Source organism: Paenibacillus enshidis (genome assembly GCF_042136365.1).
GTDB classification, from domain to species: domain Bacteria; phylum Bacillota; class Bacilli; order Paenibacillales; family Paenibacillaceae; genus Paenibacillus; species Paenibacillus enshidis.
In genome coordinates this window covers 1-57,671 of the sequence record NZ_JBHHMI010000005.1, presented here as the reverse complement: position 1 = coordinate 57,671, position 57,671 = coordinate 1, and the positions used below count along the sequence as shown (strand labels likewise).

Genomic DNA, 57,671 nt, shown 5'->3' with positions numbered 1-57,671 from the left:
TAACCCCTTCCGGCACGATTTTCCGGTCTGCGTATAAATGAAGCCCCCTATAAACCAGGGAACCTGCCAGTATAACAGACAGAACAACAATCACAAAGTAATGTGTTTTTTTCATGCATCGGTCTCCCATCATGCACATCTCCGGGCCTGGCCGGAAGGTTTTTTAGTTCTATGTATATGTGAGAGTTCTGTAAAAATCACATGTCACGAAATATGCAATATATGCAAAATCCCGTCTACTCAACAGGTAACAAATTTGTTACAATAAAACTTAGTTTGATGAATTTCAGCTTTTCGCGAAGGTTTTATAGGAATGCTGTCGAAATAATAAGGGTTAGGTGCTTATATAGCGGTTAATGTCTCTTCAGAGTGAAGCCAACAGTGCGTAAATATACAGCGGGAAAGCGGGAAGTGATGAAGTGATTGAAATGCAGGACGTGTGGAAGACCTACCCCAATGGAACCCACGCGCTTCAGGGAGTATCGGTCAAAATTGACCGCAATGAATTTGTATATCTCGTCGGTCCGTCCGGTGCGGGCAAGTCGACGTTTATGAAGCTTGTCTATAGAGAAGAAGTGCCTACCAAGGGCCAGATTTCTGTTAACGGGTTTAACATCGGCAAGCTGAAACCGCGCAAGATTCCTTACGTGCGCCGGAACATCGGCGTTATATTCCAGGATTTCCGGCTGCTGCCGAAGCTGACGGCATATGAGAATGTTGCCTTTGCGATGGAGGTTATCGAAGCGCCGAAGCGTCTGATCCGCAAGCGGGTTCCGGAAGTGCTGGAGCTTGTTGGCTTGAAAAACAAGATCAACCGTGATCCGTCCCAGCTCTCCGGCGGTGAGCAGCAACGGGTTGCCATCGCGCGCGCCATCGTGAACAATCCTTCCGTCATCATTGCGGACGAGCCTACTGGCAACCTGGACCCGGAGACTTCATGGGAGATCATGCAACTGCTGGATGAAATCAATTTTCGCGGTACGACCATCATTATGGCGACCCACAACAAAGATATCGTGAACTCCATGCGCAGGCGTGTTATCGCGATTGAACACGGCCATATCGTGCGAGACCAGATGAGAGGGGAATACGGATATGACTTATAACACCTTCTTGCGGCATATGCGGGAAGGGTTCAAGAACGTATTCCGCAACGGCTGGATGTCCGTGGCATCCGTTACGTCCATTATTGTGTCACTTCTCATTTTGGGCGTGTTCATTCTGCTAGTGCTGAACGTCAATTCACTCGTGGATGAGGCGGACAATAAGGTCCGTGTTAACGTGTTTCTGGAGCTGAATGTAGAGGATGCCCTGAGAGAAACGCTGATGACGGAGATCGGCTCCATGTCCGAGGTGAGCAAAACCGAGTTCGTTCCAAAAGAGCAGGGGCTGGCAGAACTCAAAGCCGACATGGGCGAAGGCGGCGAAGAATTGCTGCAGGGCTTTGACAAAGACAATAACCCGCTGCCGGACAAGATCGTCATCGAGGTGTTTGAGCCTACGACGGTTCCTTATGTTGCCCAGAAGATCGAAGCGCTTAATGAGAAGCATCCGGAGAAGCCGATCCTCAAGGTCAGATACGGTGAAGGTACGGTGGAAACGCTGTTCAAGATCACCCGGTTGATCCGCAATGCCGGATTTGTGTTTGTAGCCGGACTCGGCCTCATGTCCGTGTTCCTGATTTCCAATACCATCCGTGTAACGATTTTGGCGCGGCGCCGCGAGATCAGCATTATGAAGCTTGTTGGGGCGACCAATTTCTTTATCCGCTGGCCGTTTTTTATAGAAGGGGCTCTTCTTGGAGCCATCGGGTCGCTGGTTACGATAGCCATCCTCTTTATAGGCTACAGCCGTCTGGAAGCCAGCATGGGCCAGGACCTGTCACTGGCTATGTTCCGTTTGCTGCCTCTGAGCGGGCTGTGGTTTCAGCTTGGCGGTTTGCTGCTGATTCTTGGTGTTCTGGTGGGCATTTTGGGCAGTACGCTGTCCATTCGCAAATTTTTGAAGGTATAAATTCCGCCACTGGCGGACTATAGATGCTGACGCAGTACTCATTATCAATTTTTTTAGCGGGCTCGTCCCGGCATCACTATGTACAAAGGATGGGGAGTACAAGTTGAAGAAAACAGTCTCTGTTATGGCCGCAGTCCTTACGGCTGCACTGGTCTTCCAGTCTGGCAACGTGCAAGCCGGCAGTATTTCGGATATTAATAAGCAGTTGAACCAACTGAACAACCAGTCCCAATCGGCCAAACAGGAGAAGGAAGATGCTGCTGCCCAGAAACAGCAAGCTCAGCACTACAAAAATAAGACAATGCAGCATTTGAAGCTTGTGCTGGAGCAGCTTAACGATGTGAGCGAGCAACTGACCCGTGTGGCTGTGGATATAGAAAATACGGAAGATAATCTGCGGAAGACGAAGCGGGAAATCCAGGAGGCGACCGACCGGATTGCGGCACGTGAGAAGACGCTGGAAAGCCGTGTGCGTCTGATGTATACGGATGGCACGGTATCTTATCTGGATGTGCTTCTGTCATCCACGAGCTTTAACGATTTTATTACCCGGATCGATTCGATTAAAATGATCGTGGATCAGGACCAGTTCCTGCTGGATGAGCATAAGAAGGACAAAGCTCTTGTCGTCAGCAAGAAAAAGGAGCTGGACGCCCAATATGCGTATGCCAAGAGCTTGTATACGATCAAGCAGGATGTGAAGAAGCAGCTTGACGCCAAGGAAGAGGAAAAGCAGCGTCTGATCGCAAGCTATAATGAGCGGATCATTGAAGCTGATGAAATTTCGGAGGAATCCGATCAAATGCTCGTTCAGATTGCGGGCAAACGCTCTGCGCTGCTTCAGCAAAAGAATAAGCTGCAGGCTGAACAAGCCGCGCGTGCTGCCAGAGCCAGGGCTGCAGCCGCAGCTGCGGCCGCCAAGCGTTCGTCTGGCAGCACAGCAGCTGCCAGCTCCTATATGGGGGGAAGCGGAGTTTTGGCGATGCCGGTCAGCGGCTACCGCCTGTCATCCGGCTACGGCCCCCGCACCCATCCGATCAGCGGACAGGTCGGCAAAATGCATACCGGGATAGACCTGGCTGCTCCTCAGGGGACGGACATTCACGCAGCTGAGGGCGGAGTCGTCATCGTGGCAGAATGGTGGAGCGGCTACGGCAACACTGTTGTCATTGACCACGGCAATGGTTTATGGACGCTTTACGGCCATATACGCAATGGCGGTATTAAGGTTAGGACAGGCCAGACGGTGAAGCGTGGAGAGAAAATAGCGGAAGTCGGCTCTACAGGCAACTCCACCGGACCGCACTGTCATTTCGAGGTTCGCGAGAACAACAGTCCTGTGAACCCATGGAATTATTTATAATGTGATTCGAACCCTATTTATACCGTGATGCACCACATCGGTTATAAATAGGGTTTATTTTTAAAGTACCATCCGTGCCGGGACAGAAATTTTTTCAGATTTGAAATCTCCGTCCGATCAGGGGATAATGGGGGAGCGGCCTGCTTGTTTTGCTGTCGCATGATCAGCAGAGTTTTATTTTACAGGGGATAAGACATAATATAAGAATGGTTTTCATGGAAAAACATACAAAGGCGGGTGAACGGTTCGTGTTGAAAAAAAGCACGGCGGTAATGCTAATGGTGATCGGACTGCTAGGAGGCAGCCTGTTGACCTTTGCTTATACAGGATATTCAGGTGGAACGGGCAGCGAGGCGGGAGAAGGTCTGCTGGCCAGTCTTGCAGGCAATGTGTCCCAACGGGATGACATGAAAAAAATTCAAACCGCGATGGAATTGATCGAGGGGCAGTATTATAAGGATGTTGATCGTACCAAGCTGGTGGACGGCGCCATTAACGGTATGATGGGAGCGCTCGATGATCCGTATTCCTCCTATATGGGCAAGGAAACGGCTGCACAATTCGAAGAATCCATTGAAGGCTCTTTTAGTGGGATCGGGGCCGAGGTTGCTTCCGAGAATGGAAAGGTTGTCATCGTCACTCCGATCAAAGGATCACCGGCGGAAAAAGCGGGCCTGCGGGCACAGGACATTATTTTATCCGTGAATGGCGCATCACTGGAAGGGCTTGACCTGAATGATGCTGTCTCCAAAATCCGCGGACCGAAAGGCAGCGAGGCGAAAATCAAGATCCAGCGGGCCAGCTCGACTGATTCACTCGAATACACGATTGTCCGTGACGATATTGATCTGGAAACCGTGACCGCCCATATGGAGAAGGATGGAGTAGGCGTAATCACGATTACCCAGTTCTCCCTGAATACGGCCGACCGGTTCAAGGAAGAACTGGCGAAGCTGGAGAAGCAGAACATGAAGGGCCTCGTCATTGACGTGCGCAACAACCCGGGCGGCGTGCTTTCCGTGGTGATCGATATTGCACAGCAGTTTGTGCCTAAGGGTAAAACGATAGTGCAGGTGGAGGATAAGAATCAGAAGCGGGAGAAGGAAGTTTCCAAGGGTTCCAACAAACCTTACCCTGTAACTGTGCTGATGAATAAAGGCAGCGCCAGCGCCTCCGAAATTCTGGCAGGTGCGCTGCAGCAGTCGGCGGGCGCTACGCTGATCGGTGAAAATTCGTTCGGCAAGGGCACTGTCCAGACGAGCTATGATAAACAAATGGGCGACGGAAGCTTGCTCAAAATTACGATAGCCAAGTGGCTGACGCCTAACGGCACCTGGATTCACAAGAAGGGCATCGCACCGGATGTTGTGGTATCCCAGCCTGAATACTTTAGCGTAGCACCGCTCAGCAAAGAAAAGCCCCTTAAATACAACATGAACAATACGGATGTGAAGAATGCGCAGATTATGCTGAAGGGTCTCGGTTATAATCCGGGCCGCGAAGACGGTTATTTCGATAAAACGACGGAAGAAGCCGTCAAAGGATTCCAGAAAAAGGCGGGAATGACCGCTAACGGAGTCATTAATACGGAAACGGCCGGCAAGCTTGAGGCCAATCTTGTTGAAAGTATCCGTAATCCGAAAAACGATACACAGTTGAAGCGTGGAATTGAACAGATCCGGAAGGAAATGGCCGCAAGCGCGTCGAATTCAAAGTAAGGCAGCAGGGGAGGCTGGAAACAGCCTCCTTTCTTTTAGATATCATAATGAATAATATGTCCCGTACATACATCAGGACAGACAACAATTCCCTGTCTGTGAACAGGGCACCAGCGGGAGGGAGTGAATGGCTTTTGGATTGGGCTGTACAATGGGGCTGGAACGTACTGAATGCATTTTTGCAGCTGCTGACGCAGCCGTTTTATTATATTTCGATTATTATAGTTGCTCTGGGATACCGGCGGCAGATGCTGCTGGAACGAAAGCTGTTTCATACGAGGCTGCATGACTGGTTGCCCCAGACCTGGCGCGCGATCTGGACCGGATTGGCCGCGGGCTTACTGATTTCGCTTATTGGATTGTTCATAGGCGCTCACCTCACAACAGGGGCTGTCATCAGCTTATGGGTATGCACAGGCCTGCTCATGCTGCTGCGGGTTCGTTACCTGTGCTTCGCTTATGCGGCAGGTCTGCTCGGTGTCGTCCAGTTTGTTCTTGGCCTGGCAGAGAGCTGGCGGCCTGAAGGATGGCTGGGGGCTGCAGTGGCTGATATCCACGGCTTGGACATGCCTGCACTGCTGGTGCTGGTCGCTGTTTTGCATATGGCAGAAGCATTGCTGCTGCTGTGGAAGCGTGGAACGGCGGCAACGCCGATGTATTTTGAAGGCAAGCGCGGCAGATTGGTCGGGGGCTACCGGATGGAGGACTATTGGCCGATACCGCTGCTTCTGCTCGTTCCGGTGCAGGAAGGGGGGCTTACGCTCCCGTGGCCCGCGCTGTTCGGCGGTCAGACGGGCTATATGCTTGCCGCATTGCCGGTAATCATCGGCTTCAGCGGGTTGACGACCGGACGTCTGCCCGCCCATGCTGCAGCCAGCTCAGCCAGACGGCTGCTTCTGTACAGCCTGGTGCTGCTGGCGCTCAGCCTGGTGGCGGCGTGGTGGAGCCCGATCATGCTTGTTGCAGCGCTTTTCTCCTTTCTGGCACATGAGGCGCTGGTCTGGTTTGACAGCTACGAGGAGAGCCAGCTCAGCCCGTTATATGTTCATCCGGAAGAAGGGCTGCGTGTCCTGGCAGTGCTTCCGGGCAGTCCGGCGCACGAGCTGGGCATTACCGCAGGAGAAGCGGTCTACCGGGTCAACGGCGTGCTGATCCGGTCCAGGGAGGACCTGCATCAGGCTCTCCGCATGAATGCGGCGTTCTGCAAGCTGGAAATCCGCAATCTGCAGGGTGAGAGCAAGTTCCTGCAGCGGGGTCTGTATGAGGGAGACCATCATCAATTGGGCTTGGTGCTTGCTCCAGATGCGGATGCCGGCTGGTCGGTGCCAGCACGGCAGGCTTCGATCTATCAGGTGATTGCCATGCGCACTGGCGCCCGCCGCAGAAAGGCACGGGAATCGGGGCAAGGGCTGCCGGGAAAAGCGCAGAATCCCCTGGATTTGTAAGTTGAAGGAGTGTCCCAAAGGTCCATGACCCGTTTGGGCGCTCCTTTTTGGTTGTTGTGAGGCGCTCCGAGAACGAAGCATTCCTTCAATCGCTGTTGACCCCAAATTTCAGATGATAATTTCGAGGAAGAAATTCGGGGCCAAAGGCGAACGCTGTCGCTTTTCCGGAATCGCTTCGTCCTCTCCGCTGCTGCGTGCGTATCCCTATCATTAAGCCTCCGCTAGTTTGCGCGAAGTCTTCACCAAGCTTTAGGACTGAGTAGACCTTATTCCCACCAATTAGTCCCTATTTCGATCGAAAGTGGACTCAATGGACCTTATTGGAGTAAATTCTTGCAGTAATGGGTGGTTTTTCGACAAATAAAGGCTATACGGTCCACTCGTGTGCTGCGGAGTCATTTTTTGGACTAAATAGGGGTGCTGTGGTCCGCTGCTCTGGCACTTCCCATGCCTTTCCGAGTCAGCTTGCTTCAATCACGATCTCACAACCCGCGGGCTCACGTTTGAAGGGATCACTGAACTTTTTAAAAACAAAGCTGATATCGGAAAGATCGTCCGGCAGGGGAGGAGATACGACATAACTATAGGAAGCGTGTCCTTCGTTGCTTACACCGCTATGAAAACGGCAGCTATAAGGCTCCGGCAGATGAAGCTCAATGTTGCTGAACTCCTTGCTGTGTCTAAGAGGTTCGTTAGTTTCGTCCCAATCAATATCCAGGTTTATAACACTGGCGTTGCTGTACTGTCGTACGGAGCTGATCGTATAGAAGAATTCCTCATGCTCCTTGTATTTTAATACAGGGAGCAGCCTTCTGAATCCGGCCGGCTCGACAATCGGCTTATAATGTTCCTCACTTAGCAACACGCTGAATAGCATTTTTAGAAAGTCTTCATAGAGTCCGTAGGAATCCGCCCATTTGGCAATTATCTCGAATGGCGGGTAACCCGGAAGATTGTTTGCGACTTCTTTGCGCTGCATTAACAGCGAGCAAATTTGCTCATCAATATGGGATACTCTTTCATCATAATGCTCCGTTGGACGCTCAAATGCACGATGTCTCAATCAGAACCCTCCTCACATATGACTTGTACACTTATTACTTTATCAAATAGTAGTAAAAAAGGAGAGCCGAAATCAAAAACCTCTGCATCCATCGGACAACCGGCAGGATACAGAGGTTATATTTGTCTTACTGCTGCAGCTGCCGCAACACGGTAATTTCCACACGGCGGTTCTTCTGGCGTCCAGCGGCGGTGGAGTTATCCCCTGCGGGGCGTGTATCGGCATACCCGGCATATTGGAAATGTGTGGGGTTCAGCTGTTCACGTTCGATGAAAAAGCGCAGCACCGACAGCGCGCGTGCGCCGGACAGATCCCAGTTGTCACGGTAGACAGAACCGCTTCCGACAGGAACATTATCCGTATGGCCTTCAATGCTTACAGGTGTGTCCAGATTGCGGAACAGGCTGGCGAGCTTGGACAGGGTCGGAGCGGAGCCGGATTTAAGGGCCGCCCGTCCCGGATCAAACAGGAAACGGTCACTCAGCGTAATGGAAATTCCACGCGGCTCATCTGCAACGAAGATCTGGTTCTGAAGATTGTTGTCCTCCACATACTTTTGAATAACCCCCATCAGGTTCTGCAGCTCCTGTTCCTGCTTCCTGAAAGCCAGCTCGCGCGGGCTGAGTGTATCCGTGTCCTCGCTTCCTGTAATCGCACCTTCATTTTCCGTATCTGGGGGAGGATTGCGCGTTGTGTTCACATCCGCTGTCCCGGTCAGGCCGGAGCCCATCTCAACAATGGAACCCCCTGTACGAAACGTATTCTGCAGCGCCTGTGTGACATCATCGTATTTTGTCGTATCCAGTCGGCTAATGGCAAACATCATGACGAAAAATATAAGCAGCAGGGTAATCAAATCGGCATAGGTGATCAGCCAGCGGTCTCTGTTTCCGTGTTCCTGGCCGCGGCGGCGCCTGCGGCTAGCGCGTGCTCTCATTCAGGGCCTCCCTGGTTTCAGCGGATGGACTCACCCTGTGGTCAGGACGATGGTAGAACTCCAGCTTTTTGCGCACAAGCTGCGGGTTCTCGCCGTTCTGCACCGCGATAATTCCCTGCATCAGCATCTCAAGCGCGTTCAGTTCATCCTCGCCGCGTACCCGAATCTTGGATGCGATAGGCAGAAAGATCAGATTGGCGCTGGTTACGCCGTACAGCGTAGCTGTAAAAGCCAACGCGATGGAAGGGCCCAGCTCCGCAGGCGCGGTCAGGCTGCCCAGCACATGGATCAGTCCCATAACCGTACCGATAATTCCCATCGTTGGAGCATATCCTCCGGCGGACTCAAATATTTTGGCGTAGCCTTCATATCTCTGCTCCACGGCGTCAAGCTCAACTTCCAGAATCTCTTTTAACTGCTCCTGATCCGTACCGTCAACGACCAGCTGAATGCCTTCGCGGAGGAATTCATTGGGATGATCCATCGACGAACGCTCAAGCGCAAGCACACCCGAGCGGCGTGCGATCGCCGACATCGCAACAATATCTTCCAGCAGCTGACCCTTATCGAGGGGCTCCTTTCCAAAAGCAATGCGCAGCGCCTCCGGTATGGTACGCAGCTTGGAGGCGGGATAACTTATCACGACAGCCGCGGCTGTTCCGCCAAAAACGATCAGGGCGGCCGTCCACTGCAGCAGCCCGGAGAACTGACCTCCCTCCAGCATGAAACCTCCGATCAGAGCGGCCAGACCCGCAGCGATCCCAAGAAGTATGGTGATATCCAACTATGCTTCACTCCTATCCAGACTTTACGTTTGCATCCCATATACGAAAGATGTATAATAGTACGGGAACAAACATTCTTATTCAACATATATTTTCCGTATCATTTCTCGGGAAATATCGACATAGAAGAACGTTACCTCGAATATGATTGCATTCACACGATATTAACAACAATCTATAGTTTTTAAACGGCAAATACCGTCTGTTTTTGAATACTATAGATGTTTTGAATCGAAATTTGCGGTTTCCAGTGCTTCCATTTTAGACGATAAGGGTGATGCAGGGCAATGAGCGATATTGTTGTCAGCAACAAGACTTTTGAAATCCAGTCCGATTTTTCTCCCCAGGGCGACCAGCCCAAAGCGATATTTGAATTGGTCGAAGGCGTTCGACGGGGGCAGAGGCATCAGACGCTTCTCGGCGCTACAGGGACAGGGAAAACATTTACGATTGCGCAGACCATTGCCAAGCTGCAAAGGCCAACGCTGGTGATTGCGCATAACAAGACACTCGCTGCCCAGCTGGCAAGCGAGTTTAAGGAGTTTTTCCCGAACAACTCTGTTGATTATTTTGTGAGCTACTATGACTATTACCAGCCTGAAGCGTATATTCCTTCTTCAGACACTTATATAGAAAAGGATTCAAGCATTAATGAAGAAATCGACAAGCTCCGGCACTCTGCGACCAGCTCGCTGTTTGAGCGTCGTGACGTCATCATTGTGGCAAGCGTATCCTGTATTTACGGCCTCGGTTCGCCAGAGGAATACGGCAGCTTGCTGTTGTCCCTGCGCGTAGGAATGGAGAAGCCGCGCAATGAAATTTTGTCCAGGTTGGTAGATATCCAGTATCAGCGGAATGACATTAATTTTGTGCGGGGCACGTTCCGTGTGCGCGGGGACGTTATTGAAATTTTCCCGGCATCCCAGGGGGAGCACGCAATCCGGGTCGAGCTGTTCGGAGATGAAATAGAACGCATCACGGAGATTGACGTGCTTACAGGGGAACTGCTGGGCGAACGCGAGCATACGGCCATCTTCCCGGCATCTCACTTCGTTACCCGTGAAGAGAAAATGCGGGTGGCGCTGGTGAATATTGAACGGGAGTTGGAGGAACGTCTCGCCCAATTGCGGGCGGATGGCAAGCTGCTTGAGGCGCAGCGGCTGGAGCAGCGCACCCGCTATGATATTGAAATGATGAAGGAGGTCGGCTTCTGCTCCGGCATCGAGAACTACTCGGGTCCGCTGACGTTCCGTGAGCAGGGGGCGACCCCTTACACGCTGATGGATTATTTTCCGGATGATATGCTGATCGTCATCGATGAATCCCATGTGACGCTGCCTCAGATCCGCGCCATGTACAACGGGGACCGGGCCCGGAAAACGGTGCTGGTGGAGCATGGCTTCCGGCTGCCGTCCGCACTGGATAACCGGCCGCTGAGATTTGAGGAATTTGAAGATAAGGTGAAGCAGATCATCTATGTATCCGCAACGCCAGGACCGTATGAGCTGGAGAAATGCAATACGATGGTTGAGCAGATTATCCGGCCTACCGGTCTTCTGGATCCGGTAATTGAAGTCCGTCCGACTAAAGGGCAGATTGATGATCTGATCGGGGAAATCCGGACACGGGTCGAGAAGGATGAAAGAGTGCTCGTCACGACCCTGACGAAGAAGATGTCGGAGGACTTGACCGATTATCTGAAGGAGGTCGGAATCAAGGTCCGCTACATGCATTCTGAGATCAAAACGCTGGAACGGATGGCCATTCTGCGCGATCTGCGGCTTGGCACCTTCGACGTGCTGGTCGGAATCAACCTGCTGCGGGAAGGGCTGGACTTGCCTGAGGTTTCGCTGGTCACTATCCTGGATGCGGACAAGGAAGGCTTCCTGCGATCCGAGCGTTCCCTGATCCAGACGATCGGCCGTGCGGCCCGCAACAGCGAGGGGCTTGTCATCATGTATGGGGACAAGGTGACGGAATCCATGGACAGGGCCATCACGGAAACGGCCAGACGGCGGGAAATCCAGATTAAATACAATGAGGAACACGGCATTACACCGCAGACGATCCGCAAGAAGGTAAGGGATGTCATCGAAGCGACGAAGGTTGCCGAAACCCGCAATGATTATCTCACTGGCACCTCGGGCAAGATGTCGAAGAAGGAACGGCAGTCGCTTATCCAGCGCCTGGAGACGGAAATGAAGGAAGCCGCGAAGAACCTGCAGTTCGAACGGGCGGCGGAGCTGCGCGACGCTCTGCTGGAGCTGCAAGCGGAATAGGGATTACTGCGCTAGAATGTCAAATTTTGATGGGGACGGCAACTATTCCTGACCGTTCCCTTTACATAAAGCAGCGGCTGTTCCGGACTGCCAGTCCGGCTTAATGGCCGGAATGTGCTGTATAAAAGGGAGATGAAACTTTTGGCGAATGAAAGCATCATCATCAAAGGTGCAAGGGCACATAATCTGAAGAACATCGATGTCACCATTCCGCGCGACAAGTTTGTCGTGCTGACCGGGCTGAGCGGTTCGGGCAAATCATCGCTCGCCTTCGATACCATCTACGCAGAGGGGCAGCGGCGTTACGTCGAGTCCTTGTCGGCGTATGCCCGCCAGTTTCTGGGGCAGATGGAGAAGCCGGACGTGGATTCCATCGACGGACTGTCTCCTGCCATCTCCATTGACCAGAAGACGACAAGCCGCAATCCGCGTTCGACGGTGGGCACCGTAACGGAAATTTATGATTATTTGCGCCTGTTGTTTGCACGGATCGGACGGCCGCATTGTCCGGAGCACGGCATTGAAATCACCTCCCAGACGGTTGAGCAGATGGTAGACCGGATTATGCAGTATCCTGAGAAGACACGTCTGCAAATTCTTGGACCGGTCATATCCGGCCGTAAAGGGGAGCACAAAAGTCTGTTCTCCGATATTGCCAAGCAGGGCTTTGTCCGCGTTCGGGTAGACGGGGAGCTAAGGGATCTTTCGGAGCCAATCGAGCTGGAAAAAAACAAGAAACATACGATCGAAGTGGTAGTCGACCGGATCGTGGTTAAAGAGGATGTGCAGGCTCGGCTTGCAGATTCCATCGAAACAGCGCTGAAGCTGTCGGGCGGCCAATTGCTGGTTGACATTATCGGGCAGGAGGAGCTGCGCTTCAGCTCCAATTTTGCCTGCCCGATCTGCGGCTTCAGTATTGAAGAGCTTGCCCCCCGCATGTTTTCGTTCAACAGCCCGTTCGGGGCATGTCCTGATTGCGACGGTCTCGGCGTCAAGATGATCGTTGATCCCGAGCTGCTCATTCCCGATCCGCGCAAGACGATCGAGGCAGGGGCGTTTGAAGCCTGGAGCGGGGGAACCTCAACGTATTACCCACAGTTTCTGAAATCCGTATGCGAGCATTTCGACATTCCGCAGGATGTGCCGGTCAGTGAGCTGACCCAAGGGCAGATGAGTATTATTCTGTATGGCTCCGGCCAAGAGAAAGTCCGCTTTATTTACGAAAATGATTTTGGGCAGCGCAAGGAAGCATACGTTGCCTTCGAGGGCATTATCCCCAATCTGGAGCGTCGCTATCGTGAAACGGCTTCCGAAGGGATACGCGAATTCATCGAAGGGTTCATGGGATCAAAGCCCTGCGGCACCTGCAAAGGGCACCGGCTTAAGAAGGAGAGCCTTGCGGTAACCATTAATGATCAGAACATGGCTTATGCCACCAACCTTTCCATCGGGGAAGCCCGCATGTTCTTTGAAAATCTGGATCTCAGCGAAAAGGAACGGTCCATCGCCAACCTGATCCTGAAGGAAATCAACAGCCGCCTGGGCTTCCTGGTTAATGTAGGGCTGGATTATCTCACGATGAGCCGCGCGGCCGGTACGCTGTCCGGGGGAGAGGCGCAGCGCATCCGGCTGGCTACCCAGATCGGTTCAAGCCTGATGGGCGTGCTGTACATTTTGGACGAGCCCAGCATCGGACTTCATCAGCGTGACAATGACCGGCTGATCCAGACACTTGAGCATATGCGCAACCTTGGCAATACACTGATCGTCGTCGAGCATGACGAGGATACGATGTTTGCCGCTGATTTCATTATTGATATCGGTCCGGGAGCGGGTATCCACGGTGGACAGGTGATTGCACAGGGCACGCCGCAAGAAATCATGAACGATCCGAATTCGTTGACAGGCCAGTATCTTAGCGGCCGTAAATTCATTCCCGTGAGCCCGGAACGGCGCAAGCCGTCGGACAAGTGGTTGGAAATACGGGGAGCCAAGCAGAACAACTTGAAGAATGTCAACGTCAAAATTCCGCTCGGGGTATTCTCTGCGGTAACGGGTGTATCCGGCTCCGGCAAATCTACGCTTGTTAACGAGATTTTATACAAAACGCTGGCCCGTGACCTGAACAGAGCGCGGGTACGTCCCGGACAGTACAAGGAAATCCGTGGACTGGAGCATCTCGACAAGGTGATTGACATCGACCAGTCTCCGATCGGGCGCACGCCGCGCTCCAATCCGGCGACTTACACCGGAGTATTTGACGATATCCGCGATCTGTTTTCACAGACCAATGAAGCGAAGGTGCGCGGATACAAAAAAGGCCGCTTCAGCTTCAACACCAAAGGCGGCCGCTGTGAAGCATGCAGAGGGGACGGCATTATCAAAATTGAAATGCACTTCCTGCCTGATGTGTATGTGCCATGCGAGGTCTGCAAGGGCAAACGGTACAACCGCGAGACGCTTGAAGTGAAATACAAAAACAAAAGCATTTCGGATATTTTGGAGATGACCGTCGAGGATGCGACCAAATTTTTTGAAAATATTCCTAAAATACACCGTAAAATTCAGACCCTGCTGGATGTCGGTCTCGGTTATGTTACGTTGGGTCAACCGGCGACAACCCTGTCCGGCGGCGAGGCGCAGCGGGTAAAGCTGGCTTCCGAGCTTTATAGACGAAGCACCGGCAGAACGATTTATATTCTGGACGAGCCGACTACGGGGCTGCATGTTGACGATATAGACCGTCTGCTTAAGGTGCTGCACCGCCTGGTGGATTCGGGAGAAACCGTTTTGGTCATCGAGCATAATCTCGATGTCATCAAGACAGCGGACTATCTGATCGACCTGGGGCCGGAAGGTGGCAGCGGAGGCGGCACCATTTTGGCTACAGGTACACCTGAGGAGCTGGTGCAGGTAGAAGCCTCCTATACCGGCAAATACCTGAAGCCTGTGCTGGAGCGGGATACGGAAAGAAGCAAAACGCTGCAGGCGGCCGAGCTTGGCTGAATAAACCTATAATATTGACAGTCACCCTGTTATACTCGAACGGACATCGTCCGGGTTGTACAGGGTTTTTCTTTTTTGCAAAAAATACGTTTTGGCAAATATGGAGACGGGTAAATCATTTCATGCTTGCGCTCATGCAGGGAGAAGCAGAGGCGCATTACAGAAAGGATGATAGCAAGTTGAACTTTTTTGGAACAGCTATCCAAGGGAAGGAATGGATGAAGCTTTTGTCCGGAGTTGCGTTGTCGGTGCTGGTGATTGGGGCTTCGGCCGGGCTGTCAGGCGTGGCAGAAGCGAAGGCAGGAACACCGCAGGAAGCTGAAATTGCAACAAGCGCTGCAATCGGCCCGTTCGACGATGAGGGTTATGAACAAAATTACATTCAGCCTGTCTCGGGCGGAGGCTTTGCCGTTCTCCAGATGGAGAATGATGAAGCATCCAGCGTTCTAAAAGTGACATACAGCAAGCTGGACAGCGTGCTTGAGCCCTTATGGAAGCATTCTATAATATTGAACAAGCAATCCGGCTCCAGATCCGGCAGAGGCAACCAGCGCGAAACCGCTGACGGAGGACAACTGTGGCTGGCAGATTATATCAGTGAGCAATCGGACAGGGAACTGTTCGTTATTTGCACGGATTCCCAAGGGGATACTCTCTGGTCGAGTCCCTTGCAAACGGAAGAACTCTTCGGCAGCCGCACGGATACCCGGATCGGACTGGAGCCTCTGCAGGATGGCGGATTTCTTGTCTCGTCGCTGGATGAGTCAGCAGATGAGTTCACGGTCAGCAAATACGATCAGGCTGGAAAATTTCTTTGGCATAAAGTAACACGCCATACGGAAGCAGGCTGGCTTATTGGCAGCGGGAACGGTTATACCATGGTATTGAACCAGACTGGCGGGAGCAACGGACGTGGGCCTGTGGTCGTTCTGGCGGATGTATACGGCAGGGAGCAGGACAGGATAAATCTGAAGCTTGGCAACGCTATGAAAATATCCGGAATACAAGAGCTGGAGGATGACCGGATTGCTGTAACCGGGGAGTTGGAACGGGGAAAGAAACTAGTTAAGCGCACCCTCGTGTTGAATCGGCGGTTTCAGCCGGTGAGTTTGTCTCAGGAATATGGCCCAGGCAGTACCTATGTCCCTGCTGACCAGACAATTGTTCGCGTGGAGGACCAATATGACAGTATCGACAGCGGTAGCGGACTAACCATGCATGGTATTGTAATTACGGGGCTGGATGCCAAAGGAAGAGCCCAATGGCAGGCTTCTACGCATTATCGGGAAGATCCGTACTTCCAGGTTGTGTATGATGAAGATATAGTTTACAAAATTCCTGAAGGCTATGCCCTGATTAGCAAAACCTCCGGAAGCGGCTCCCTTGTGCTGGATTTCATCAAGATTCTGCTTCCAGGTATAGAGCAGGGCTCGTAGAATAGAAAAGTTTGAAATCATAGATTTCAAGCGATCATCGCGCTGAATAACCGCAACATTTTGCTCCGTCCGCAGTCCCTGACAGGAAAAGAATTATGCAAAAAACAGGACTATTGTAATTGTTATTTATGTCAATTTCATGGTAATTTCATACTATCTATACAAATCTATTCTTGGCCTCTCGCAGATGTGTGTCCGTAAAGAAATTGAGGAGAACATTGAGGTAAAATAGATTAGTATAAACTTGGATACATAGTCGGACGCTTTAGAGAAAACATAGTGGTAAGAGAGGAAACAGGTGAAGATGAGAATAAAGGGGAATGCTTGGCTTGCTGCAGGTCTGGGAGCGGTTGTATTTCTGGGCAGCAGCGGTACGGAGGCCGCAGCAGCGGGCGAAAAGGCGTTAAAGGCGCAAAAAATCAACGGTTCTATTTATGTCAATGTGAATGAACTCAATAAAGCGTTGGGGACAAGCGGCACTTACAACGGAGCCAGCGGGACTTATACATTGTCTACCGGTACGATTCCACAGGTTGTAGAAAAGGTATCGCCCTCAGTGGTTGGCATTATTGGCCGACCGGCTTCTTCGGATACTTCTTCCGGCGGCGACCGCTACAATCTGGCTCACGGCACCGGCGTCATTATCAAGAATAACGGGTGGATTGTTACGAACGCGCACGTTATTGACGGGCTGGACGAGGTGCTGGTCGTCACATCTGACGGCAAAACCTATGGCATTACGGAACAATTCAGCGATCCGGTCAGCGATTTGGCTGTAATCAAGATTAGCGCAAACAATTTGCAGCCTGCGGTGTTTACGGATTCAACCGCTCAGCTGCAGGTAGGGGAGCAGGTTATTGCGATCGGCACACCGATCTCTTTCTCGCTGCGCAACTCTGCGACAACAGGCGTCGTTAGTGGGCTGAATCGCGGGGTTAACGCCTCTTACAAGCTGATTCAGACGGATACGGCCATCAACCCGGGCAACAGCGGCGGACCGCTGGTCAACCTGAAAGGACAGGTGGTCGGGATTAATACGATGAAATTTTCAGCAGTAGGCATTGAGAATATGGGCTTCTCGATCCCGGCGGACACGGTTAAATATGTCATCAACCAGTTTTTTAAATACGGAGAAGTACGGCGGGCGAGCCTTGGCGTGGAGCTTGAAGAAAGCTGGTCAGCCATCGTTGGCCTTCCGACAGATGATCCGCTTACTGTGAAGGAGGTCGCTTCAGCGGAAGCAAGGCAGGCGCATATTGCCGAGGGGGATGAGCTCTACAGCATCAACGGGAAAAGGATGACGTCCATCATCGATATCAATGAGCTGATGAAGAGCTTTCAGCCTGGACAGACCGTTACACTCCTTATACAGTCGGACGGGGATATCGTTGAACGCAAACTGAAGCTGAGCAAGGATGACGGCAGCATGCTGGAGGCCGCGATGACTGAAGCCTCCGGGGAGCCTGCCGAATGAAGCGTATTGTTCAGTTCACTGTAGTATTAAAAAATAAGCACTTATAGGGGTACGAGTGTCAACAACTCATGACTCAAGTCACGAGCTTGTCTCTGCCTACGTCGTAGACAGTGCTTGCGCTTCACACAAGCCTTTTAGACTTATTCCTAACCAGTAGTGCAAACGCACCTTATCGTGCTCCTACCTTGGGGTGTTGGAACATCAGGACGGCTGACTTCGCCCCTGCAACAAGAGGTATACTCATGTTGCACTGTACCCCATGTACTTCATTCCTTTGCGGTACAGGTATAGTGATTGTTAAAGCAATAGGGATAGATAGGGTTTGTTTCAACGAGTGCCTTGGTTACTTGGTGATGGACATCCAGCAACTAACGGTTTTCTCTTGAACTATCTTTTCACTTGAATTCAGTATAGCTTGGATCAAGTGATCCATGGTTAAATTTTCATTATGGAAGGGGGAAGCATGGAGATTTCGGCTTGCGAGCTACCGATGGTAGCCCTTATGCCAAGCGCAATTCCTCACACGGCTAAAGCCGCGTGTCTCCATGCGCATTTGATGAATCCATTTCAAAAGAAAATGACCCGCAGGCTGGCGGCCGGTCTGACTGCCCTGAGCCTGCTCTTTCCGGTCCTTCCCGCCGCGGCGGATGGTGAATTAACGGAGCTTCGTCTGCAGACCGGCAGTATGACAGCCGTGGTGAACGGTCAGAATATTGCCATTGCGAAGCCTTATACCAAGAACGGCATAACGATGGTGCCTGTCGGTGTGTTCAAGAAAGCCTTTAACAGTCAAATTCGCCTTGAGCAAAGCGATGTGGTCAAGGTGATGAGCGGTCCTCATACGGTTGTTCTGACGATTGGCAGCCGGACGGCCTGGGTGGACGGACAGAAGGTAAAGCTGCCATCCGCACCGGAAATGAGCGGCGGCACGCTCATGGTACCGCTGCGGTCAGTGGCGGAAGGTCTGGGCGGCAGTCTGAAAACAGGCGGCGGCAGTCTCGTCGTCCGCATGGAAGCCAGCGCAGGCGCGGCTGCGGCAGAGCCGGAGGTGCCGACGATCGATAACGATGAGGGAAAAACAAAGGTCGGCAACAGCTATTACAATTGGTCGATGAGCTATCCGACAGGGCTGATGATTGGCGAAAGCGGGGAGGATGAGAGCATCGCCACCTTCATGAGCGAAGACGGCAGCTACTACATGGAGGTGCATGTCTCGCCGCAGCCGGTTCCGTATGATGCCGATGATCTGCTTCAGCAGCTTGTGCAGACGGCGAAGGAAACGGGCGAAACGATTATTGACCGCAGAGTTTATCCGGATGCGGAGGTGCCTTACGCACGCATCATAACCAAGGATGGGGACGGTTCACTCTGGGAGAACAGGCAGTATTATGGTCATGGTCAGGTGTATGCCGTATATCTGACCGATTCAACCGCCGCGAACTATAAGGATCTCAATAAATACGCAGGGCTTCTGAATTCGTTTAAAACCTCCTTTGACATGGATGACAAGGTCATTAAGGATATTTCCACCATCGAAGGCGGGATGAAGGATGCATACAATAGCGATTACGGCATAGCCCTGAAAATTCCGGCCGGCTGGACGGGGGACAATAGCAGCATGCTGTATGAGGGCCGGGACGGCTCCAAGCTCAAGCTTACCGTAACCTCAGCCCCGCAGGGCTTTGCTCTGGAAGACTGGAGCGCACAACTGCAGTCCTGGTTGAAGGATTCATTTATGTCTTCCGCTTATGAAGCGAAGAAAACATATCCGCTGGAAGTGGCGGGCAAGAACGCTATCATTCATGAATACCGCTATGACTTCGGGAACGGCTGGGTGAAGGAATATGATGTCATGCTGCAGGAGAACGGTTACCGCTATCTGGCGGAATACTCGTTCCCGGACGATGACGGCAAAGGGCAGGATCAGTTCGAGCTGTTGATTCGCAGCCTGGACATCGACTTCAGCGTGGTTTCCACCAACTTCGGCCAGCTCGAAGAGAATGAGTATCTGACAGACAAGACGAAAACGGATCGTAAAATATCAAAGGCCTACGGATATTCGGTAGACATCCCTTCCTACTGGACACCGGTGAGCGAACGCTTTGAGTCTGCGGATGTCGAATACGAGTTTCTCGGTGGCAGCTTTGCCATCCGAATTGATGAAGACCAGTCGTATGAAATGACGGTTTCCCAACTCAAGGATTTTTACGACAATGAGGCAAAGGATTACACGAACCTGAAGGTTGAGGAAGCGAAAGACATTAATTTTGCTGGAGTACCGGCCGTCTCTTTCACCTTCCATCAAACGGATAATAACGGCATTGCCTATACAGGCCGCCAAATTTTGCTGGAGCATAATGGCGCGACTTACATTCTGTCCACAACGCTGAATGATGCGAACAATACGGCCGCGCAATCGCTTGCTTTGAGTTCCGCATTAAATTCGTTCAAATTCGTCGATTAACATTTTTTAAGCAGAGCTCTATGATTTAGGGGCGCCCCAAAAGGATCCAAGTCCTGGGTGGGGGCCCCTTTTTCCGTGTTGTAAGACGCCCCGAGAAGGAAATATTCCTTGAATCGCTGTTGCCCTATTATTCGTGCCAGCTGAAAATTTTCTGAAAGGAATGCCTGGAAAGAGTAGAAGGGGGCCGCGCAGTCTGGTACACTAGATTAGTTACAAAGTCATTGATTTGTACAAAATGAAAGATGGGGCAGTACATTCCTGCTACACATTGCTCTTTTTCAGATACTTTGAGAAGTACGTCGATAGATGGTTTTCACTATATGAAATCGGTAATCGGAAAGTCAAGACATTCGGGCGCAGCGCGCCGATCAGGGAGGATTATATGGAAATACAGCAATTGCGGAGAGCAGACGTGGAGCTGCTGGCGCCGGCGGGCGACTGGGACTGCATGCGGGCGGCCGTGGCCAATGGGGCGGATGCGATCTTTTTCGGGGTGGAGAAGTTTAATGCCCGGGCACGCGCCAACAACTTCCGGATGGATGAGCTGCCGGAGATTATGGCGTTCTTGCACAGCTATGGGGTCAAAGGTTTTTTGACCTTTAATATCCTCGTTTTTGAAAATGAGCTGGAGGATGCCAAGGAGTTGATCGATGCCTGTATTGATGCAGGTGTGGATGCAGTGATTGTGCAGGACCTGGGCCTTGTGAAAATGATTCGCGAGATCTCGCCGGATTTTCCGATTCACGGTTCCACGCAGATGACCATCACTTCTCCGGAAGCCGTGGAATTTACGAAGCCGTTCAATATGGAACGGGTGGTGCTGGGACGGGAGAATAACCTCAAGCAGATCAAGAAAATCGGCGAGCAGGCAAAGCTGCCGATGGAAGTGTTTGTCCACGGGGCACTGTGTGTCTCTTATTCGGGCCAATGCCTGACATCCGAAATGTGGGGCGGACGGTCGGCCAACCGCGGCGAATGCGCACAGGCGTGCCGCCTGCCATATGACCTGATGGTAGACGGTGAGCAGAAGCCGATGGGCGATGTCGCCTACTTGCTGTCACCGAAGGATTTGGCTGCGATCGATATCATGCCTGAACTGATCGAAGCAGGTGTGACCTCTTTTAAGATTGAAGGACGCCTGAAGTCGCCTGAATATGTAGCTAACGTAGTCAGCAAGTACCGCAAGGCGATTGACCGGTACTTCGCAGATGACGACACGAAGCCGAGCAAAGAAGAAATACGCGAGCTGCAGCAGAGCTTCTCGCGTGGCTTTACGCATGGTTTCCTGGATGGAACGAATAACAAGAAACTCGTGGACGGCACATTCCCGAAAAGCCGTGGCGTCTACCTCGGACGGGTGGAGCAAATTTTGCGAGACGGGGTTGTGTGCCGGATTGAGGCGCCGCTTAAGCGTGGGGACGGCATTGTTTTCGATGCCGGCGATCCGACGAAGAAGGAAGAGGGCGGACGTGTCTATGACATTCGCCGCAAAGGCGTCAAGGTGGAAGGCGAAGCCGGCGAAGGCTGGATGATCGATATCGTGCCAGGCCGGAGCGATGTGGACCTGCGCCGTCTCCATATCGGCGACCGCATCTGGAAAACGAACGATCCGGCGCTGGACAAGCGCCTGCGCCAGACGTACGAGACGGAGAAGCCGTATCGGGTCTTCCCGGTGCATGTGAAGGCTGTAGGCCATCCCGGCCAGCCTTTGACGACATGGTGGACCGACGTGCAGAAGGGCACAACGGTCCGCGTTGATTCCGAGCTGGAACTGGAGATCGCCCAGAAGCGTCCAATGACCGCCGAGCTGCTCGAAGAGCAATTCGGCCGTCTGGGCGGGACTGTGTTCCAGCTTGAGGCACTGGACGTCCACCTGCACGGGGACGTCATCGTGCCAATGCGCGAGCTTAACAACATCCGCCGCAAGGCGGTGGAACAGCTCGCGGGCGAACGGCCGAAGCCGCCGGTCTATGTGAAACGGGCGGCCCAGGTTTACGGCGATGCGGCCGTGCCAGCAGCGCCGGTGGCGCGTGGTCAGGCGGAGCTGACCGCGCTGTGCCGCAGCCTCCCGCAGGTAGAGGCTGCGCTCGAAGCCGGCGTGCAGTTCATCTACGCCGACTTCGAGTTCATCAAGCAGTTCCCGGCTGCGGTTGAGGCCGTGCACGCCGCAGGGCGAAAGATTGCGCTGGTCACCCCGCGCATCCACATGCCCGGCGAGAACGGTTACCACAACAACATCCTGCGCCTCCAGCCCGATGCGGTGCTGGTGCGCAACACCGGTGCGCTCTATTTCTACCTGAAGCATCGCCGTGAAAATCTGGACGCGCAGCATCCGGAGCTGATCGGAGACTTCTCGCTGAATATCGCCAACCACAAGGCGGTCGATCTCTTCATGGAGGCCGGCTGTGATGCCGTAACACCGTCGTACGACCTGAACATCCAGCAGATGGTTGATCTGCTTGGACGGTCACGTACGGACAAAATGGAAGTCGTCATTCATCAGCATCTGCCGATGTTCCATACCGAACACTGCGTCTACTGCACCTTCCTGAGCGAAGGCACGGACTACACCAACTGCGGCCGTCCGTGCGAGGAGCACCGCGTCTCCCTGCAGGACCGCATCGGCATGTCCCATCCGGTCCGCGTGGACGAAGGCTGCCGCAACACGGTCTACAACGCCATCGAGCAGTCCGGCGCCGAGTACCTGTCCAACTTCATGGACCTCGGTGTCTCCCGCTTCCGCGTAGAGTTCCTGGAAGAGACGCCGGAACAGGTACACGAGGTCATCGACCTCTATAAACGCGCCCTGCGCGGCGAAATCAGCGGCACCCAGGTGTGGAAGACGCTGAAGGCTACTAACCAGCTTGGCGTGACAAGAGGGCAACTGGTGAAATAGAAATAGAAATACAGAATAACTTTCAAGGCTTTTCAAATATAAACTGCTATGTATATCACAACTCTGATATAGTTATATTGTGAATATACTGTACTTGCGCCTCCAGAGGAACCACGTGTACTGTGGAGCTGGGGGCTTTTTAAGATTATGGAACTAGTTTTGCGAAAGGTGGTGCCAAAGTCATGTTCAATTATAGCTTGAATGATATACGCACCCTGTGCGGAACAACAGCCTATAACAGGGGAAGAGACTACTGCGATTCTCGCCGTGTGATCTCCCTCAATCTTGAAGAAAATATGAACTTGTCCGATAGTAGTGAAAGATACAATGCTGTTGTGCAAGGAAATAAAAAATACAAGGTTACTGTCGATATAGATGACTATGGAGATGTAGAGACAAGCTGCACCTGTCCTGCCTATGGCAGCTATTATTACGAAGCCTGCAAGCATGTCGCGGCGGTGCTGATTTCCCTGTATAGGAGGAACAAGGAGGACGAGAAGCAGGAGAGAAAGAGGGAAAAAGAGCGCATTGAGCAGGAATCCCTCTCCATTTGGGGGCCGAACTCTTTGTTGCATCGCGTGACTAGCACTACTTCCGGCTCTGCCAGCCATCCGCAGACGAACAGCCGACAGGAAGCGTCGCCGATCCCTGCTGGTCAGAGAGCCGTGAACTCTAAGATCCAGAAGCTGCCATCGGTTAGTTACGCAGCAGCCGAGCAGATGATAAAAATACTGGATGTACGTAAAGCGGGACATGATAAGGCTCCGGTATCCGATACGTTCAGGAGTATTCCAGTGAAAGACGCGCTACAGGTGGAATATATAGTCAAGGTCATGGAAGGCTACAATATTGAAGATCATTTGGCACTGGAGATGAAAATCGGGATCAAACGAACTTATATTGTGCAGAAGATCAGAGACTTTCTGGATGCGGTGGGCAGCGGAGAGTCGTATCCTTTTACAAAAATGTTCACCTTCGATCAGACAAGCCAGATCTTTCTGCCGGAGGATCAGGCGATTATGGACATCCTGCTGCGCGCCAGAGCCAATGAACGCTTGATGAAGAAAACGATAAATCCTTATTCGTCCAGCCTCGGCACTTACGAAGATCCCAAGCGAATGTATATTCCACCCATAGTGTGGGATCAACTGCTGGACAGGCTGCTGCAAGCGAGACATGTCATCTGGGAGGGGAAGGGCACATTAGGTACCAATCAGCTTGAACAGGCTGAAGGACTGCCGCCGGTTCAGTATAAGATCACTCCGGGTCAGGAAGATGGTTATGCTCTGAAGGTGGAAGGTGTAAACAGGCTGGCACTTCTGGAGAATTACGGAATTGTGCTGGAGTCTGGAAAATTGTTCAAAATGGAGCCCCGGCATATTCGACAGCTGTCCATGCTGAAATCCACTCTGTCCACTTATGGTGGTAAGGAACGGATTGAGGTGTCTGCCCGACAGATTGAGCCCTTCCTGCAGAATACACTGCCTGTGCTGCGTCAGCTCGGTGAGGTCAAGCTGGATAAGAAGGTGCAGAAGAATATTCAAGAGCCTGAGCTTACCATCAAGGCCTTTCTGGATCGAGAGGCCCAAACGCTGGTGCTGCGCATCGAATTTCATTATGGGGATATTGTAATTGATCCCTTATCGCCCTCCTCCAAACAGCGCCAATCCGGAGAGATCATTCTCATTCGTGACAGTGAACATGAACAGCGTGTGTTGAGACTGCTGGAGGAGGCTGCTATATCCTGTATCAGCGGCCGTTGGCTGGCAAGCACGGATGAACAGATGTATGAGATGCTGTATCATGTGCTGCCCTCGCTGGAGGAACTGGCAGAGCTGTATGTGTCACAGTCGGTGCAGCAGTTCAGGCAGCGCTCCTCCAACCAGATGAAGCTGAAGGCGGACATCACACAGGGGCTCGACTGGCTGGAGCTTGCCTTTGAGCTGGAGGGCATAGAGACTGAAGAGATCATTCATATTCTGAAGCATATTGTAGAGAAGAAAAAATATGTGCGTTTGCGTGACGGCGTACTTCTGTCATTGGAAGGACAGGCTTACGATGAAATCCGGACCGTAGCTGAACAACTGGACCTGAAGCGTGATCAGGCGAAGCAAGGCGTGTTTCGTCTGCCGGGTCTGCGGGCCTTGCAGCTGTTTCACCCTGAGGAGGCGAAGAGCAAAACTGTGCGGCTCGGCAAGCCTTTACGCCAGTTTCTGGAGCGTCTGCTTCGTCCGGAGCGGATGTCGTACGAACTGCCTGCCAGTCTGGAGCCAATATTGCGGGATTATCAGGCAGAGGGCTTTCAGTGGTTCAAGAACTTGTCTGCCTTTGGTTTTGGCGGCATTTTGGCCGATGATATGGGGTTGGGTAAAACCTTACAGACGATCTCCTATATTCGCTCTGAACTGGACGAGCGTGTAGCGGCCGCTGCGGCGGGTAATGAAGCAGGCATTGAAGCAGGCACTGAAGCAAGGACAGGCAGCCGAAATGCCGATCCTGCAGCACAGCAACCTGTGCTGATCATTACGCCAGCTTCACTCACCTATAACTGGGAGAATGAACTGCGCCGCTTTGCTCCGGAACTGAAGGTCGCAGTAGCTGCCGGCGACAAAGAGCAGCGCAGCAGCTTGATGGAGGACATGCAGGCACAGGCTTACGATGTGCTGATTACCTCTTACCCACTGCTGCGCCGGGACGCAGAATGGTATAAGGACAAGAGCTTCCCGATTCTGATTCTGGACGAGGCCCAGGCGATCAAAAATAGCGGCTCCCAGACGGCGCAACTGGTGAAACAGCTATCCGCGAAAAACCGGTTTGCCTTGACAGGAACACCGATCGAAAACTCGCTGCAGGAGCTGTGGTCGATCTTCGAGGCCGTTTTTCCCGCCCTGTTCCATGGACAAACCCATCTGCAAGAGCTGCCGCGTGAGCGCATTGCACGTATGATTTCACCCTTCCTGCTGCGCAGGCTCAAGCAGGATGTGCTGGAGGAGCTTCCAGACCGCATCGACACCGTGCACCGCTCGGCGCTTGTCAAAGAGCAGAAAAAGCTGTATATGGCGTATATGGCACGATTGCGGGAAGACACCCTGAAGGATCTGGAGACAGACGGTTTCCAGAAGAGCCGCATGAGAATTCTGGCCGGAATTACACGCCTGCGCCAGCTCTGCTGCCATCCATCCCTGTTCATTGAAAATTACGAGGGAACCTCCGGCAAGCTGGAGCAGCTGCTGGAGATGGTAGCGGACGGTCTGGCCAGTGGACGCCGCTTCCTGATCTTCTCTCAATTTTCCAGCATGCTGGGGTTAATTCGCACTACGCTGCAGAAGCACGGCTACCAGACCTTCTATCTTGATGGAAGCACACCTGCCAGCGAGCGTGTGGAGATGAGCCACCGCTTCAATGAAGGCGAGAACGACATCTTCCTGATCTCGCTTAAGGCGGGTGGAACCGGCCTGAACCTGACCGGCGCCGACACGGTCGTTCTGTTCGACCTGTGGTGGAACCCGGCGGTCGAGGAGCAAGCAGCGGGCCGTGCCCACCGCATGGGACAGCGTAAAATCGTGCAGGTGTTCCGAATGGTGGCAGAAGGCACAATTGAAGAGAAAATGCTGGAGCTGCAGCAGAAGAAAAAGGACCTGATCGAGGATGTACTGAACTCTTCTACAGGCAACACCTCCGCACTGAGCGAGGAGGACATCAGGGAATTACTTAGTATGTAGCTTGCAGAGATAAAGAGTCGTCGTTCCCGATGCGTTATGTGTACTACGCGATGCCAAACGAATGATTTAGCAGAATCGGTCTGCGTTCTCTTACCGATTTTCACAATGAATCACGTTCCCAGAGTAGGTAGCACCGGAGTAGCCGGATGCGAGGATTCGCACATCCGGGTTCTGTGGGTTCGGGCCACCAGTTGGGTGGCCTGAACCCCAGAGCCCATGCAATTGCGCATGAGCCTATTCGATTCCTTAGTCTGTTTCTGGTATTCTTGGCATTTTTCTAATGTATTGGCTGTGCAAAATATGATTTACTATAGGCTAGGAGATATCTGTTATAATAGAGCCGTATACATTTTAAAGAATTGATATGGAATGAGATAAAGGAGCAAGTCATATGAAAAAAATTCGTAAGGCAATTATCCCGGCGGCTGGCTTGGGTACGAGATTCCTGCCTGCAACCAAAGCGATGCCCAAAGAAATGCTTCCCATTGTCGATAAGCCGACCATTCAATACATTATTGAGGAAGCTGTTGCCTCGGGAATAGAGGATATTATTATTGTTACGGGTAAAGGGAAAAGAGCGATCGAGGACCATTTTGACTCCTCCTTTGAACTCGAATATAACCTGGCTGAAAAAGAAAAATGGAAGCTGCTTGATGAAGTGCGCAAACCCTCTGAAATGGCGGATATTCATTACATACGCCAAAAGGAGCCGAGAGGCCTGGGCCATGCGATCTGGTGTGCCCGTAAATTTATCGGAGATGAGCCATTTGCCGTCCTCCTTGGGGACGATATCGTTGAATCCGAAGTCCCTTGTCTCAAGCAGATGATGGATGTCTTTGACCGGTATCAGCGGGCCGTGGTAGGGGTAAAGCAGGTTCCTTGGAACGAGGTGAACCGCTATGGTATTGTGGAAGGTACCTCGCTTGAGGATAAGATTGTCGAAGCGAAACGGTTGGTGGAGAAGCCAAAGGCGGAGGAAGCCAAGTCTAATTTGGCCATCATGGGACGGTATATCTTAACCCCGGATATTTTCGAATTGCTGGGGCAGCAAAAAACAGGCGTGAACGGTGAAATTCAGCTTACCGACGCTTTGGCGGAATTAGGTGAACATAGCCCGATCCTTGGTTATGAATTTGACGGGAATCGGCATGATGTGGGTGAAAAATTAGGCTTCATTGAAACTACAATTCATTATGCACTTAAGCATGATGAATTGAAAAATGACGTCCTCGATTATATGAGACGGGTCATTGAGAAAATGGACCAAGAGAAAAAGGTCACTCTTTAGAGAGTGACCTTTTCTTGTCTTCTGTGAAGTACCTTGAAAGATGTTATTATTAATTCCATTTTATTGAAGATTTAGTGCAACCAAAGCATCAACCTGCTGCTTTTCATTTGCATCGGCTTGAATCAGCTTGTTGTACCAAGACTGATCTACCTGTCCTTGTTTCCGAGTAGCGGCAACGTAGTAGCGGGCGATTTCTTTATTCGTTGCGTTGCTTAGATCTTCGTTAAGAAGAGGCTGCAGGATCGCTGTCGCTTCAGCAGGTTTATTGGACATAAACTGAATTTTGCCCGTATTCAAGGCGATTTCAGGCGTCACATTAAACGGTTTCGCAATCATAATGCTGTCAGGTAGGGCATCAATGTGCGCCATTCCATCCAGCACTTTTTGATAGGCGTTCAAGCCTGCTTCAAAGTATTGCTGCTGCTTCGCCGTATCACCCTGCTCTCTCGCTTGATTGCCGAGAGTAAAAGCTTGCTGAATGAGATTGTTGTACCACGTAATATCCCATGTATAGTTCGAAATTTTATCCTGAAGGATTTCAAAAGCCTTCTCATTGTTGTTCTTCAATTGATAATGAGACATTAGATTAGAAGTCATGCTTTTATTAAAAGGCTCGGCTATCAAGCCCCGCTGCAGCAAGTCTTCATCAGCCGTATAAAACTGTTCGTTCTGAGTTTGTTTATAGGCTGCTTGGTATAGTGATGACAGCAGGATTAGCGAATCTGGATGCGTCGACCGGATGGACAAATCCTCATCGGCTGCCGCCTGAATCTGATCAAAAGATTGGCTCGTACGAGCAACCTGTCTGGCCTCCATGGATGCACTGCTTGATTGTATGAAACGCAAACCAGTAAATACCAGGATGATCGCTACAATTCCAATGATCCCGCTGTACAGTGGTCTGAAAGCGGCAGGATTCAGAGAAAGCCGTTTCACTGGCCTGCTGTCCATTGCCGCAGCCATACCCCCTAGCCCTACAAATACCAGCATACCCATGAACACATAGCTCAGGTTAAAGTCCAGGATACTGTGCAGCAGGATGGACAGCGTTAAAATGAAATAGAGAAAGTAAGAGTCTCGTTGCTCCGCATTCTGCTGAATATAACCACGGATATATTTATAAAACACAAACAAAATGAAAGCCATAAAGATAACAAAGCCTAAAATACCTACCTCGACTAAATACTGCATAAAGAAGTTATGTGCCTGACGGCTTGTATAAGGGTAATCCTGATACTTCTCGTACAGTGTTGCCCACCCGCCGCCGCCAGCTCCGATAATCGGGTAGTCCGCAATCAGCTTAGATGCATCCTCATAAAACTGAAAGCGTTCCAATACACTGTGCTGCTGGAAGTTGATGCCTTCCACCCGTACGCGGATATTTTCAGGCAATACGTTGCGCAGGCTTGTACCGATCAGCAGGAAGGCTACAACCCCGACGATGATGACCGAGCCGACAGGCAGCCACAGATTGGAAAGTTTTCGCGAGGCCCAGCCTTGCATGCCGTTCTCAAGCTTTGGCGCGACATACTGCTGAATCAGCCAGGATACTACGCCTGCAACGAGCGAAGCTGCAATGAGCAATCCCCAGCCTTTGGCTGCGGTGGCTCCGTTGTACGTTTGATTCAGATCAAGTCCTATATTGGTAATCGGGCTAAGAACAGCCAACGAGACAACTCCTGATACCGCACAATAGATAATCCACAGCAACTGCCGGGCCGGTTTGAAGAACAACAGCAACAGGATGAATACAACCGGCATCATAACCAAGCCGCCACGGGACAAGGTCAGAAACAGAGAAACCAGAATCGGAACGAGCATAAAGCCATGTGTTAGCCGCCCAAACCAGGTCTTTGATTTCATCAAGCTAAAGATCCCTGCAAAAAAGAATGCCATCAGAAACGCCGCATAAGTATTCGCATACTGGAATACAGAAGTCAGACGCAGACCGTTCGTATCCGTCATGACGGCACTGGTATAGCGGTTTTGATACACTGCACTGGAGAACCAGTCTACCAGCTTGCCGGCCAGAACCCACTGTCCGAACCAATTGATAAAACCAAAACCAACGATCAAATAAGCTACAGTCATTATCGTAGTTTGGATGATGTTATTGCCCAGCCGATCCTTCAAGAGGTACAACGACATGATGAACATGGCAGCGTAAATGCACTGTACGATCACCATATTCATGGCCAAGTAGTGCGAGGCAGCGGAGACTAGAGATAATACGTAAGTCAGCGGAAGCAGAACTACCAACACTGCCAGCCAGTCCCTTTGCTCTTCCAGTCTGAATTTTCTATAATAGCTAAGTAGTGCTATGATCAAAAGAACAGAGGTGATAGTGAGAGCCCAATAAACAGGCTTCTCGAAATCAAGCATTTGCCCATTGAACAGAGCTGCCTGAAATGGAGCCCAGATAAACAACAACATGATTCCAACAATTAACACCCAAAATAACGACGACCTTTTATCGTCACGGGTCGACGTTTGGGCTTGTTTCCCGTATACTGGATTCGACAAGGTTTACAATCTCCTTTTCTTGTAGATACGTCAATATTTTAGCATAATGTTCTCTAGAAATCATGTTTGTAATTATTTTAAATCATGTGAAGAAAGGAATGTTAAAGGAATTATGAAAGTTTGTAAGATTTTGTTTGGGACTATATTTTTACTAATTACGCTGTTGTCTTTCAGTAGACTAGCTTTTGCTTCTGATGATTATATAAAGCTGGAAAAAAGAATGGAATCTGAAGGGGATCAAAGAGAGTGGCTTACTATAAAGCAATCAGAGGCAGGCTTTAGAATTGTCAGTAACGATGGAAAAAAAGAGGCAGTTATGGTTGATAATTTTGGTGGAATATATCTGAATGGAGACCTCTACCTCAACAATAAGAAGATAAATGACGTTTTAAATGAAAGTGTGACTCGTAATTATGTGAATACAGTAGTGGTTGTGATTATTAGTGTGTTATCTATTTTATTGTTGGTCTTGACTTTTGTTTTACTTAAGTTAAAAAGAGAAATTAATAATTTGAACAATAAATTCTTAAAAGAAATTATAAAAGGAGAATAAGTATCTTGAATTACGTAAAGCAATTTATTCTTGATCGGAAGTTACTGTGGAAGATGGTACAAAATGATTTTAAAACACGATACCTTGGTTCTTATTTAGGTGTCTTCTGGGCATTAATCAATCCCATAATCACCATTGTAACGTTCTGGTTTGTTTTTGAAGTGGGATTTAGAAGCGCTCCTGTTAATGATATATCCTTTGTTCTATGGTTAGTTCCAGGGATAATACCTTGGTTTTATTTTTCGGACAGTATAGGGGCTGCAACTACATCTGTGATTGATAATGCTTACTTAGTAAAGAAAGTCCGATTTAGAGTTGGGTATTTACCATTAATCAAAATTTTGGCTTCTTTACTGATACATTTGTTTTTTATCGTACTTGCGATCTGCCTGTTTCTTGCACATGGGTATTCTCCGACCGTATATTACTTTGATATAATATACTATCTTTTTACTTCGACATTACTCATAATTGGGATAGCCTATATAACTTCTTCATTAAGCGTATTTTTTAAAGATGTTGGTCAAATTGTAGGGATAATTATACAGTTTGGTTTTTGGTTGACACCTATTTTTTGGAATCCTGTGATCATATCTGATAAATACTCCTTTATTTTCGAGTTAAATCCCATGTATTATGTAACTTCCGGTTATCGTGATTCGTTCATCTATGGTCGTCATTTTTGGGAAAATGGAACTTCTAGCATATTGTACATCATTCAGGTCCTTGTTGTTCTTGTTATTGGAATTTTATTGTTTAAGCGTTCGAAAAGTGCATTTTCAGATGTTCTTTAATAAAAACCTTTCTATAAGAGAAGGATGATTGATTTATGAATACAGAGACAGCGATAAGAGCCGAAGGTCTAACTAAACTATATAAATTATACAAGAAACCATCGGATAGATTAAAGGAGACATTGAATTTTTTTTCAAGCAAAGCACTACATGAGGAGAAGTATGCTCTGAAAAATTTCTCCATGGAGCTCAATAGAGGGGAAACAGTTGCGGTAATAGGGAAAAATGGATCGGGAAAGTCTACACTCTTAAAGATATTGGCTGGGGTCTTAACCCCGACTTTAGGTGATGTGGAAGTTCGAGGTAGAATAACTTCACTTCTTGAACTAGGTGCAGGTTTTAATCCTGAACTTACTGGAATTGAAAATATTTATTTCAATGGATCGTTGTTCGGATTTGAAGACGAGGCTATTAGAAACAAACTTGAAAATATACTTGATTTTGCAGATATTGGAGAATATGTTTACCTTCCGGTCAAAACGTATTCTAGCGGTATGTTTGCAAGGCTTGCCTTTGCACTTATGATAAACCTTGAACCTGATATTTTAATTGTAGATGAGGCTCTTTCCGTTGGTGATATTTTCTTTCAGCAAAAATGTAACACATACATGAAAAATGAAATGAAAGATGTTACTAAAATTATAGTAACTCATGATATGACCAGTGTCGCGAACCTTGCAGATAGATGTATAGTAATTTCTGAGGGGAAAAAAGTGTTTGATGGTGGAACACTTGATGGAATTGAGTACTTCGTTAAGAAGATGCACTCAGAAAATTTCTTTGTGAAGTCACAGGAATCAGCTTATGCTTTAAAAGCTAATGAGTTGGAAACTAGCATTAAAGAGAGTGCGTCGTTCACTACGATAGATCAAGCAGCATTAGGAGGTGCTTTGGAGGCATCTATAAAGAGCTTTAAGGTAGAGGTTAATGGTTCTGCATACCAAGGGTATATTATGGCAGGCGATAAAGTACGTATAACGTGTACTATTCAATCTTTGAAAAATATCCGTGAGGGCGTAATAGGGTATATTGTTTCGGATAAATTTGGGAATCAAATTTTCGGTGAAAATACCATTACTTCTTTGGAGAAAGTGTTCTCGCTTGATGAAGGCGGTATTCTTGCTAGCTTTGTTTTCCAATGGCCTGAAATAAAGGAAGGTTACTACTACATTACATTGGGAATAGGAGAGGGTAGTCATGAGTTGCAGCACGTTATACAATGTTGGGCTCATAATGTGTTTGAATTTTCCTGTGTTTCTCCTCATAAAACTATCCATTGTTTGTTTAATAATAAAATTGAAAAAGTTGAGATCACTAACTTGCGGAGGTGAAAAATATGCTTAACTGGAACATCAGTAATCCTATTTTTGAATCAGACATTCTAAATGAAAAATTAAATGTCTCTCCATGGTCAGGACATAGGAGATTTGTTTACGACTTATTAAGGTTTATTAGGCCAGAGCACGTACTAGAACTTGGCACACATTATGGATGCTCATTTTTTGCTATGTGTCAAGCAATTAAAGACTTTAAAATAAGTACAACGATTGAAGCTGTTGATACATGGGTGGGAGATTCCCAAGCTGGATTTTATGGTGAAGAGGTATATAGTTTAGTGAATAAAACCATTGATAATTATTTTCTCGAAATAGAAACTAGAATGCATAGAATGACCTTTGATGAGGCAAATCCTTACTTTGTAGATGATTATTTTGATATTATTCATATTGATGGATTTCATGAGTACGATGCTGTGAAAAATGATTATTTGAGTTATCTTCCTAAGTTGAAGAAAAATGGGATTTTCTTATTTCATGATATTGCATCGGATACTGGTTATGGATCTTCTGTCTTTTGGAAAGAGCTTCAAGAGCGATACAGTAGCTTTGAATTCGAGCATAGTTGGGGGCTGGGGGTTCTATTTCCGAAAGGTGACAAATACTATAACTTAATGATTGACGAGAATATTTTTGATAAAATCTTGTATTATACCTCAAAATCTGAGTTGGATCTTGCAACTATTAAAGTTAATGACCTTGAAGTGTTAGGTATTGAACGTTTTGAAACAATTAATCAAATGGAAGGAATGATACAAGAACGAGATGAAGTCATTGCCTCCCAAAATATGATGCTGGATGAGCGCTATAAAGCAATGCAAGAAATGGAAGGGATGATACAAGAACGAGATGAAGTCATTGCCTCCCAAAATGTGATGCTGGATGAGCGGTATGAAGCAATGCAAGAAATGGAAGGGATGATACAAGAACGAGATAAAGTCATTGCCTCCCAAAATGTGATGCTGGATAAGCGGTATGAAGCAATGCAAGAGATGGAAGGAATGATACAAGAACGAGATACGACCATTGCATTGCAAAATGAGATTTTAGAGAAAAAGGGGGGGAGAAAAAGGGGATGGATGTAATACATGTTTTAATATGGAAAGTAAGTGTTGAAGTACAGCTAATTAGTACTCCCGAAAAAGGCGTTTTTGTTGAAAGTAGCAACCGTTTTAGCGATATATCGCATTCATTTAACGGAACAACTTGATTTTGGTGGAGGGAAAACTGTGGTTAAAGTTGCGTGGTTTGTGCCTAGTCCGATGGAGGGATCTGGGGGACATAGAACTATATTTCAAAATGTTAATGCATTAGCTTCACAAGGATATGAAAGTGATATTTACATTGAAGACGACAATAGTTACTTGAACCTTAAAGACATGAAATTAAGCATCAATAGATATTTTGGAGAAATTAATGCTGATTTTTATCTTGGGTTCAGTACAGAAAAAAAGTATGATGCAATTTTTGCTACTGCGTGGCATACTGCTAAGGTTGTCAGAGATATTCCATATGATACCAAGAAATTTTATTTTGTACAAGATTTCGAGGCCTATTTTAATCCTATGGGTGATGGATATCTCCTGGCTGAAAATTCGTATAAGTATAATTTGACCCCAATTACGATCGGGAAATGGCTATCAAATGTGATGGTTGAGCGCTTTAATACACCCTCTAGCTATTTTGATTTTTGTGCAGATCATAATGTGTATAAGAGGCTTCCCGGGGCGAAAAGGGAAAAAGCAATATGTTTTATCTATCAACCGGAAAAACCGCGAAGATGTAGCATTATTGGGATAGAAGCCCTCGGTATCGTTAAACACTTAATGCCTGAAGTTAAAATTTATCTATACGGTTCGAAAAATAAAACGAATGTTTGGTTTGAACACACAAATTTAGAGCTAATTTCGGTCGAAGGGTGTAATGAATTGTATAATAAGTGTTCAGTGGGCTTGTGTATTAGTTCCTCTAATCCCTCGAGAATTCCGTTTGAAATGATGGCTGCGGGATTGCCAGTCGTGGATATTTATAGAGAGAACAACTTGTACGATATGCCAGATGGTGGGGTAAAGCTTGCTGACCAGACCCCAGAATCCATTGCTAACGCATTAATTAGTATATTGACTAATGAAGAGCAAATAGATGCGATGTCACAATTCGGAGTAGAGTTTATGAAAGAAAAGACATTAGAGCATGGATATACGCAGTTTACTGAAGCTGTAAAGAATATTTTAATGAGTGGAAGTTTTGAAAATCAGGTATATCCTAAATCTTACAACGAGCCTCCGGTAGTTGCCGATGCTTTCCTAAAAAAAATAAAGCCATTGTATCCCGTAAAAACTAATTCTTCTCTGGGATTAAAAGATTTCTTGAGAAAAGTTAAAAACAAGGTAAAAAAAATAATTTAATGAGGTCTAAACATGGATCAGTACAAGTTACTAACATTTGATATTTGGGACACTGTCCTAAGAAGAAAAAGTCATCCAGATGAGGTTAAGATTAGTTCCATTAATTATTTGCGTGCAAATTATCCTGAATTGGAACTTGTTGATGATAATGAGATCATTTTATTTCGTAAGCGACAGCGTATAGAATATGAACTTGGACAATTGAATGTTAATAATGGTTTGGATGATGAATATGATATAAAAGATGTTTTGAAAAAGTGGTTACAAGAAATATCTTCTTCATCTATTTCAGACGAAGATATAGAATGCATTGTGGATGATTTATATTGTGCAGAACTACAACATGAGATTGATATCACATATTTGGATCCCAATATACTTAATGTATTAAATAGTTATTCCTATAAGCAACGATCTTTTCTTTCAGACTTTTATGCGGATAGTTCATTCATTATTGAGATACTGAGGGCAAAGGGGTTAACAGAAGAGAATGGAATTACTTCTGTAGAGTTAGGCTATAACAAAAGAAGTTCTAATCTTTTTAAAAAAATTCATGAGATACATCAAGTGAGTCCGTCGGAGCATTTTCATTTAGGTGATAATAAACATTCAGATGTTACGCAACCTTCAAAACTGGGGATAAATGTATTGCATTATTTTAATGAAAGAGAAGAAGGCTTGAGACAAGAGCATAACATTAGATTTGAAAAAAGAATTAATACACCTTCCTCTGTGTTGAAAGAGATGAGTGAAAGTATAAGTAATGAATTGTATCTAAATAAGTTTAATCATGCTTGCTATAATGATGGTGTGAAATTTAGTTTGATTTTTCTGAGCTTTATTCTTCATGTGATAGAGGCCGCCAAACAAAATAAGGCCAAAACCGTCTATTATTTGACAAGAGAGGGTGTGTTTTTCAAAAAAATTCATGATGTTATTTCTAGTGTTCATCCTCATGCGAATGTCTTACCGAAGTCTGAATTGTTAGAAGTCAGCAGACTGGCAACATTCTCTCCCTCTTTAAGAGAAGTGTCGATTCAGGAGTTTATGCGTATATGGAATCAGTATTCTATACAATCTATAAGTGCGCTTTTCAAAACCTTGAACGTAGATCTAAATAAGTACGGTGACTTCATGATGAAATATAATTTGAACGTGGATGAAGCAATCGTGTATCCGTGGCAAAATGAGTCTGTAATCAGACTGTTCACTGATAGTGATTTTACTACCATGCTCAGTAATGATATTTCTTTGAAGAGAGAACTGCTTACAAGGTATTTGAAAGAACACGAAATTACAAATGGAACCGATGTTTTTATGGTTGATATTGGGTGGAGGGGAACAATTCAAGATAATTTGGCTTACTTGCTAGATCACTCAAAAGTTATTGGTTATTATTTTGGCCTATACTCATTTATAAATGTCCAACCAGATAATACAACGAAGCGTTCTTTTATAAGCCAGCAGGAAATGAATATGATCCGACATGTGGCTCCACTTGAAATGCTGTGCAATGCAGCAATGGGAAGTGTCAAGGGTTATGAAGTTGTGAGTAATAACTTAAAGGTTTGTTATGATGAAAGCAAGAAAGAGAATGAGGTGCATGAAAAATATATATCTCATTTTCAAAAAGGCGTCTTGGATGCTTGTGAAAGATGGTATCCTCTTTTATACAATCAAGCCTGGACTACTAGAGAATTGAAAGAATACTCTAAGGAATTATTAAGAGAGTTACTAACAGAACCTTCTAATTCTTTAGCTAATGCCTTTTTTAATTTAGCTCATAATGAAACTTTTGGTGTTGGGGAATTTGTCGAAAAGAAGAGATCCTTCCCTTTAAAATTGGCTGTAAAGGCAGTGTTGTCTCTGGAAGGAAAGAAACAATTTGTTCGATACATTGAAGATTCTTCGTGGCCACAAGGCTTACTTACCTATTTTCGTTTGAGGCCATTAATAAGTATCTATAACAAAAAGGTGTATTTTAAAGAGGAAAATAAGGGTGAATAAGAAGGTTAATATTATGAAAAGTTTATTGATTATTTCATCAGATGTAATAGCCTCTAAAATGGCCGGTCCTGGTATTAGATATTGGAATTTGGCTCTCGAGCTTTCTAAGCATTTTAATGTAATACTTGCAATTCCTAACTACCATAACTTTGATCTTCATAGTGAATTAAATGGTACTACAATAAAGTTAAGCAGCACTAACTGTGAAGAATTAAAAAAGCACGCAAAAAGTGTCGATTCTATTTTGTTGCAAGGAGATATTTTATGGAAGTTTAGATTTTTGAGAAGCGCTAAAGCAAGTATAATTGTGGACTTGTATGATCCTTTCGTGCTTGAACATCTTGAACTGAACCAAAACGATATGAAGGGTAATCTTATATTTAATAATATAGTTAATATTCAAAATGATCAGTTGAAGTATGGTGATTATTTCATCTGTGCATCCGAAAAACAAAAAGACTTCTGGCTTGGAACACTTAATGCGTTAAAACGAATTAATTTAAAGGAATACAGCATTAGTAAGTCGCTTGAGCATTTAATTGGTGTAGTTCCTTTCGGTATTCCAAATGCTCCCCCAGACAAAACAAAGGAAGTTCTTAAAGGAGTGTACCCTGGAATAGATAAACATGACAGGGTTATTGTTTGGGGGGGAGGAATATGGGAATGGTTTGATCCCATTACTCTCATTGAGGCGATGAAGCTTGTTAGTTATCAGCGAAGTGATATTAAGCTTTTTTTTATGGGAATTAAACATCCTAATGCTAGTATAAAGAGGATGAGGATCGTTGATGAGACTATTGAATTGAGTAATCAATTGGGGCTAACCGATAAGTTTGTGTTCTTTAATGACTGGGTTCCTTATGAAGAAAGGCAAAATTATTTATTAGAAGCAGATATTGGAGTAAATATTCATAAAAATCATATTGAAACTCGTTATTCCTTCAGGACCAGAATGTTGGATTACATTTGGACTAGACTACCGATTTTAACCAATTCAGGTGATTTTTTTTCTGATGAAATAAAGGATAAGTCGATTGGAATGGTTATTGAAAATCTGACACCAGAGAATTTGGCGAAACAGATTATGGAATTTCCGGGTAAATCGTTTTATGAGTCTAATTTTAAGAGTTTAATTAATCAGTATCAGTGGAGTAATAATATTAAATGTATTGTGAATTATGTACAAAATAATAAACCGAAACACAGAAAAAAAAATATTGATTTTTCATTAATGAAAAAAGCAGTTTATGTATTTTGCAGAGGAATAAATCTTATTTATTGTAAATTAAAGAAATTCTGATTTGTGAAATAGAAGGATATGAGAAGAACAGCCTATACGAAATCAAATATCATGTGATCTGGGGACGAAATATCGGTATAAAGTAATGAAAGGTCCCCTGGCAGTGAGAACACGAGATCTGATTAGGCAACTATGCGAAGGGGATAGGAATCTTGCGGGGAAGGAACATCCATCTGTTGTTAAGTAAAAGTGTGTAATATCTGAAAGGAAGATCGTCTGGATTTATTTAGGGATGATTTCCATATTTAAAAAAGAAATACTGGGGCCAGCATCTTTGGGCGTGTGGCTATTTTTGTGCTACAGTGGGCTACGTGTCAGAGGAAATGATACGAAACTATATCGCCAATCAGTTTACAGAGGAATAAAGCGAGTCTTCAAGATAGAGGACGAGTTTTAGTCGGTGATTGCAGTGCGCTTAGCGTATGGATTTTGAGAAGAACGTGACGTCTTCCTCGAAACGACTTTTGTCGTCGACATTCATGTCAAAATCCACCTGCTTTAAGCAGATGGTTGTTTAAGTGAGATCAGAAGATGTTCAAAAATGTAAAAGAGATTCTAATGAGAAAGGCATCGGATTTTGATGTAATATGTATGAAGAACTACTTGTCGGTGAATGGACAAAGCAATAATTGAGTTTGAGGAGACATCTTGGGAGATGAAAAGTAAAAATATAAGTTACTTACCTGCAGCGGATCATTTGCGTGGTTTTGCGTCAATACTTATACTTGTTTATCACGGGGTTCCAATGATAGCGAATAAGTTGGCATTTGGTGAGAATGTACCCCCAAACTACTGGGCAAGAGCAGGCAGCCCACTATCATCAATTATTATTGAAGGACATACGGCTGTTGCTCTTTTTATGGTTCTAAGTGGATTTATTCTAACTTATGGATCTATAGAAAGAGATAGAGATATAAATTATAAAAGTTTTCTGTACAATAGAATTTTAAGGATATTTCCTTTGTTTATTTTTCTAATTATTTGTGGCTCGTATTTGTATCCAGAAAACTTTAATTTTATTGGTATGATCCAAAGTATATTTTTATTTTCTTCTTTGCCGGGTGCTCTAAACATACAATCTTTTTCTTCAATGTTTTGGTCTATTTCAGTGGAGTTTACTTTTTATCTTGTGTTCCCCTTTCTATTCCTCTTTTTGAAAAAAGAAGGTTTTATGAAGCTGTTACAACTATTAATTTTAATGATAATCATTAGGGTGATTGCGTTTCTTCTCGGAGCAAATATTCGAGATGTCTCATATTGGACTATTATTGGGAGAATGGATCAATTTATTATAGGAATGATTGCTGCTTTTGTATATGTAAAATGGAATATAAATAGGAGTTTATGGTATTATATATTGTTTGCAAGTATATTTTTAATTATTGGAATGTTGTATTTATTTAATATATTTGGCGGATGGCCGATTCAGGCATTTTGGAAGATACTGTGGCCAACAATTGAGGGGATTGTATGGTCTTTACTTCTAATATCTTATGTTAAATTGTTTAATACAAATAATAACTTTATACAGAAATTTTTAGCGAAAATTGGAGAACTGAGTTATTCGATTTATCTGACGCATTATATAGTGTTGACTGTTTTGGTTCATCGTGGTTGGTACTTTTCTTTTGAATTTTTATCTCCTCTTAAAAACGGGATTCTCACATCAGTTTTAGTGCTGTTTCCGCTAGTATTGGCGACATCAGCTTTAATTTACTCAAGTATTGAAAAGCCTTTTTTACAATTAAGAGATAGGTATTAATAGGGCAATTGTTTAGATTTGTTTTGTAAGAATGATTCAGACCTATCATAATTTTGTGAACCTAAGACATACATTTTAAGTGGAATTGAGGAATTGTATGAAAATTCGTATTCAAGGTCTTGATATACTGAGATTTTTTGCAGCAGTTAGTGTTGTGTTATATCATTATTTTTTCATAGGACCTCTTCAGGGTTATTGGCCCCAGAATCAGTTATTCCCAATTACGCATTTTGGCGATTTTGGTGTAGATGTATTTTTTGTAATTAGTGGATTTGTGATAAGTGTTTCAGCAGAGGGAAGAAGCTTTAGTCATTTTGCAAAATCACGTTTTGTGCGGATTATGCCTGCCTTATTAGTCTGTTCATTGATTACAGCTGGTACAGCTAGTTTACTTCCAGGAGTCTCAGTGAAGGATGTATTTGTTCGTTGGATCACCAGCCTTACCTTGTTTCCTCAGCTGTTTGGACAAGAATTATTAACGACTGTTTACTGGACACTTCAAATTGAAGTTAAATTCTATATACTAGTAACTATTCTTATAATTTTTAAGGTTTGGGAGAGGAAAAAAAATATAATTATTCCTGTATGGCTGGTTATTTCTTTATGTAATCAATTTTTCTTCAATTATAAATTTTTATCTGATTATCTTCTGACAGAGTTTTCTGGTCACTTTATTGCAGGAATTTTGTTATATCAAATACGTAAAAAAGAGAGTACTTCCTTTACCAGTCTTGGATTAATATTATCTAGCATCTTAATTTGGAAGCATCTTTCTAATTTTGAATCATGGATATCAGGTGCATATAATTATGGATTCTCTGACTTGGGAACATTGCTTTTTGCACCTACAATTATTTCCATTGTCTATTGGGTTTCTTATCACGATAAAATTTCTCTGCCTAGCAAACTGGTAACTGCTTTAGGTTCCATGAGTTATACATTATATCTTCTTCATGCGGATTTAGGTTTTTTTGTTCGAGCTTTCTCTGATAGATATCTTTTTCAAAAATATCCTGCACTGCAGCAGGTTTTTACAGATCCGGTTATCGTTATTATCGCTATCATAGCTTCGCTTGCGCTGTCTGCTTTAGTGGCATTGGTTATAGAGCCACGTCTTAAGACACCTTTACAGTTTCTATTGAGGCATGGACAATACGATTCAAAAAGTAAGGCCTTTCGTCATTCTGCTCTAAGTAAGGGCATTCCTAATGAATAAGGGTTGATTATTCAGTTTGAATGAAATTGAAAATTCTCTATTATTATTTCCTTTGTGGTATGGCATTAGCTCAAGATGCTGAGATTTTTTTTGTGCCTTGAATCTAATCCACCTATGTGAGAAGACGAAAGGATTAATTCTGTGAGGGAGATGATGTATTTATATGAAGGGTATTATTCTTGCAGGAGGGACGGGATCTCGCCTTTTCCCATTAACCAAAGTAACCAATAAACATTTGCTGCCTGTTGGAAAGTACCCTATGATTTTTCATGCTATCCACAAATTGAAGCAGGCAGGCATTCATGACATCCTGATTGTAACAGGCAAAGAACATATGGGAGACGTTGTCAGCCTACTCGGAAGTGGCCGGGAAATGGGAGTAACTTTTACATACAAGGTCCAAGATGAAGCCGGTGGGATTGCACAAGCTCTCGGGTTGGCGCGGCATTTTGTCGGAAATGATCAGATGGTGGTAATCCTTGGTGACAATGTGTTTGAAGACAATATAGCACCTTTTGTAGAAAACTTCCGGCAACAGGCTGTCGGAGCCAAGCTGCTGCTGCAGAAGGTGCATGATCCCCATCGTTTTGGGGTAGCAGAGATGCAGGGAGATCGGATTGTATCAATTGAAGAAAAACCAGTGCAGCCTAAAAGCGATTATGCAGTCACCGGTATTTACATGTTCGATCCTACCGTGTTTGATATTATAAAAACACTTAAGCCGTCGGCTCGGGGCGAATTAGAAATCACGGATGTCAATAATGCATATATTGATAAGGGGACATTAACTTTTGATATTCTCAAGGGTTGGTGGACGGATGCAGGTACGCATGCTTCTCTTGCCAGAGCTAATGAGTTGGCGCAAAATACTCTTTATGGTGATGATTTTGGGAAATTGAAATTATAATGGGGGGATAACAACAGAGTGAAAACGATACCTCTTCATCTATCCGGGGTGTTGATATTGGAACCTGTGGTACATGGGGACCACCGCGGTTTTTTTATGGAAAGCTACAATGAGCAAACCGTACAGAACAACGGATTGAATTATCATTTTGTGCAAGATAACCAATCCCTTTCTGCTGAACCGTGCACCATCCGTGGACTTCATTATCAGTCCAACCCCAAGGCGCAAACAAAACTGGTTCGGGTATTGTCGGGAGCCATCTACGACGTCATATTGGATATCAGAAGAAGCTCACCGACATTTGGTCAGTGGACGGGTGTAATCTTGAGCGAATATAATCATCGGCAGCTGCTTGTCCCCAAAGGCTTTGCTCATGGCTTTTGCACTCTGGTTCCACATACGCAAGTCATGTATAAAGTAGATGAATACTACTCTCCTGAGCATGATGGAGGAATATTATGGAGTGATCCTGCTCTGGGTATTGACTGGCCGGTTTCAAAAGCGGTGCTTTCTGAAAAAGATAAGCAATTGCCTGTGTTGGCAGATGCCAAGATCAATTTTGATTAATGTTGGAGATGTAGAACAGGGGAGGGTCACATGAAACTTCTTGTCACTGGAGGGGCTGGCTTTATCGGCAGCAATTTTGTCATGTATATGCTGCAGCAGCATCCGGATTACCACATTGTCAATGTGGATGCGCTCACGTATGCGGGCAACCTGGAAAATTTGAAATCGATTGAAGGCAATGCCAATCATACTTTTATAAAAGTGGACATTACCGATGCTCAAGCGATTGATCAACTGATGCAGCAGGGAATCGACGTTGTTGTGAACTTTGCGGCAGAATCCCATGTGGACCGCAGTATTTTGGAGCCGGAAGTGTTTGTGAAAACGAATGTGCTCGGTACACAAGTGCTGCTTGATGCAGCAAAAAAATACGGTGTGACCAAGTTCGTACAAGTATCTACGGATGAGGTGTACGGCACACTGGGCGAAACGGGTCTGTTTACGGAGGAAACTCCACTCCAACCTAATAGCCCATACTCGGCCTCCAAGGCAGGCGGTGATCTGCTGGTTCGCGCTTATCATGAGACGTTTGGGCTTCCAGTGAATATTACTCGCTGTTCCAATAACTATGGCCCATACCAGTTCCCTGAAAAGCTCATCCCGCTGATGATTTCCCGCGCGTTGAGTGATCAGCAGCTGCCTATATACGGCGACGGCTTGAATATTCGTGACTGGTTGTACGTAGAAGATCACTGCAGTGCAATTGATCTGGTTATTCATCAAGGCAAGATTGGCGAAGTATATAACATTGGCGGCAACAACGAGCGCACCAATGTGCATATTGTAAAAACTATTCTGTCAGAGCTGGGCAAGCCGGAATCGCTTATCGCCTATGTAGAAGATCGTCCGGGTCACGACCGTCGTTACGGCATTGACCCAACTAAAACGATGAATGAGCTCGGCTGGAAGCCTAAGCATTCGTTTGAAACAGGCATCAAAGAAACCATTCGTTGGTATTTGGATAACAAGGAATGGTGGACGCGAATTCAATCCGGTGCATACCAGGAATACTATGCTAAGCAATACGGTTCTCGTATGGGGGAAGCGTAAAGATGAAGGTACTTGTGACCGGAGCAGGGGGTCAACTCGGTAGAGATGTTGTCCGTGTTTTGACCGAAAATGGTCATGGCGTTCTGGCCTGTGATCGGGAATCACTGGATATTTCGAATTTGGGGCAATCCATCCAGATTACTCAAAGCTACAATCCTGATGTTGTTATTCACTGCGCTGCTTACACTGCTGTTGACGCTGCGGAGACTGACGTAGATAGCGCATACCGTGTGAACGCAGCAGGGAGCCGTAATATGGCGCTGGCAGCAGAGAAGGTCGGTGCTAAGCTGATTTATATTTCGACGGATTATGTTTTTGACGGTAGCTCCGCTAAGCCCTATCAGGAGTATGATAATACCAACCCGCAGTCGGTTTACGGTAAATCCAAACGGGCGGGAGAGGTGCTGGTGCAGACGCTGTCTTCCCGTTACTTTATTGTCCGGACTTCGTGGGTATACGGGCTTCATGGTCAAAATTTTGTGAAGACGATGCTTAAGCTTGGACAAGAAAAGCCGGTTTTAAAAGTGGTTGATGATCAAAAAGGCTCTCCTACTTACACAATAGATTTGGCCCGGTTTTTGCTGGAGCTGATGGAGACGGAGAAGTATGGCATTTACCACGCATCTGGCAGCGGCTCATGCACATGGTATGAGTTTACCAAAGCCATTTTTGAGGAAGCAGATCAGATTCTGAACCTTGGCATCAATGCAGAACTGCTTCCTTGTTCCACTGATGAGTTTCCGAGACCTGCACCGCGCCCGGCCAACTCGGTGATGGATCATTTATCCATAAGGGTGAATGACTTGACGGATTTCAGGCCTTGGAGAGAAGCTTTGCAGGATTTTTTGAGTGAGCTTGCGTCAGCTCAAGAAACAGTATAAGAATAAGAGTGAAATCCTCCATATTTATGGGGGATTTTTCATTTTAGGAATGTGCTACATAAAGCTGATATAATGAATGAGATCAAATGACCAGACTTTAGAAGCAATCATACTTTGTGGAGGGGATTCCACTGGATCCGGTAAAAATACAAGTTCTATTATCTACATATAACGGTGAAAACTACATTGAGGAACAGCTTCAAAGCTTGATTTCTCAACAGGATGTTCATGTGCAAATTTTGGCGAGAGATGACGGATCATCAGATTCAACGGTACATAAGTTGGAGGCATTCAAGAAACTATATCCTAATCAGATTGAAATACTAAAGGGGAAAAATCAAGGGGTAATCCGAAGTTTTTTCGAGCTTATCGAGAAATCCAGGCCTGAAATCAGTTATTACGCTTTTTGTGATCAAGATGATGTGTGGAAGCCTGATAAACTGGCCAAGGCAATCAAAAGGCTACAAGAGTGCAAAAACGACCAGCCTTTAATGTATTCATCCACTACCCAAATGGTGGACGAGCATCTGAATCCCATAAAGGTTTGGCCTGAGCCCCCCCGCAAACCTTTGTCTGTCTATAATGCTTCTATTGAAAATGTATGTGTTGGATGCACTGTTGTAGTAAACAAAGAAACCTTGGAGCTTGTAAAAAGGAACATGCCACGCAACATCAACAATGTCATCATGCACGATTGGTGGATTTATCTGTGTGTTTCTTCATTTGGGGAGGTCGTTTTTGATCCGGAGCCTTCTATACTGTATCGGCAGCATCAAAGCAATGTTTTGGGAGGGGCGTCAGATGGTTGGTTAAGTAAATGGCGTAAGCGGTTGAACAGATTTGTGAATGGCAAGAATCACTTTATCCTGAGCAAGCAGGCTCATGAGTTCTTAAGTACTTTCGGTAAAAAATTAGATCCTGCTTATTACAAAGATTTGTCCGAGTTTCTGAATAAACATAACGGAGGAGCTTTGAGGCGGGTACGTTACGTGATAAACACTCCATTTTATAGACAGTCTTTTCTGGATGATTTAATTTATCGAATTGTTTTTATAGCGAGAAAGCTTTAAGATTTCGTATCTCTAAAGTATAAAAGTCTCACAGGAACAAGCAATTGTTCTCTAGTGAGACTTTGAACTATAATTTTTCACTTTTTCTTGGGTTCAGACATCGTCATTACAACCATCCAGGCGTGCTTTCTCAAGAAAGGAAGGGCTTTAAAAAGAACTCTGTCTATAGCATCGCATGCAGAAACCATGTTTCTAAAGAATCTAGCTTTTCTAAAAGGACTTAACGCCAAAGTAGCTAAAAAGAAATAACGTGTTTCTACCTTGCCAAAATATTGGCTAGCTAATTGGATATCATCCATCATAAGTGGATGCTCGTCCTCTGTACGGATATTGGGTGTCCGATTGCGATACCAATTAATTAGCGGATTATGTCCCAGCGGCTCAGTGAAAATGGCCTTGCCATCAGGCTTAATTGTTCTAGCCAATTCTCTGTAAGATTTATGTAGATCCAAGTGGTGAAGGATACCATTACCGCATATCAGATCAAAAGTATTATCGGGGAACTCCAGTTTCTCAGCATCCATAACAAGGAACTCCATTTTATGGGCTAAACCTTCTTGTTCTGCCTTAGCGTTTGCTTTCTCAACGGCAACATCCGATATATCAATACCTCTGACAAAGGCTGCGCCTTCTCGGGCTAAAAAGTATGAATAAGCACTGAGTCCGCACCCATATTCCAAAACCTGCTTGTCTTTGTGAGAGGCGAGCAGCTTTTCCCTATAAAAGTTGATAAGCGACTCTGTAATGGAGTAAAATTTTTCGTTCGCTATTTCTCTGGCGGTATTATCACCGTCAAACACCTGGTTGTGAAAATCTTTTTCCTTTGTAATTTTTGTGCTCATCGGATCCCCCTGATTTAGACACGTACATTTTTTTGATTAACGAATGGAAATATTATACCACACATAGGGAATATTTTCTTAAATGAATTTGGAGGTATGTACACGAAAGTAACACTTTAGCTGCAACTTTCTCGGATTACACTCGTCTAAATTCGTAAAAGAAAGATTGGTAAATTTCTGGGCAGAACACAACGAATACATGTTCTTTTTTGGAAAAATATAGTACAATGGAGTTAGCACAACCAAATCTAAGCTTGCAAGGGCGGTCGGCTATCTTCCCTGACAGGGGGTGGAGCCAGTGACAGTGTATGAAGCGCTCAGCCTGATGCTGACGTTCGGCGCGTTTGTCGTCACACTGTTGTTTTCGGATAGACGAAAATAGACCGCCTTGTAGCAGGAATGGTCTATTTTCGGTCCTTATTGATTTTGAAGCCGCCCGCTCTTGCACTCGGCGGTTGTGCGCTGGACCGGCTGCCACCGGTCCTTTTTTCCATAAACATCTTACCACGAAGGTTTTCAATCCTCAACAGGCGATTGTACCTGTACAAGCCTTTTTTAGCGCTCTAAGGCCAAGATATGTGCTATAATGACGTTAGATTTCTATTTTTGTCAGGAGAGCACCCATCATGGATGTAAGCATTCTGATCGTCAACTACAACACGCAGCGTCTGACCCTGGATTGCTTGCAGTCCGTGTTTGCTTCCCGTACGCAGTACCGCTACGAAGTGATTGTTATTGACAATCATTCCGTCGACGGCTCCGTCGAAGCGATACGGGAGCGGTATCCGCAAGTAACGGTCATCGCCAACCAGGAAAATACGGGCTTTGCCAAAGCAAATAATCAGGGAATTAAAGCGGCGCAGGGCCGTTATATACTGTTGCTGAACTCCGATACCATTGTACAGCCGGATACGCTTGAGACTATGATTGGGCTGATGGATCGCCGCCCTGAACTGGGAGCCGCCGGCTGTAAAGTAATATTACCCGACGGTTCGCTCGATAAAGCGTGCAAGCGTGGATTTCCTACGCCTTCGGCATCCTTTTATTATGCATTCGGTTTTTCCAAGCGTTTTCCGAACGATCCGAAATACAACCAGTATCAGCTCGGTCATCTGGATCCGGATAATGAATATCCTGTAGATGTGCTGGTCGGCGCTTTTATGCTGGTCCGGCGCGAAGCCATCGATCAGGTCGGGGGGCTGGATGAGACCTTCTTTATGTATGGCGAAGATATCGACTGGTGTTACCGTATCAAGGAAGCAGGCTGGGGTATTTACTACTACCCGCGCACATATATTGTTCATGTCAAAGGAGGCAGTGCACGCCGCCGGCCTTTGAAAATTATTTATGAGTTTCATAGAGCGATGTGGGTATTTCACCGCAAGCACTACTTCAAGAAATATAGTATGATTACGAATACGGCGGTTTATATGGGCATCACGCTGAAATTCCTTATGGCCCTTGTTCAAAATAAATTGACGCCTCCGTCCAGACCGGATGGACGCAGTGAAGAATCCCGTACTGAGGTGAAAGCATGATTCGCAGAAATCAGCGGTATTTAACCCAACTCTATATATTGGCTGATATGGCGGTTATCCAACTGTCTTTTCTGCTGGCCTGGTTTCTCAAGTTTGAGAGCGGGTGGATTTCCCATGTAGAGCCGCTTCCCCTGGAAGTATACTGGGGATGGAGCCTGATTTATGGAATGATCGCCATCAGTATCGGCATTATGGTGGGGTTGTATACGACGACCCGCAAGAAAAGGTTTGTCGACGATGTGATCAAGATTGTACAGACACACTTCGTCGGCCTGTTCGTTCTTTTGAGTGTTATGTTTTTTGTTAAACAAGTTGATATTTCAAGATCCTACCTTGCCATGTATATGGTAGGCAACGTATTTTTTATCCTGCTGTACCGTTATTATGTGAAAAGAATTCTGAAAGCAATCCGCCAGAAGGGCTACAATAAACAGTTCATATTGATTCTCGGTGCAGGATCGCTGGGTCGACAGTTTTATGACAACTTGAAAAATTACCCGGAGCTGGGTTATGAGGCTGTCGGCTTCCTGGACGATTACCGGGAGTGGGATGAGGAGGAAGCGGCGCATTACCGCCCGATCCTGGGAACGCTAAATGAGTTGGAGGAGACGCTGAACCGCCTGATGATTGATGAGGTCATACTGGCCTTGCCGCTGGATGCGCATGATAAATATCCAAGGATCATCAACCTGTGCGAGAAAGCCGGTGTCCGCACGATGATCATCCCGGACTTTTTTGATTACCTGCCCGCCCGTCCTTACTTTGATAATTTTGCTGGCATGCCGATGATCAATGTCCGGGATATTCCGCTGGATGTGGCGGCCAACAGGCTGTTCAAGCGCACGTTTGATATCGTTTTTTCATTGGCTGCGATTATTCTGACCTCTCCGGTGATGTTGGCTGTGACGGTCGGGGTGAGGCTGACTTCACCAGGGCCGGTTATTTTCAAGCAGGAGCGTGTGGGGCTGAACCGGCGTACATTTTATATGTATAAATTCCGCTCGATGAAGGAACTCCCTCCGGGAACGGAGGATACGGGATGGTCCACCAAAGATGACCCGCGGCGGACAAAGTTTGGTACCTTTATCCGCCGCACCAGTCTCGACGAGCTGCCGCAGTTTTTCAATGTGCTGCTCGGGCACATGAGCGTCGTTGGTCCGCGGCCGGAGCGTCCATATTTTGTGGATCAATTCCGGGAGGAAATCCCAAAATATATGGTTAAGCACCATGTGCGGCCAGGCATTACCGGTTGGGCGCAAAGCAACGGGCTGCGTGGGGACACTTCCATTGAGGAACGCATCAAGCATGATATTTTCTATATTGAGAATTGGTCACTCTTATTTGATATTAAAATCATTTTCCGTACGATCCGCAACGGTTTCAAAAACGCCTACTGAAAAAAGGGTCCCCAATAAGGTCTATGAACCTGGGGGCCCTTTTTGTATAATGCGCAAGAATGAAGCTGTCCTCGACTCTTAATCATTCAGCCAGTCTGCCTTGCCACAAGTTGTGCACATAACAGAGATCGAGCAACCTTACTCTCTATAAAAAGTTATTCACAAAAATAAGGTTGGTAGATACTTTATCCACATAAATCCACAGTTTATCAACAATTTGTTCATATTTACCCACAGAAAAACCTTTTTTAGTCCACAGGATATCCACGTTTACCCACAATTTATTAACAGGATGTTTATATGTCTTCACATTTATGCACAAATTTCAGGCAGCAGCTGCATTACAGACTTGGCCTGGACAGATAGGAAGCGAGCTTAATTGCTCTGATATTCCGGATAAGGTTCAAACGAAGCTTGGCCTGTCTGTAAAATCCCGTTTTTATAGACATAGCTCGCCTGAAGATCTCCGATAAACTCAGCAGGGGAAATTTGAATGGCTGCCCGTGCGTGCAGTGTGTTATTTTCAACGGAGTAGTAGAGAATGCTTCCTATTCCGGGGCCAAAAAGATGGGACGGTTCGGCTTCGATTTGGGTTTTCGAGATTTTAGTCACTTTTCCATTCAGGTTAACCTCAATCTCTTGCTCTGTGACGCGCCCGGTAAACTGCTTCATCATAGCAATAAGGGGATCTTCATGAAGAATAATCTCTCCGTGTGCATCCAGGACGACCAGATCCGAAAGACTCAATCCCGTTCCATATCCGATATTTGTAATCACGATGATCTCTTCCTCACCGTCGCCTGTTAAATCGGCTGTGATCACTTGAGGATCGCGACCGTTGAAACTCTCAATAGAAAGATTACGGCTAAAGGACGGTGTTGAGATCCTTATTCGTTCGTACATACCATTCTCTCTAAGGGATCCGCTGAGCTTGATGCCTTTGCTTTTATCCTCCCATATCACCTTCATGCGGTCTGAAACTTCTACCACTCCTGCCTTTCCATCATATTTAATGTTTTTTCCCCATAGCTTGGCTGCCGTTCTGAGGGGAATCATGACATGGCCATTCACAATTTGCGGAGGCAGCTCCGTGATGATTTCAGTTCCATCTTCTTCAATTAATTTGAGAGAGGGTGTATCTGCCGCGGCTGCTGTTGTTCCGACTGAGACTAGGGCGAGGAGTAATGTGCAAGAAAGCTGCTTAATGTTTTGCATGCTTAATATTTCCTTTCGTTAATAGTTAATTTAATAAGAAAAACGTCTATCGACGTACATTCACAGAAAACAGACCGCGTTTAGCGGAAGTTTTTCTTGCGATGATAGAATTGTTCAGCTCCGCTGAAAACTTATAAATTCTATCATCTTAAGAAAGCGCCGATTGTCTTATTGATTGAGTGAGCATTACTGTCGATAGCCGGAAATTGTGCTTAGAACTATCGTAAAAGACCTCGAATCTACTTTCCAGAAAAAGGTTTGTAACCCTCGCTTCCAATTTTGTAACCGGAAACGCAGCTGAAAATCTGTTCCCCTCCCATACGAACGTTGACACCTATTGCGTGCTGGCATAGACTTAGCATAGATGCTTTTTGCTGCCTGAGATGAAAGGCTGAAATAAAGGGCGCCTGCCCGCGAACGTAAGGAATACGCAACCGCGGCGGCAGGCCCTTTTTGCCGTGTCCGGCGGGTGGACAAAATGTGATAATTGCTGGAGGAATGAACTTTGATGGATGCGGTAAAGCCTTGGAGGCATGTTTTCAAATTGGACCCTGAGCGGGAATTGGCAGACGACGCGCTTGAAGCGGTGTGCATGTCAGGTACGGACGCGATTATGATCGGGGGATCGTCCGGTGTTACGTATGAAAATACAGTGGATTTGATGTCCCGAGTCCGGCGTTATGAATTGCCGTGTGTGCTGGAGGTGTCCGATCTTGAAGCGGTGGTTCCGGGCTTTGACCTGTATATGATCCCGATGGTGCTTAATACAGCAGACAGTGCATGGACAACGGGGCGCCACCGCCAGGCCATTGAGCGTTATAGCTACCTGATTCCCTGGGAGACGCTTGTCCCCGAGGGGTATATCGTGCTGAACCCGGATTCAACGGTTGCGAAGCTGACCCAAGCAGAGACGGGATTAAGTCCCGCTGCGGCGGAGGCCTGTGCCCATGTGGGCAGCAAGCTGATGAAGCTGCCGATTATTTATGTGGAATATAGCGGTACCTTTGGAGATCTGCAGCTTGTCGAGCAGGTGAGGCGTGCTTCCGGGGAGGCGCGGGTCTTTTACGGAGGCGGCATCCGCGATGCGCAGACGGCAGCGCAGGCAGCTTCCGTCAGCGATACGATTGTCGTAGGCAACATTATTTATGATCATTTGACAAAAGCTCTCGAGACTGTCGAAGCAGTTCATTACAAATAAAAAATTACGGGGAGGAGCATGCATTTATGCAGCCGATAAATATACATGATGCGGTCGCCCGCTTAAACCCGCAGCAGCGGCAAGCGGTGGAGGCGACGGAAGGTCCCTTGCTCATTATGGCAGGGGCAGGCAGCGGCAAAACCCGTGTGCTGACACACCGGATTGCTTATCTAATCGCTACCCGCAAAACACCACCATGGGGAATTCTTGCCATTACATTTACCAATAAGGCGGCCCGGGAGATGCAGGAGCGGGTGTCCAAGCTGGTGGGGACGGAAGGCCGCGACATTTGGGTATCCACCTTCCACTCCATGTGTGTGCGGATTTTGCGGCGGGATATTGACCGGATCGGGTTTACCTCTAATTTCAGTATCCTGGATTCAACCGACCAGCTGTCGGTTATCCGCAACTGCATGAAGGATTTGAACATTGATACGAAGAAATTCGAACCCAAGGCCGTGCAGTCCATGATCAGCACCGCGAAGAACGAACTGGTAACACCGGAAATGTATGAACGCAAGATCGGGGACTATTTTGAAGGCATAGTGGCGAAAGTATATACCATGTACCAGAAGCGTCTGAAGAGCAATAACTCCCTTGATTTCGATGATTTGATCATGGTGACGATTCAGCTTTTTAAAGAAGTGCCGGAAGTGCTCGATTTTTATCAGAAAAAGTTTCAATATATTCACGTTGATGAGTATCAGGACACGAACCGTGCCCAGTACATGCTGACACGCATGCTGGCGGACAAGCATCACCGCATCTGTGTGGTGGGTGACAGCGACCAGTCGATTTACCGCTGGCGAGGGGCTGATATCAGCAATATTATGAATTTTGAGGAAGACTATCCGGAAGCGCGTACCATTTTGCTTGAGCAGAATTACCGCTCGACCTCCAATATCCTGAATGCGGCCAATGAGGTCATTGCGCAGAACAGCGGACGAAAACCGAAGAAACTGTGGACCGATAAGGAAGGCGGCGCCAAAATCAAGGTATTCCGTGGGGATTCCGAGCATGACGAAGGTTATTTCGTTGCTTCCGAGATTTTGAAGAATGTCAAGGCAGGCAAGTCCTACAGCCATCATGCGATATTATACCGAACTAACGCCCAGTCACGGGTAGTCGAGGAAATATTGATCAAGTCGGATATCCCGTACCAGATCGTGGGTGGCATCAAGTTCTACGATCGTAAAGAGATCAAGGATATTTTAGCCTATCTGCGGCTGCTGTCAAACCCTGATGATGATATCAGTCTAACACGAATTATTAATGTCCCTAAAAGAAGCATAGGCGATACGACGGTGGCCAAACTGGCTGCGGCTGCGGCTGAGCGGGGAATCTCCATTTTCCGTGTGCTGCAGGTTGTGGATGATCTGGGATTTGCGGGCCGTACCCGGAATGCGCTGGTCGAATTTTACGATATGATCGAGGCGTTGAACCGGATGGTGGAATATCTGTCTGTTACCGAATTGACGGAAAAAGTGCTGGAAATGTCGCAATATCGGCTTGAGCTGCAAAACGAAAATACGCTCGAATCCCGTTCCCGGCTGGAGAATATTGATGAGTTTCTGTCGGTAACAATGGAATTTGAGAAAAATAATGAGGATAAATCACTGGTCTCCTTCCTGACCGATCTTGCTCTGATCGCGGATATCGACAGCATGAATGATGCGGATGAGGAACAGCAGGATGCGGTTACACTGATGACGATGCACAGCGCGAAAGGTCTGGAGTTCCCGATCGTATTCATTGTAGGGATGGAGGAAGGGGTATTTCCGCATAGCCGGGCCTTCCTCGATAATGAAGAGCTGGAGGAGGAGCGGCGTCTTGCCTATGTAGGGATTACCCGTGCAGAGCAGCAGCTTTTTCTGTCCTGTGCGCAGATGCGCACCTTATTCGGTCGCACTACAGCCAATCCGCCATCACGCTTCCTTGATGAGATTCCGGAGGAGCTCAAGGAGGACACCATGGTGGCACGTGACCGATACCGGCGCGGCGGCAATGTTGGTGGCTCCTACGGAAGCCGTGGGTTTGGCTCCAACGGCGGCGGTAATTTCGGCGGCGGCCGTTCACTGGATGCGATGAGCCGCAGTGGCTCCACAGCCTCTGCTGCATCTTCAACATCGCGAGTCACGGTATCCACACCGGCGGCTGCACCGAAGCCGGCAGGGGATGGCGGCTCGTTCGCAGCTGGTGACAAAGTGCAGCACGGCAAGTGGGGTACGGGCACCATTGTAGCTGTAAAAGGAACAGGGAATGATATGGAGCTGCAGATTGCCTTTCCGGCTCCAGTAGGAGTTAAACGGTTGCTTGCTGGTTTTGCTCCAATTACCAAGGTGGAATAATCGCAGCAAAACTTCCGCTTAACGCGGTCTGTGGTGCTTGATTTACGTCGATAGATTTTATTACGGAGGGATCGCCCTGCATGGATTCGATGCACAAGATGGAAGAGCTCGTAGCGGAGCTGAACCGGTATAACTATCATTATTACACCCTGGATGAGTCTGTGGTCAGTGATAAAGAGTATGATGCTCTATACGACCAGCTTGTCGCACTTGAGCAGGAAAGCGGCATTGTGCTGCCGGATTCCCCGACACAACGCGTCGGCGGAGAGATACTAAAGGGCTTTACACCACATCGCCATCTGGCGCCCCTGTGGAGTCTTGATAAAGCGCAAAATCCCGAGCAGCTGCGTTCATGGAACGCCAGAGCAGTCAAGCTGGTGAATGATTATAATACGAAGAATCCGGATAATCCTCTCCCGCCGCTCGGCTATGCACTGGAGCTGAAGTTTGACGGTTTGACGCTCAATCTCACGTATACGGACGGCAAGCTGGTTCAGGCGGCCACGAGAGGCAATGGGGTTGTGGGAGAAGGGATTCTTCCCCAGATCAAGACGATTAAATCGGTTCCGCTGCAAATTCCTTTCACCAATGGAACGATTGAGGTGCAGGGCGAGGGCATCATGAATCTGTCAGTGCTCGCCAAGTATAATGAAACAGCTGTCGAACCGTTGAAAAATGCCCGCAACGCAGCCGCAGGGGCCCTGCGCAACCTGAATCCGAAAGTGACTGCCGAGCGGAAGCTAAGTGCTTTTTTCTATAACGTCGGTTATGCCGATGGTATCCGTTTTGCCAATCACCAGGAGATGATGGATTTTCTCCGTGAAAATCATTTCAAGGTCAATCCGTATGTAACGTATTTTGAAGAGTTTGATGATGTAATGGAGCAACTGGCAGAGATTGAGGCTAACCGTTCCAAGCTGGATTATCTTATTGATGGGGCAGTCGTCAAAATTACGGATATGCGCACACGGGAAGTTCTTGGTTATACGGACAAGTTTCCACGTTGGTCTGTAGCTTATAAATTTGAAGCGGAAGAAACGACAACCGTATTGAACGCGGTGGTTTGGAACGTTGGGCGAACGGGAAAAATCACGCCGCTTGCCAAAGTGGAGCCGGTTGAGCTTGCCGGTGTTACGGTCCAGAACTGCACATTAAATAACGCCGGGGATATCGAGCGGAAGAATCTTAAATTTGCTTTGGGCAGCCGTGTGTTTATCCGCCGCTCGAATGATGTCATTCCTGAAATTCTGGGTAAGGTGACCGAGGAAAAGGACGGCGAAGAGATTGTTTTCCCGGATCATTGTCCGGCCTGCGGATTTCCGCTGGAGCAGCGTGGGGCTCATCTGTTCTGTGACAACAAATTAGGCTGTAAACCGCAAATCGTGGCAAGGATTTCCCATTTCGCATCCAGGGATGCAATGGACATTGAAACGTTCAGCGACAAAACCGCCATTCAACTGCATGATGAGCTGGATGTGAGGGAGCCGGCGGATCTGTATAGCCTGGAATTCGAGCAGTTGGTGAAGCTGGAGCGTTTTGGAGAGAAAAAGGCGAACAATCTGCTTGATGCGATAAATAAGAGCAAGGAGAGGGATTTGGCCTCTTTCCTCTATGCGCTTGGTATCCCGAATACCGGCAAAGCGACCACTCGTATGCTTGCGGATCACTTCCGTGATTTGCACAAAATTATGAATGCCACCGTCGAAGAACTGATCGAGCTCCCGGATGTAGGGGGAATTGTGGCTGAGAGCATTGTAGCGTTTTTTGCCGATCCGTTCACACGAGCTTCTATTGATAAAATGCTCTCCTTGGGCGTACAGGCCCAAGCCCCTGCTGAGCCGACAGCCATGAAGACAGACGGCTTCTTTAGTGGGAAAACGGTTGTTCTTACAGGGACACTGCATCAGTTAACCCGTGATGAGGCGACGGAGCGGCTGCAGGCGCTAGGTGCTAATGTGACAGGCTCTGTTTCCAAGAAAACGGACCTTGTCATCGCAGGAGAAAAGGCCGGCAGCAAACTGGCCAAAGCAAAGCAGTTGGGCATAGACACGATAGAGAGTGAAGAAGAGTTCTTGAAGCTGCTTGATCTTGAATAGTGGCCATGATATTAAAGTAGTCTGTCCTGCTGGACAGGCTGCTTTTCTATACAACGCGGAATCGGATGAAGCTGCAAGTCTTAGAAATTAAAATAATGCTTGCTATGTGAATGAAAACGTGGTACATTATTTTATGTCGCTTCTGACTGATGTTTCAATGAATCTGCAAAGTTTAAAGAAGTATCAAAAAAGATGTTGACAAGAGAAGTGGATGTTTGATATAGTAAAACTCCTGTCCAGCATTGATGGCTGGATGGACAAGTTCTTTGAAAACTGAACAAATGGATGATGCAAATCAATGAGATATTAATCTCGTCAGATTCAAATGAGCTTAATCGCTTTTGCAATAGACTCACCCAATTTGATTCACTCAGTTGAGTGGAATCCAAATCCGGTGAGGTCGATGTTACTGTGTAACATCTTTATTGGAGAGTTTGATCCTGGCTCAGGACGAACGCTGGCGGCGTGCCTAATACATGCAAGTCGAGCGGACTTGAGAAGAAGCTTGCTTCTTCGAAGGTTAGCGGCGGACGGGTGAGTAACACGTAGGCAACCTGCCCTGAAGTCTGGGATAACTACCGGAAACGGTAGCTAATACCGGATAATTCATGCTACTGCATGGCAGCATGATGAAAGACGGAGCAATCTGTCACTTGAGGATGGGCCTGCGGCGCATTAGCTAGTTGGTTGGGTAATGGCCTACCAAGGCGACGATGCGTAGCCGACCTGAGAGGGTGATCGGCCACACTGGGACTGAGACACGGCCCAGACTC

The 57,671-nt window shown here is 47.0% G+C and carries 40 protein-coding genes, 1 rRNA gene and 1 pseudogene (1 of these 42 running past the window's edge); 35 read left to right on the top strand and 7 right to left on the bottom strand.

Features of this window, described 5'->3' with window-relative positions; genetic code table 11:
- Positions 1 to 115 carry the beginning of a VanW family protein gene (locus ACE41H_RS07860; protein ID WP_375354576.1) on the bottom strand. 1,334 nt of this gene lie to the left of the window's left edge, so only the first 115 of its 1,449 coding nucleotides appear in the window; it begins with the start codon at positions 113 to 115; its stop codon lies beyond the left edge, outside the window.
- A gap of 304 nt (positions 116 to 419) precedes the next feature.
- Between ACE41H_RS07860 and ftsE the strand changes: the two genes are divergently transcribed.
- The 5 genes from ftsE (at position 420) to ACE41H_RS07835 (ending at position 6,539) form a co-directional block, all read left to right on the top strand.
- A complete protein-coding gene (ftsE, locus tag ACE41H_RS07855; RefSeq protein ID WP_375354574.1) occupies positions 420 to 1,106 on the top strand; it encodes a cell division ATP-binding protein FtsE in 687 nt (228 codons plus the stop codon).
- Positions 1,096 to 2,013, top strand: coding sequence for a permease-like cell division protein FtsX (gene ftsX, locus ACE41H_RS07850; RefSeq protein WP_375354573.1), 918 nt, complete (start codon positions 1,096 to 1,098; stop codon positions 2,011 to 2,013). Before ftsE ends, ftsX begins: the two co-directional genes overlap by 11 nt.
- A gap of 103 nt (positions 2,014 to 2,116) precedes the next feature.
- Positions 2,117 to 3,376: a murein hydrolase activator EnvC family protein gene (locus tag ACE41H_RS07845; protein WP_375354572.1), complete on the top strand. Its 1,260-nt coding sequence runs from the start codon at positions 2,117 to 2,119 to the stop codon at positions 3,374 to 3,376.
- 248 nt (positions 3,377 to 3,624) lie between these two features.
- Positions 3,625 to 5,094, top strand: coding sequence for a S41 family peptidase (locus ACE41H_RS07840; RefSeq protein ID WP_375354793.1), 1,470 nt, complete (start codon positions 3,625 to 3,627; stop codon positions 5,092 to 5,094).
- Between the two features lie 134 nt (positions 5,095 to 5,228).
- Entirely contained in the window at positions 5,229 to 6,539 is a 1,311-nt protein-coding gene (locus ACE41H_RS07835; protein WP_375354571.1) for a PDZ domain-containing protein, read from the top strand.
- Positions 6,540 to 6,999: 460 nt separating this feature from the next.
- Here ACE41H_RS07835 and ACE41H_RS07830 read toward each other — a convergent pair whose 3' ends face one another.
- From ACE41H_RS07830 to ACE41H_RS07820, 3 genes are all read right to left on the bottom strand, one after another.
- Entirely contained in the window at positions 7,000 to 7,602 is a 603-nt protein-coding gene (locus tag ACE41H_RS07830) for a hypothetical protein (protein WP_375354570.1), read from the bottom strand.
- 127 nt (positions 7,603 to 7,729) lie between these two features.
- Complete coding sequence (locus ACE41H_RS07825; RefSeq protein ID WP_375354569.1) at positions 7,730 to 8,539, bottom strand: flagellar motor protein MotB; 810 nt, start codon at positions 8,537 to 8,539, stop codon at positions 7,730 to 7,732.
- Complete coding sequence (locus ACE41H_RS07820; RefSeq protein ID WP_375354568.1) at positions 8,523 to 9,323, bottom strand: flagellar motor protein; 801 nt, start codon at positions 9,321 to 9,323, stop codon at positions 8,523 to 8,525. The genes ACE41H_RS07825 and ACE41H_RS07820 overlap by 17 nt, the downstream gene beginning before the upstream one ends.
- Positions 9,324 to 9,611: 288 nt before the next feature.
- On the opposite strand from ACE41H_RS07820, the gene uvrB reads away from it, so the two are divergent.
- The 8 genes from uvrB to galU all read left to right on the top strand — a co-directional run bounded on the left by uvrB (position 9,612) and on the right by galU (position 27,889).
- Positions 9,612 to 11,603 carry an excinuclease ABC subunit UvrB gene (uvrB, locus tag ACE41H_RS07815; RefSeq protein WP_375354566.1) on the top strand — a complete coding sequence of 664 codons (1,992 nt, stop codon included), beginning with the start codon at positions 9,612 to 9,614 and terminating at the stop codon, positions 11,601 to 11,603.
- Between the two features lie 141 nt (positions 11,604 to 11,744).
- A complete protein-coding gene (uvrA, locus tag ACE41H_RS07810; RefSeq protein ID WP_375354565.1) occupies positions 11,745 to 14,609 on the top strand; it encodes an excinuclease ABC subunit UvrA in 2,865 nt (954 codons plus the stop codon).
- Positions 14,610 to 14,788: 179 nt separating this feature from the next.
- Positions 14,789 to 16,045 carry a hypothetical protein gene (locus ACE41H_RS07805; RefSeq protein WP_375354564.1) on the top strand — a complete coding sequence of 419 codons (1,257 nt, stop codon included), beginning with the start codon at positions 14,789 to 14,791 and terminating at the stop codon, positions 16,043 to 16,045.
- A gap of 304 nt (positions 16,046 to 16,349) precedes the next feature.
- Positions 16,350 to 17,519 carry a S1C family serine protease gene (locus ACE41H_RS07800; RefSeq protein WP_375354562.1) on the top strand — a complete coding sequence of 390 codons (1,170 nt, stop codon included), beginning with the start codon at positions 16,350 to 16,352 and terminating at the stop codon, positions 17,517 to 17,519.
- A 556-nt stretch (positions 17,520 to 18,075) separates the two neighbouring features.
- Entirely contained in the window at positions 18,076 to 19,983 is a 1,908-nt protein-coding gene (locus ACE41H_RS07795; protein ID WP_375354791.1) for a stalk domain-containing protein, read from the top strand.
- 382 nt (positions 19,984 to 20,365) lie between these two features.
- Positions 20,366 to 22,879, top strand: a complete 2,514-nt coding sequence (locus tag ACE41H_RS07790; protein WP_375354561.1) for a U32 family peptidase — start codon at positions 20,366 to 20,368, stop codon at positions 22,877 to 22,879.
- Positions 22,880 to 23,061: 182 nt separating this feature from the next.
- The gene (locus ACE41H_RS07785; RefSeq protein WP_375354560.1) at positions 23,062 to 26,601 is read left to right on the top strand and encodes a DEAD/DEAH box helicase; all 3,540 of its coding nucleotides are present in this window, start codon (positions 23,062 to 23,064) and stop codon (positions 26,599 to 26,601) included.
- A 391-nt stretch (positions 26,602 to 26,992) separates the two neighbouring features.
- Complete coding sequence (gene galU, locus ACE41H_RS07780; RefSeq protein WP_375354559.1) at positions 26,993 to 27,889, top strand: UTP--glucose-1-phosphate uridylyltransferase GalU; 897 nt, start codon at positions 26,993 to 26,995, stop codon at positions 27,887 to 27,889.
- Positions 27,890 to 27,949: 60 nt separating this feature from the next.
- On the opposite strand, the gene ACE41H_RS07775 is transcribed toward galU, so the two are convergent.
- Positions 27,950 to 30,412: an O-antigen ligase family protein gene (locus ACE41H_RS07775; protein ID WP_375354557.1), complete on the bottom strand. Its 2,463-nt coding sequence runs from the start codon at positions 30,410 to 30,412 to the stop codon at positions 27,950 to 27,952.
- Positions 30,413 to 30,524: 112 nt separating this feature from the next.
- Here ACE41H_RS07775 and ACE41H_RS07770 point away from each other — a divergent pair, with 112 nt between their 5' ends.
- The 15 genes and pseudogenes from ACE41H_RS07770 (at position 30,525) to ACE41H_RS07700 (ending at position 46,264) form a co-directional block, all read left to right on the top strand.
- Complete coding sequence (locus tag ACE41H_RS07770; protein ID WP_375354555.1) at positions 30,525 to 30,965, top strand: hypothetical protein; 441 nt, start codon at positions 30,525 to 30,527, stop codon at positions 30,963 to 30,965.
- 5 nt (positions 30,966 to 30,970) lie between these two features.
- Positions 30,971 to 31,759, top strand: a complete 789-nt coding sequence (locus ACE41H_RS07765) for an ABC transporter permease (protein WP_375354554.1) — start codon at positions 30,971 to 30,973, stop codon at positions 31,757 to 31,759.
- Positions 31,760 to 31,794: 35 nt separating this feature from the next.
- Positions 31,795 to 33,090 (top strand): ABC transporter ATP-binding protein, encoded by a 1,296-nt coding sequence (locus ACE41H_RS07760; protein ID WP_375354552.1) that lies wholly within the window; start codon positions 31,795 to 31,797, stop codon positions 33,088 to 33,090.
- 5 nt (positions 33,091 to 33,095) lie between these two features.
- Positions 33,096 to 34,181, top strand: coding sequence for a class I SAM-dependent methyltransferase (locus ACE41H_RS07755; protein WP_375354550.1), 1,086 nt, complete (start codon positions 33,096 to 33,098; stop codon positions 34,179 to 34,181).
- A 69-nt stretch (positions 34,182 to 34,250) separates the two neighbouring features.
- Positions 34,251 to 35,504 carry a rhamnosyltransferase WsaF family glycosyltransferase gene (locus tag ACE41H_RS07750; protein WP_375354548.1) on the top strand — a complete coding sequence of 418 codons (1,254 nt, stop codon included), beginning with the start codon at positions 34,251 to 34,253 and terminating at the stop codon, positions 35,502 to 35,504.
- A gap of 12 nt (positions 35,505 to 35,516) precedes the next feature.
- A complete protein-coding gene (locus tag ACE41H_RS07745) occupies positions 35,517 to 37,511 on the top strand; it encodes a hypothetical protein (protein WP_375354546.1) in 1,995 nt (664 codons plus the stop codon).
- 13 nt (positions 37,512 to 37,524) lie between these two features.
- Positions 37,525 to 38,811, top strand: coding sequence for a glycosyltransferase family protein (locus tag ACE41H_RS07740; protein WP_375354544.1), 1,287 nt, complete (start codon positions 37,525 to 37,527; stop codon positions 38,809 to 38,811).
- 248 nt (positions 38,812 to 39,059) lie between these two features.
- Positions 39,060 to 39,176 (top strand): annotated as a pseudogene (locus ACE41H_RS07735) (transposase); the annotation flags it as partial.
- Positions 39,177 to 39,466: 290 nt separating this feature from the next.
- Positions 39,467 to 40,573: an acyltransferase family protein gene (locus ACE41H_RS07730; protein ID WP_375354542.1), complete on the top strand. Its 1,107-nt coding sequence runs from the start codon at positions 39,467 to 39,469 to the stop codon at positions 40,571 to 40,573.
- A 97-nt stretch (positions 40,574 to 40,670) separates the two neighbouring features.
- Complete coding sequence (locus ACE41H_RS07725; protein ID WP_375354540.1) at positions 40,671 to 41,789, top strand: acyltransferase family protein; 1,119 nt, start codon at positions 40,671 to 40,673, stop codon at positions 41,787 to 41,789.
- 163 nt (positions 41,790 to 41,952) lie between these two features.
- Positions 41,953 to 42,696, top strand: a complete 744-nt coding sequence (locus tag ACE41H_RS07720) for a sugar phosphate nucleotidyltransferase (protein WP_375354538.1) — start codon at positions 41,953 to 41,955, stop codon at positions 42,694 to 42,696.
- A gap of 18 nt (positions 42,697 to 42,714) precedes the next feature.
- Entirely contained in the window at positions 42,715 to 43,263 is a 549-nt protein-coding gene (gene rfbC, locus ACE41H_RS07715; RefSeq protein WP_375354536.1) for a dTDP-4-dehydrorhamnose 3,5-epimerase, read from the top strand.
- 30 nt (positions 43,264 to 43,293) lie between these two features.
- Complete coding sequence (gene rfbB, locus ACE41H_RS07710; protein WP_375354534.1) at positions 43,294 to 44,313, top strand: dTDP-glucose 4,6-dehydratase; 1,020 nt, start codon at positions 43,294 to 43,296, stop codon at positions 44,311 to 44,313.
- A 2-nt stretch (positions 44,314 to 44,315) separates the two neighbouring features.
- Entirely contained in the window at positions 44,316 to 45,194 is an 879-nt protein-coding gene (gene rfbD, locus ACE41H_RS07705; RefSeq protein WP_375354532.1) for a dTDP-4-dehydrorhamnose reductase, read from the top strand.
- Positions 45,195 to 45,310: 116 nt separating this feature from the next.
- A complete protein-coding gene (locus ACE41H_RS07700) occupies positions 45,311 to 46,264 on the top strand; it encodes a glycosyltransferase family 2 protein (RefSeq protein ID WP_375354531.1) in 954 nt (317 codons plus the stop codon).
- Positions 46,265 to 46,341: 77 nt separating this feature from the next.
- Here the strand turns inward: ACE41H_RS07700 and ACE41H_RS07695 are convergent, their stop codons facing one another.
- On the bottom strand, positions 46,342 to 47,106 hold the full coding sequence (locus tag ACE41H_RS07695; RefSeq protein ID WP_375354529.1) for a class I SAM-dependent methyltransferase: 765 nt from the start codon (positions 47,104 to 47,106) through the stop codon (positions 46,342 to 46,344).
- 289 nt (positions 47,107 to 47,395) lie between these two features.
- Here ACE41H_RS07695 and ACE41H_RS07690 point away from each other — a divergent pair, with 289 nt between their 5' ends.
- From ACE41H_RS07690 to ACE41H_RS07680, 3 genes are all read left to right on the top strand, one after another.
- Entirely contained in the window at positions 47,396 to 47,488 is a 93-nt protein-coding gene (locus tag ACE41H_RS07690) for a putative holin-like toxin (protein WP_375354528.1), read from the top strand.
- 244 nt (positions 47,489 to 47,732) lie between these two features.
- Positions 47,733 to 48,644 (top strand): glycosyltransferase family 2 protein, encoded by a 912-nt coding sequence (locus tag ACE41H_RS07685; RefSeq protein WP_375354527.1) that lies wholly within the window; start codon positions 47,733 to 47,735, stop codon positions 48,642 to 48,644.
- Positions 48,641 to 50,041 carry an undecaprenyl-phosphate glucose phosphotransferase gene (locus ACE41H_RS07680; RefSeq protein WP_375354526.1) on the top strand — a complete coding sequence of 467 codons (1,401 nt, stop codon included), beginning with the start codon at positions 48,641 to 48,643 and terminating at the stop codon, positions 50,039 to 50,041. The genes ACE41H_RS07685 and ACE41H_RS07680 overlap by 4 nt, the downstream gene beginning before the upstream one ends.
- A 375-nt stretch (positions 50,042 to 50,416) precedes the next feature.
- Here the strand turns inward: ACE41H_RS07680 and ACE41H_RS07675 are convergent, their stop codons facing one another.
- Positions 50,417 to 51,256 carry a stalk domain-containing protein gene (locus tag ACE41H_RS07675; protein ID WP_375354525.1) on the bottom strand — a complete coding sequence of 280 codons (840 nt, stop codon included), beginning with the start codon at positions 51,254 to 51,256 and terminating at the stop codon, positions 50,417 to 50,419.
- Positions 51,257 to 51,764: 508 nt separating this feature from the next.
- Here ACE41H_RS07675 and pcrB point away from each other — a divergent pair.
- From pcrB to ACE41H_RS07655, 4 genes are all read left to right on the top strand, one after another.
- Complete coding sequence (pcrB, locus tag ACE41H_RS07670; RefSeq protein ID WP_375354789.1) at positions 51,765 to 52,454, top strand: heptaprenylglyceryl phosphate synthase; 690 nt, start codon at positions 51,765 to 51,767, stop codon at positions 52,452 to 52,454.
- A gap of 26 nt (positions 52,455 to 52,480) precedes the next feature.
- Complete coding sequence (pcrA, locus tag ACE41H_RS07665; RefSeq protein ID WP_375354524.1) at positions 52,481 to 54,802, top strand: DNA helicase PcrA; 2,322 nt, start codon at positions 52,481 to 52,483, stop codon at positions 54,800 to 54,802.
- A gap of 80 nt (positions 54,803 to 54,882) precedes the next feature.
- Positions 54,883 to 56,898 (top strand): NAD-dependent DNA ligase LigA, encoded by a 2,016-nt coding sequence (gene ligA, locus ACE41H_RS07660; RefSeq protein ID WP_375354523.1) that lies wholly within the window; start codon positions 54,883 to 54,885, stop codon positions 56,896 to 56,898.
- 422 nt (positions 56,899 to 57,320) lie between these two features.
- A 16S ribosomal RNA gene (locus tag ACE41H_RS07655) occupies positions 57,321 to 57,671 on the top strand; the annotation flags it as partial.

What these genes read in the sequence shown, in the direction of transcription:
- ftsX (WP_375354573.1), top strand. Translation starts at nt 1,096, where the DNA reads ATGACTTATAACACCTTCTTGCGGCATATGCGGGAAGGGTTCAAGAAC.
- ACE41H_RS07825 (WP_375354569.1), bottom strand. Translation starts at nt 8,539, where the DNA reads ATGAGAGCACGCGCTAGCCGCAGGCGCCGCCGCGGCCAGGAACACGGA.
- uvrB (WP_375354566.1), top strand. Translation starts at nt 9,612, where the DNA reads ATGAGCGATATTGTTGTCAGCAACAAGACTTTTGAAATCCAGTCCGAT.
- ACE41H_RS07800 (WP_375354562.1), top strand. Translation starts at nt 16,350, where the DNA reads ATGAGAATAAAGGGGAATGCTTGGCTTGCTGCAGGTCTGGGAGCGGTT.
- ACE41H_RS07795 (WP_375354791.1), top strand. Translation starts at nt 18,076, where the DNA reads ATGAATCCATTTCAAAAGAAAATGACCCGCAGGCTGGCGGCCGGTCTG.
- ACE41H_RS07790 (WP_375354561.1), top strand. Translation starts at nt 20,366, where the DNA reads ATGGAAATACAGCAATTGCGGAGAGCAGACGTGGAGCTGCTGGCGCCG.
- ACE41H_RS07785 (WP_375354560.1), top strand. Translation starts at nt 23,062, where the DNA reads ATGTTCAATTATAGCTTGAATGATATACGCACCCTGTGCGGAACAACA.
- galU (WP_375354559.1), top strand. Translation starts at nt 26,993, where the DNA reads ATGAAAAAAATTCGTAAGGCAATTATCCCGGCGGCTGGCTTGGGTACG.
- ACE41H_RS07770 (WP_375354555.1), top strand. Translation starts at nt 30,525, where the DNA reads ATGAAAGTTTGTAAGATTTTGTTTGGGACTATATTTTTACTAATTACG.
- ACE41H_RS07760 (WP_375354552.1), top strand. Translation starts at nt 31,795, where the DNA reads ATGAATACAGAGACAGCGATAAGAGCCGAAGGTCTAACTAAACTATAT.
- ACE41H_RS07755 (WP_375354550.1), top strand. Translation starts at nt 33,096, where the DNA reads ATGCTTAACTGGAACATCAGTAATCCTATTTTTGAATCAGACATTCTA.
- ACE41H_RS07745 (WP_375354546.1), top strand. Translation starts at nt 35,517, where the DNA reads ATGGATCAGTACAAGTTACTAACATTTGATATTTGGGACACTGTCCTA.
- ACE41H_RS07740 (WP_375354544.1), top strand. Translation starts at nt 37,525, where the DNA reads ATGAAAAGTTTATTGATTATTTCATCAGATGTAATAGCCTCTAAAATG.
- ACE41H_RS07730 (WP_375354542.1), top strand. Translation starts at nt 39,467, where the DNA reads ATGAAAAGTAAAAATATAAGTTACTTACCTGCAGCGGATCATTTGCGT.
- ACE41H_RS07725 (WP_375354540.1), top strand. Translation starts at nt 40,671, where the DNA reads ATGAAAATTCGTATTCAAGGTCTTGATATACTGAGATTTTTTGCAGCA.
- ACE41H_RS07720 (WP_375354538.1), top strand. Translation starts at nt 41,953, where the DNA reads ATGAAGGGTATTATTCTTGCAGGAGGGACGGGATCTCGCCTTTTCCCA.
- rfbB (WP_375354534.1), top strand. Translation starts at nt 43,294, where the DNA reads ATGAAACTTCTTGTCACTGGAGGGGCTGGCTTTATCGGCAGCAATTTT.
- rfbD (WP_375354532.1), top strand. Translation starts at nt 44,316, where the DNA reads ATGAAGGTACTTGTGACCGGAGCAGGGGGTCAACTCGGTAGAGATGTT.
- ACE41H_RS07695 (WP_375354529.1), bottom strand. Translation starts at nt 47,106, where the DNA reads ATGAGCACAAAAATTACAAAGGAAAAAGATTTTCACAACCAGGTGTTT.
- ACE41H_RS07685 (WP_375354527.1), top strand. Translation starts at nt 47,733, where the DNA reads ATGGATGTAAGCATTCTGATCGTCAACTACAACACGCAGCGTCTGACC.
- ACE41H_RS07680 (WP_375354526.1), top strand. Translation starts at nt 48,641, where the DNA reads ATGATTCGCAGAAATCAGCGGTATTTAACCCAACTCTATATATTGGCT.
- ACE41H_RS07675 (WP_375354525.1), bottom strand. Translation starts at nt 51,256, where the DNA reads ATGCAAAACATTAAGCAGCTTTCTTGCACATTACTCCTCGCCCTAGTC.
- pcrB (WP_375354789.1), top strand. Translation starts at nt 51,765, where the DNA reads ATGGATGCGGTAAAGCCTTGGAGGCATGTTTTCAAATTGGACCCTGAG.
- pcrA (WP_375354524.1), top strand. Translation starts at nt 52,481, where the DNA reads ATGCAGCCGATAAATATACATGATGCGGTCGCCCGCTTAAACCCGCAG.
- ligA (WP_375354523.1), top strand. Translation starts at nt 54,883, where the DNA reads ATGGATTCGATGCACAAGATGGAAGAGCTCGTAGCGGAGCTGAACCGG.